Annotated in this window: 55 protein-coding genes (1 of these 55 running past the window's edge); 17 read left to right on the top strand and 38 right to left on the bottom strand. The window is 51.8% G+C overall.

Going from position 1 to position 57671, the window contains the following annotated elements:
- From tuf to fkpA, 9 genes are all read right to left on the bottom strand, one after another.
- Positions 1–1132: the 5' portion of an elongation factor Tu gene (gene tuf, locus BZG23_RS10195; protein WP_077578272.1), read on the bottom strand. 53 nt of this gene lie to the left of the window's left edge; only the first 1132 of its 1185 coding nucleotides appear in the window; the start codon lies at positions 1130–1132; the stop codon falls past the left edge of the window.
- A gap of 100 nt (positions 1133–1232) precedes the next feature.
- Positions 1233–3329: an elongation factor G gene (fusA, locus tag BZG23_RS10190; RefSeq protein ID WP_046074788.1), complete on the bottom strand. Its 2097-nt coding sequence runs from the start codon at positions 3327–3329 to the stop codon at positions 1233–1235.
- Between the two features lie 75 nt (positions 3330–3404).
- Complete coding sequence (rpsG, locus tag BZG23_RS10185) at positions 3405–3875, bottom strand: 30S ribosomal protein S7 (protein ID WP_025673237.1); 471 nt, start codon at positions 3873–3875, stop codon at positions 3405–3407.
- Between the two features lie 97 nt (positions 3876–3972).
- The gene (rpsL, locus tag BZG23_RS10180; RefSeq protein WP_025673238.1) at positions 3973–4347 is read right to left on the bottom strand and encodes a 30S ribosomal protein S12; all 375 of its coding nucleotides are present in this window, start codon (positions 4345–4347) and stop codon (positions 3973–3975) included.
- A gap of 178 nt (positions 4348–4525) precedes the next feature.
- Positions 4526–4816, bottom strand: coding sequence for a sulfurtransferase complex subunit TusB (gene tusB, locus BZG23_RS10175; RefSeq protein ID WP_158010016.1), 291 nt, complete (start codon positions 4814–4816; stop codon positions 4526–4528).
- A 10-nt stretch (positions 4817–4826) separates the two neighbouring features.
- A complete protein-coding gene (gene tusC / locus BZG23_RS10170) occupies positions 4827–5183 on the bottom strand; it encodes a sulfurtransferase complex subunit TusC (protein ID WP_077578270.1) in 357 nt (118 codons plus the stop codon).
- Between the two features lie 7 nt (positions 5184–5190).
- The gene (gene tusD / locus BZG23_RS10165) at positions 5191–5583 is read right to left on the bottom strand and encodes a sulfurtransferase complex subunit TusD (protein WP_077606866.1); all 393 of its coding nucleotides are present in this window, start codon (positions 5581–5583) and stop codon (positions 5191–5193) included.
- A complete protein-coding gene (locus BZG23_RS10160; RefSeq protein WP_198532142.1) occupies positions 5580–6269 on the bottom strand; it encodes a helix-turn-helix transcriptional regulator in 690 nt (229 codons plus the stop codon). Before BZG23_RS10160 ends, tusD begins: the two co-directional genes overlap by 4 nt.
- A 159-nt stretch (positions 6270–6428) precedes the next feature.
- Positions 6429–7211 carry an FKBP-type peptidyl-prolyl cis-trans isomerase gene (gene fkpA, locus BZG23_RS10155; protein ID WP_077606864.1) on the bottom strand — a complete coding sequence of 261 codons (783 nt, stop codon included), beginning with the start codon at positions 7209–7211 and terminating at the stop codon, positions 6429–6431.
- Positions 7212–7337: 126 nt separating this feature from the next.
- Here fkpA and BZG23_RS10150 point away from each other — a divergent pair, with 126 nt between their 5' ends.
- Both BZG23_RS10150 and BZG23_RS10145 read left to right on the top strand, forming a co-directional pair.
- The gene (locus tag BZG23_RS10150) at positions 7338–8321 is read left to right on the top strand and encodes a WD40 repeat domain-containing protein (RefSeq protein ID WP_077606869.1); all 984 of its coding nucleotides are present in this window, start codon (positions 7338–7340) and stop codon (positions 8319–8321) included.
- A gap of 12 nt (positions 8322–8333) precedes the next feature.
- On the top strand, positions 8334–8555 hold the full coding sequence (locus BZG23_RS10145) for a SlyX family protein (RefSeq protein ID WP_077606863.1): 222 nt from the start codon (positions 8334–8336) through the stop codon (positions 8553–8555).
- 52 nt (positions 8556–8607) lie between these two features.
- On the opposite strand, the gene slyD is transcribed toward BZG23_RS10145, so the two are convergent.
- From slyD to kefG, 4 genes are read right to left on the bottom strand one after another with little or no spacing between them, the layout of a single operon-like run.
- Positions 8608–9099 carry a peptidylprolyl isomerase gene (gene slyD / locus BZG23_RS10140; RefSeq protein WP_077606862.1) on the bottom strand — a complete coding sequence of 164 codons (492 nt, stop codon included), beginning with the start codon at positions 9097–9099 and terminating at the stop codon, positions 8608–8610.
- Positions 9100–9149: 50 nt separating this feature from the next.
- On the bottom strand, positions 9150–9353 hold the full coding sequence (locus BZG23_RS10135) for a YheV family putative zinc ribbon protein (protein ID WP_046074780.1): 204 nt from the start codon (positions 9351–9353) through the stop codon (positions 9150–9152).
- Between the two features lie 9 nt (positions 9354–9362).
- The gene (gene kefB / locus BZG23_RS10130; RefSeq protein WP_077606861.1) at positions 9363–11162 is read right to left on the bottom strand and encodes a glutathione-regulated potassium-efflux system protein KefB; all 1800 of its coding nucleotides are present in this window, start codon (positions 11160–11162) and stop codon (positions 9363–9365) included.
- A complete protein-coding gene (gene kefG, locus BZG23_RS10125) occupies positions 11155–11736 on the bottom strand; it encodes a glutathione-regulated potassium-efflux system ancillary protein KefG (protein WP_077606860.1) in 582 nt (193 codons plus the stop codon). The genes kefB and kefG overlap by 8 nt, the downstream gene beginning before the upstream one ends.
- A 198-nt stretch (positions 11737–11934) precedes the next feature.
- Here kefG and BZG23_RS10120 point away from each other — a divergent pair, with 198 nt between their 5' ends.
- The 7 genes from BZG23_RS10120 (at position 11935) to BZG23_RS10090 (ending at position 18473) form a co-directional block, all read left to right on the top strand.
- On the top strand, positions 11935–13863 hold the full coding sequence (locus BZG23_RS10120; RefSeq protein WP_077606859.1) for an ABC transporter ATP-binding protein: 1929 nt from the start codon (positions 11935–11937) through the stop codon (positions 13861–13863).
- Positions 13864–13871: 8 nt separating this feature from the next.
- On the top strand, positions 13872–14348 hold the full coding sequence (locus BZG23_RS10115) for a TIGR02444 family protein (RefSeq protein ID WP_108743725.1): 477 nt from the start codon (positions 13872–13874) through the stop codon (positions 14346–14348).
- A complete protein-coding gene (locus BZG23_RS10110) occupies positions 14332–15321 on the top strand; it encodes a hydrolase (protein WP_077606857.1) in 990 nt (329 codons plus the stop codon). Before BZG23_RS10115 ends, BZG23_RS10110 begins: the two co-directional genes overlap by 17 nt.
- Before the next feature lie 128 nt (positions 15322–15449).
- A complete protein-coding gene (locus tag BZG23_RS10105; protein ID WP_077606856.1) occupies positions 15450–15668 on the top strand; it encodes a YheU family protein in 219 nt (72 codons plus the stop codon).
- A 56-nt stretch (positions 15669–15724) separates the two neighbouring features.
- Positions 15725–16594, top strand: a complete 870-nt coding sequence (locus tag BZG23_RS10100; protein ID WP_046074773.1) for a phosphoribulokinase — start codon at positions 15725–15727, stop codon at positions 16592–16594.
- Positions 16595–16843: 249 nt separating this feature from the next.
- Positions 16844–17476 carry a cAMP-activated global transcriptional regulator CRP gene (crp, locus tag BZG23_RS10095; RefSeq protein WP_002535199.1) on the top strand — a complete coding sequence of 211 codons (633 nt, stop codon included), beginning with the start codon at positions 16844–16846 and terminating at the stop codon, positions 17474–17476.
- Positions 17477–17606: 130 nt separating this feature from the next.
- Positions 17607–18473 (top strand): FAD-dependent oxidoreductase, encoded by an 867-nt coding sequence (locus BZG23_RS10090; protein WP_077606855.1) that lies wholly within the window; start codon positions 17607–17609, stop codon positions 18471–18473.
- 67 nt (positions 18474–18540) lie between these two features.
- On the opposite strand, the gene BZG23_RS10085 is transcribed toward BZG23_RS10090, so the two are convergent.
- From BZG23_RS10085 to rpe, 9 genes are all read right to left on the bottom strand, one after another.
- On the bottom strand, positions 18541–19332 hold the full coding sequence (locus BZG23_RS10085) for a DUF1338 domain-containing protein (protein WP_077606854.1): 792 nt from the start codon (positions 19330–19332) through the stop codon (positions 18541–18543).
- A 10-nt stretch (positions 19333–19342) separates the two neighbouring features.
- On the bottom strand, positions 19343–20824 hold the full coding sequence (gene astD / locus BZG23_RS10080; protein ID WP_077606853.1) for a succinylglutamate-semialdehyde dehydrogenase: 1482 nt from the start codon (positions 20822–20824) through the stop codon (positions 19343–19345).
- A gap of 1 nt (position 20825) precedes the next feature.
- Entirely contained in the window at positions 20826–21848 is a 1023-nt protein-coding gene (astA, locus tag BZG23_RS10075) for an arginine N-succinyltransferase (protein WP_077606852.1), read from the bottom strand.
- Between the two features lie 30 nt (positions 21849–21878).
- Positions 21879–23096: an aspartate aminotransferase family protein gene (locus BZG23_RS10070; protein ID WP_077606851.1), complete on the bottom strand. Its 1218-nt coding sequence runs from the start codon at positions 23094–23096 to the stop codon at positions 21879–21881.
- Positions 23097–23440: 344 nt separating this feature from the next.
- Positions 23441–24043, bottom strand: a complete 603-nt coding sequence (locus tag BZG23_RS10065) for an anthranilate synthase component II (protein WP_077606850.1) — start codon at positions 24041–24043, stop codon at positions 23441–23443.
- A gap of 88 nt (positions 24044–24131) precedes the next feature.
- The gene (locus BZG23_RS10060) at positions 24132–26480 is read right to left on the bottom strand and encodes an ExeM/NucH family extracellular endonuclease (protein WP_077606849.1); all 2349 of its coding nucleotides are present in this window, start codon (positions 26478–26480) and stop codon (positions 24132–24134) included.
- Positions 26481–26679: 199 nt separating this feature from the next.
- On the bottom strand, positions 26680–27693 hold the full coding sequence (trpS, locus tag BZG23_RS10055; RefSeq protein WP_198532139.1) for a tryptophan--tRNA ligase: 1014 nt from the start codon (positions 27691–27693) through the stop codon (positions 26680–26682).
- 60 nt (positions 27694–27753) lie between these two features.
- Positions 27754–28434 (bottom strand): phosphoglycolate phosphatase, encoded by a 681-nt coding sequence (locus BZG23_RS10050; RefSeq protein ID WP_077606847.1) that lies wholly within the window; start codon positions 28432–28434, stop codon positions 27754–27756.
- A gap of 9 nt (positions 28435–28443) precedes the next feature.
- On the bottom strand, positions 28444–29118 hold the full coding sequence (rpe, locus tag BZG23_RS10045) for a ribulose-phosphate 3-epimerase (RefSeq protein ID WP_077606846.1): 675 nt from the start codon (positions 29116–29118) through the stop codon (positions 28444–28446).
- Positions 29119–29268: 150 nt separating this feature from the next.
- Between rpe and BZG23_RS10040 the strand changes: the two genes are divergently transcribed.
- Positions 29269–29457, top strand: a complete 189-nt coding sequence (locus tag BZG23_RS10040; RefSeq protein WP_077606845.1) for a DUF2970 domain-containing protein — start codon at positions 29269–29271, stop codon at positions 29455–29457.
- Between the two features lie 31 nt (positions 29458–29488).
- On the opposite strand, the gene dam is transcribed toward BZG23_RS10040, so the two are convergent.
- The 9 genes from dam to pilM all read right to left on the bottom strand — a co-directional run bounded on the left by dam (position 29489) and on the right by pilM (position 38132).
- On the bottom strand, positions 29489–30319 hold the full coding sequence (gene dam, locus BZG23_RS10035) for an adenine-specific DNA-methyltransferase (protein ID WP_077606844.1): 831 nt from the start codon (positions 30317–30319) through the stop codon (positions 29489–29491).
- Positions 30320–30391: 72 nt separating this feature from the next.
- Positions 30392–31996: an AAA family ATPase gene (locus BZG23_RS10030; RefSeq protein WP_077606843.1), complete on the bottom strand. Its 1605-nt coding sequence runs from the start codon at positions 31994–31996 to the stop codon at positions 30392–30394.
- Positions 31997–32007: 11 nt separating this feature from the next.
- Positions 32008–33087, bottom strand: a complete 1080-nt coding sequence (aroB, locus tag BZG23_RS10025) for a 3-dehydroquinate synthase (protein ID WP_077606842.1) — start codon at positions 33085–33087, stop codon at positions 32008–32010.
- A gap of 19 nt (positions 33088–33106) precedes the next feature.
- Positions 33107–33625, bottom strand: coding sequence for a shikimate kinase AroK (gene aroK, locus BZG23_RS10020; RefSeq protein ID WP_025739049.1), 519 nt, complete (start codon positions 33623–33625; stop codon positions 33107–33109).
- Positions 33626–33769: 144 nt separating this feature from the next.
- Complete coding sequence (locus BZG23_RS10015) at positions 33770–35518, bottom strand: type IV pilus secretin PilQ (protein WP_077606841.1); 1749 nt, start codon at positions 35516–35518, stop codon at positions 33770–33772.
- Between the two features lie 13 nt (positions 35519–35531).
- Positions 35532–36044 carry a pilus assembly protein PilP gene (locus BZG23_RS10010; protein WP_077606840.1) on the bottom strand — a complete coding sequence of 171 codons (513 nt, stop codon included), beginning with the start codon at positions 36042–36044 and terminating at the stop codon, positions 35532–35534.
- Positions 36041–36652 (bottom strand): type 4a pilus biogenesis protein PilO, encoded by a 612-nt coding sequence (locus BZG23_RS10005; RefSeq protein WP_077606839.1) that lies wholly within the window; start codon positions 36650–36652, stop codon positions 36041–36043. The genes BZG23_RS10010 and BZG23_RS10005 overlap by 4 nt, the downstream gene beginning before the upstream one ends.
- A complete protein-coding gene (locus BZG23_RS10000; protein ID WP_077606838.1) occupies positions 36649–37227 on the bottom strand; it encodes a PilN domain-containing protein in 579 nt (192 codons plus the stop codon). Before BZG23_RS10000 ends, BZG23_RS10005 begins: the two co-directional genes overlap by 4 nt.
- The gene (gene pilM / locus BZG23_RS09995; RefSeq protein WP_077606837.1) at positions 37218–38132 is read right to left on the bottom strand and encodes a pilus assembly protein PilM; all 915 of its coding nucleotides are present in this window, start codon (positions 38130–38132) and stop codon (positions 37218–37220) included. The genes BZG23_RS10000 and pilM overlap by 10 nt, the downstream gene beginning before the upstream one ends.
- A 142-nt stretch (positions 38133–38274) precedes the next feature.
- Here pilM and BZG23_RS09990 point away from each other — a divergent pair, with 142 nt between their 5' ends.
- Positions 38275–40767, top strand: a complete 2493-nt coding sequence (locus tag BZG23_RS09990; RefSeq protein WP_077606836.1) for a penicillin-binding protein 1A — start codon at positions 38275–38277, stop codon at positions 40765–40767.
- 87 nt (positions 40768–40854) lie between these two features.
- Here BZG23_RS09990 and oxyR read toward each other — a convergent pair whose 3' ends face one another.
- Entirely contained in the window at positions 40855–41763 is a 909-nt protein-coding gene (oxyR, locus tag BZG23_RS09985; protein WP_046074753.1) for a DNA-binding transcriptional regulator OxyR, read from the bottom strand.
- 150 nt (positions 41764–41913) lie between these two features.
- Here oxyR and BZG23_RS09980 point away from each other — a divergent pair, with 150 nt between their 5' ends.
- The 3 genes from BZG23_RS09980 (at position 41914) to BZG23_RS09970 (ending at position 44583) form a co-directional block, all read left to right on the top strand.
- On the top strand, positions 41914–42645 hold the full coding sequence (locus tag BZG23_RS09980) for a glutathione peroxidase (protein ID WP_046074752.1): 732 nt from the start codon (positions 41914–41916) through the stop codon (positions 42643–42645).
- Positions 42646–42697: 52 nt separating this feature from the next.
- Complete coding sequence (locus tag BZG23_RS09975; RefSeq protein ID WP_077606835.1) at positions 42698–44149, top strand: dihydrolipoyl dehydrogenase; 1452 nt, start codon at positions 42698–42700, stop codon at positions 44147–44149.
- A gap of 161 nt (positions 44150–44310) precedes the next feature.
- A complete protein-coding gene (locus BZG23_RS09970) occupies positions 44311–44583 on the top strand; it encodes a DUF3624 domain-containing protein (RefSeq protein ID WP_077606834.1) in 273 nt (90 codons plus the stop codon).
- Here BZG23_RS09970 and BZG23_RS09965 read toward each other — a convergent pair.
- The 5 genes from BZG23_RS09965 to argC form a co-directional block, all read right to left on the bottom strand.
- Positions 44580–46046: an alkaline phosphatase gene (locus BZG23_RS09965; RefSeq protein ID WP_108743726.1), complete on the bottom strand. Its 1467-nt coding sequence runs from the start codon at positions 46044–46046 to the stop codon at positions 44580–44582. The two genes, BZG23_RS09970 and BZG23_RS09965, sit on opposite strands and share 4 nt — an antisense overlap.
- Positions 46047–46255: 209 nt before the next feature.
- On the bottom strand, positions 46256–48136 hold the full coding sequence (gene argH / locus BZG23_RS09960) for an argininosuccinate lyase (protein ID WP_077606832.1): 1881 nt from the start codon (positions 48134–48136) through the stop codon (positions 46256–46258).
- 35 nt (positions 48137–48171) lie between these two features.
- Positions 48172–49383: an argininosuccinate synthase gene (locus BZG23_RS09955; RefSeq protein WP_077606831.1), complete on the bottom strand. Its 1212-nt coding sequence runs from the start codon at positions 49381–49383 to the stop codon at positions 48172–48174.
- Positions 49384–49437: 54 nt separating this feature from the next.
- A complete protein-coding gene (gene argB / locus BZG23_RS09950) occupies positions 49438–50217 on the bottom strand; it encodes an acetylglutamate kinase (RefSeq protein ID WP_077578253.1) in 780 nt (259 codons plus the stop codon).
- Between the two features lie 9 nt (positions 50218–50226).
- Positions 50227–51237, bottom strand: a complete 1011-nt coding sequence (gene argC, locus BZG23_RS09945; protein WP_077606830.1) for an N-acetyl-gamma-glutamyl-phosphate reductase — start codon at positions 51235–51237, stop codon at positions 50227–50229.
- 529 nt (positions 51238–51766) lie between these two features.
- Here argC and ppc point away from each other — a divergent pair.
- The 3 genes from ppc (at position 51767) to BZG23_RS09930 (ending at position 56477) form a co-directional block, all read left to right on the top strand.
- The gene (gene ppc / locus BZG23_RS09940) at positions 51767–54400 is read left to right on the top strand and encodes a phosphoenolpyruvate carboxylase (protein ID WP_077606829.1); all 2634 of its coding nucleotides are present in this window, start codon (positions 51767–51769) and stop codon (positions 54398–54400) included.
- A gap of 186 nt (positions 54401–54586) precedes the next feature.
- Positions 54587–55864, top strand: a complete 1278-nt coding sequence (locus tag BZG23_RS09935; protein WP_077606828.1) for an O-acetylhomoserine aminocarboxypropyltransferase/cysteine synthase family protein — start codon at positions 54587–54589, stop codon at positions 55862–55864.
- A gap of 64 nt (positions 55865–55928) precedes the next feature.
- Positions 55929–56477 carry a PadR family transcriptional regulator gene (locus BZG23_RS09930; RefSeq protein ID WP_046074742.1) on the top strand — a complete coding sequence of 183 codons (549 nt, stop codon included), beginning with the start codon at positions 55929–55931 and terminating at the stop codon, positions 56475–56477.
- A 60-nt stretch (positions 56478–56537) separates the two neighbouring features.
- Here BZG23_RS09930 and metF read toward each other — a convergent pair whose 3' ends face one another.
- Positions 56538–57437, bottom strand: a complete 900-nt coding sequence (gene metF, locus BZG23_RS09925) for a methylenetetrahydrofolate reductase (protein ID WP_077606827.1) — start codon at positions 57435–57437, stop codon at positions 56538–56540.
- Between the last annotated feature and the right edge of the window lie 234 nt (positions 57438–57671).

Raw genomic sequence — 57671 nt, 5'->3', positions numbered from 1 at the left:
GGATAGCGAAACGTAGGCCTTCGTCCATCGCGATAGGTGCGATCAGCTCAACAACCATCTTGATGTTGTCACCAGGCATTACCATCTCAACGCCTTCTGGCAGCTCGATAGTACCGGTTACGTCAGTTGTACGGAAGTAGAACTGTGGACGATAGCCTTTGAAGAACGGAGTATGACGGCCGCCTTCGTCTTTGCCCAGTACGTATACTTCTGACTCGAACTTGGTGTGCGGAGTGATTGAACCAGGCTTAGCCAGTACTTGGCCACGCTCAACTTCGTCACGCTTAGTACCACGCAGAAGAACACCAACGTTCTCACCCGCACGGCCTTCGTCTAGAAGCTTACGGAACATCTCAACACCGGTACATGTTGTTTTCGCAGTCTCTTTCATACCTACGATTTCAACGTCGTCACCAACAGTGATGATGCCTTGCTCAACACGGCCAGTTACTACGGTACCACGGCCTTGGATTGAGAATACGTCTTCGATTGGCAGGATGAACGGCTTGTCGATCGCACGCTCTGGCTCTGGGATGTAAGAATCCAGCGCTTCAGATAGCTCAACGATCTTCTGCTCCCACTGCTCTTCACCGTTCAGGGCACCTAGCGCTGAACCTTGGATTACTGGGCAGTCGTCACCTGGGAAGTCGTACTCTGAAAGTAGCTCACGTACTTCCATTTCAACCAGCTCAAGCAGCTCTTCGTCATCAACCATGTCACATTTGTTCATGAACACGATGATGTTTGGAATACCAACCTGACGGCCTAGTAGGATGTGCTCACGCGTCTGTGGCATTGGGCCATCAGTTGCAGCAACAACCAGGATACCACCGTCCATTTGCGCAGCACCGGTGATCATGTTTTTCACATAGTCAGCGTGTCCTGGGCAGTCAACGTGTGCGTAGTGACGGTTTGGCGTATCGTACTCAACGTGAGACGTTGCGATGGTGATACCACGATCACGCTCTTCTGGTGCGTTATCGATTGACGCGAAGTCACGAGCAGCACCGCCGTGTACTTTTGCAAGTACAGTACAGATAGCTGCGGTCAGCGTAGTTTTACCATGGTCAACGTGGCCGATAGTACCAACGTTAACGTGCGTTTTCGTACGTTCAAATTTTTCTTTAGACACGATCGTCTTCCTTCCTAGTTGTGAGTTAAAGGGCTTGGCCTAGTAACTCAGAAGTCAGTGTTTGATGCCGACCATGATGTCGGCATCTGGACCAAAATAATTAGCTACGCTCTGCGATCAGGGCGTCAGCGATGTTCTTAGGCACTTCACCGTACTCGCTGAATTCCATCGAGTAAGATGCACGGCCTTGTGTTGCACTACGTAGGTCAGTAGCGTAACCGAACATTTCAGACAGTGGAACCTGGGCACGTACGATCTTCAGACCCGCTGGGCCTTCATCCATACCACCAATCAGGCCACGACGACGGTTCAAGTCACCGACAACGTCACCCATCCACTCTTCTGGCGTGGTTACTTCAACCTTCATCATTGGCTCAAGCATAACAGGCTGCGCGTCGTGTGCACCTTTCTTGAATGCCATTGATGCGGCGATCTTAAACGCCATTTCGTTAGAGTCAACATCGTGGTAAGAACCATCGAACAAGGTTGCCTTAACGTCAAGTACCGGATAGCCAGCGAGTACACCGTTGGCCATCTGCTCTTCGATACCTTTAGCAACAGAGCTGATGTATTCACGTGGAACCACACCACCAACGATTTCGTCAACAAAGACAAAGCCTTCGTTTGGCTCTGATGGTTCGATTTTCAGCCATACGTGACCGTACTGACCACGACCACCAGACTGCTTAACGAACTTACCTTCAACTTTGGTGCTACCACGGATGGTTTCGCGATAAGCGACCTGAGGCTTACCAACGTTACACTCAACGTTAAATTCGCGACGCATACGGTCAACGATGATGTCTAGGTGAAGCTCACCCATACCAGAAATCAGGGTCTGGCCAGACTCTTCGTCAGACTCAACACGGAAAGATGGATCTTCTGCCGCCAGTTTACCTAGCGCGATACCCATTTTCTCTTGGTCAGCTTTAGACTTAGGCTCAACCGCGATTTGGATAACTGGATCTGGGAATTCCATGCGCTCTAGGATTACTTTTGAATCCATTGCACATAGGGTGTCACCCGTGGTCACGTCTTTCAGACCAACCGCAGCAGCGATGTCACCGGCACGGATTTCTTTGATCTCTTCACGCTTGTTCGAGTGCATCTGTACGATACGGCCCAAACGCTCACGCTTTTGCTTCACTGAGTTATAGACAGTGTCGCCAGAGTTAACCACGCCTGAGTAAACACGCATAAAGGTCAACGTGCCCACGAATGGGTCGGTTGCAATCTTAAATGCCAGTGATGCAAACGGTTCTTTATCGTCTGCATGACGCTCGATTGGGTTACCGTCTTCGTCTTCACCTTTGATTGACTTAACGTCAATCGGTGAAGGCAAGTATTCGATAACCGCATCCAGTACTGCCTGAACGCCTTTGTTCTTAAACGCAGAACCACAGGTTGCCAGTACGATTTCGTTGTCAAGCGTACGCTGACGCAGCGCTGTCTTGATTTCTTCTTCAGACAACTCACCTTCTTCAAGGTACTTGTCCATCAGCTCTTCAGAGGCTTCCGCAGCAGACTCAACCAGGTAGTTGTGCCATTCTTCTGCTTGCTCTTTCAGATCGTCTGGAATTTCTTCATAGGTATAAGTCATACCCATGTCTTCTTCGTTCCAGTTGATCGCTTTCATTTTGATCAGGTCAATGACGCCCTTGAACTGGTCTTCTGCACCAATGTTCAAGTGAATTGGCACAGGATGTGCGCCAAGACGGTTTTTGATTTGATCAACCACGCGCAGGTAATCGGCACCCGCACGGTCCATCTTGTTCACGAATACCATACGCGGTACTTCGTATTTGTCAGCCTGACGCCATACGGTCTCAGACTGAGGCTCAACACCTGATGAACCACAGAATACAACTACCGCACCATCAAGCACACGCAAAGAACGCTCAACTTCGATAGTGAAGTCAACGTGTCCAGGGGTGTCGATGATGTTTACGCGGTGTTGTTTGAACTGCTGATCAGAACCGGCCCAGAAAGTCGTGGTCGCGGCTGAGGTGATGGTGATACCACGCTCCTGCTCTTGCGACATCCAGTCCATGGTAGCGGCGCCGTCGTGTACCTCACCGATTTTGTGTGACAGACCTGTGTAGAACAGGATCCGCTCGGTAGTCGTGGTTTTACCGGCGTCTACGTGAGCACAAATACCGATGTTACGGTAGCGCTCGATAGGGGTTTTACGAGCCACAATAGTATCCTCTTGCTAAGGTTAACCTTAGAAAATGGGTTTGGCGTGCCCCGAATGGGACACGCCATGAAGGCATTACCAGCGGTAATGTGCGAACGCTTTGTTCGCGTCTGCCATACGGTGAACGTCTTCACGTTTCTTAACAGCAGTACCTTTGTTTTCTGACGCGTCTAGCATCTCGCTTGCTAGGCGCTGAGCCATAGATTTTTCACCACGCTTACGAGCGGCTTCAACCAACCAACGCATAGCCAGTGCGTTACGACGTACAGGACGTACTTCTACTGGCACTTGGTAAGTTGAACCACCTACACGGCGAGATTTAACCTCGACCGCTGGGCGTACGTTTTCAAGAGCTTGTTCGAATACAGCCAAGTGCTCTTTACCAGAACGCTCAGCCATGATGTCTAGTGCACCATAAACGATTTTTTCAGCAGTTGACTTCTTACCGTCAACCATCAGGATGTTTACAAATTTTGCCAGCAATTCTGATCCGAACTTAGGATCTGGAAGAATTTTACGCTGACCAATTACGCGACGACGTGGCATGGATTATCTCCGTTGTCTTCTTCAGGTTTTATCCAAAACTTTTCAGTTTTTTCAAAATTCAATTGTTTGAGTGTTTGGCCTTACTTAACGGAATCCATTAAGACTTAGGACGCTTCACACCGTACTTAGAACGACCTTGTTTACGGCCGTTAACGCCTGCACAGTCTAGTGCGCCACGAACAGTGTGGTAACGCACACCCGGCAAGTCTTTAACACGACCGCCGCGGATAAGCACAACACTGTGCTCTTGCAGGTTGTGGCCTTCACCACCAATGTAAGAGGTGACTTCAAAGCCATTGGTCAAACGTACACGGCATACTTTACGCAGTGCAGAGTTTGGTTTCTTTGGAGTAGTGGTGTAAACACGAGTACATACACCACGTTTTTGTGGACACGCTTCCAACGCAGGCACGTTGCTTTTCGCAACTTGCTTCAAGCGTGGCTTGCGGACCAGCTGGTTAATAGTTGCCATTAAATAGCTCCTGATATTACTTAACGTATAAGTGTGAAAAATCTAGCCCCAATACAACAGGGACGCGAAATTTTAGGCGTCGGGGTATGGGGTGTCAAGATTTATACAGAGATCTTTGCATTGTTTGTTTTTCGAACAGCACGCGGGGGGATTTTCACACGCGACAAAGACTAGCCGATTACCATGTCATTTGCGTGACATGTTCAGCACTCAAATCGACCAATTGATGCATATCAATCAGCTCAGCACGAGGGTGTAATGTATCGCCTAGCCCTCGTGCGTCCACATCATCTTTGAGCAAATAAACAGCATGAGTCTCGGTAAACAATCGGGTTGCCCACTCGCTCCCCGCCATCCCGGCGACGACGGCATCACTGATCAAGACAATCGCACTGTTTGACGGCGCGTAGTCTAAGCACTGTGCCAAGGCTTGACGGCTGTATGGTGAGTGTTTGACCAGGTGCAGCACGGCCTTCTCCTTAAAAATGTAAAATGCGATCGCAGCCTGACAGCTGCGTTTTGATTTGCTCGACGGATAACGCTTGAGTTGGCAGCACAGTCGAGGCTTGCTCAAGTCCTCGTGCGGTCAACGAGGCCTGACAGACATAAATCGCTTCGACATCACACAAAGGGAGCATTTTAAAACTGGCAATATAGTCGCGGCTCAAAATGTGGCTCGGTTGCTGCCCTTCAAGTAATTGAAAGACACCGTCGCCGATAAAAAACACCGCAAGGTTGTCACAAAAGGCGGACGCGGCAAGCAGCGCATCAAGCCCTTCTCGACCGCTCGCGCGACCGTGAGGCGCCGAGGAAAAAACAAACCCTATTTGCATCACATCCCCCTTAAAACTGCATCACGCGGTCTGCGGTCAATAAAGCTTCCGCTAGCGCTCCGAGCCCCGCTTGTGAAAACCCCGCGGCCAAGGTGCTTTGCGCTAACTCATGTTGTGTCGCTTCCTGATCACTGATCACACCACGGCGCAGCGCCGCCGCCACGCACGTTTCCAGTTGCACCTGATGATCTCGCGCGAGGGTTTGCCATGCTGTCACCATATCAAACTCATCGTTGGCAGGCACCGTGGTCGCCATGCCGTTTAACACGCCGTCTTGATAAAAGAACACCTTACTGACCTGATGTCCTGCTTCAATCGCCGCACAGGCAAACTGATACGCGGTACGTGCCATCTGTGACCCATAAGCAGGCTCAGTCACCACTAACACGTAGTGCAAACTCATGACTCTGTCTCTTCGGTTTTGCGCTGTCTGACATAGAGATAAACAGTGTGTTTGGAAATATTTAGCCGGGCGGCAACCCGGTTAATGGCGTCTTTAATATCAAAAATCCCTTTATCATAGAGCGCCATGACAATTTGGCGATTTTTGGTATTGTTAGACACTGTCTTATCCGCGTTCACCTCTTCAACGGTTCGCTCGACCGTTTTATCCACCAGCTCTTCCACATCACTGGCAAAGTTAACGGATGAGGCCGCCTGCTTGGCCTGATCATCTGGGATAAAGGCTTGTAGTACCTGAGAAAAAGGGGCATCTAAATTGATGTTGATACATAACAGCCCAATGATGCGGTTATCTCCGTTCCGGATAGCCACCGTGATCGACTTCATTAGGGTGCCACTTTTGGCGCGGGTAAAATACGCGCGGGAAAAGTTACGCTCTGATCCCTCAATATCACGTAGCATACGCAACGCTAAGTCAGTGATGGGCGAGCCTACCTGGCGCCCGGTATTTTCGCCGTTGGCAATTTTTATCGCCGATTTATTTAGATCGTCCAATGCATGCAGCACGATTTCACAATGCTCACCAATCAAGGCTGCTAGCCCATCGACCACAGCCGAGTAGGACTGCAATATAATGCTGTCTTGTTGATTGAGTGGATTGGGCTCGATGAGCTCACTTTCCGTCATAATGTTCGCGCCAAAACCCTCTGTCGGTACCACTTACGCCTATCCTTATTCGACCGTTTATCTTTATTGCTCTACGCTCAGTTTAACAGAATTCCTATCTAGAAATGCAAAAAGCCCCGGCAAGGCCGGGGCTGGTATCACGGCTAAAGACACTGCGTTTTAGCCTTCGCTCGCGCTGCCTTTTTTCGCATCATCTTTAATTTCAAGTAACTCAACATCAAACACCAAGGTTGAGTTGGCAGGGATTGATGCGGTGTCTTGGTCACCATAAGCTAACTCTGGCGGCACAACAAAGGTAAACTTAGAGCCCACAGGCATCAATTGCACCCCTTCAGTCCAGCCTGGGATCACACGGTTAAGTGGGAAAGTGGCCGGCTCACCACGCTCGTACGAGCTGTCAAATTGCGTGCCGTCAGTCAGGGTACCTTTGTAATGGACCACAACGGTATCTTCTGCTGATGGCTTCTCGCCTTCACCCATGCTGTCAACTTTGTACAACAGCCCAGAATCCGTTTCTTTCACGCCCTCTTTTTGGGCAAACTCGGAGCGGTATTTTTCACCATCGGCGATTGCCGCTTCTGCTTTTTCTTTTGCTTGTTGTTGCGCAAGCTTGGTCACACGCTGATCAAGCGATTGCAGCGCCGCTTGTGCTTGCTCGTCCGTCAATTTTGACTCACCTTTAAAGACGTCTTGCACCCCTTGCAGTACCACCTCTTTGTCCAGCTCTAGGCCGATTTCAGCCTGCTGTTCAAGGTTGGCATTAAGATACTGTGCCAAAGAAGCGCCAATCGCGTAGGCTGCTTTGTCGTCTTCGTTCGCAAACGCCGCTTCGGCTTGTTCAGCCGCTTGGTTGGTTTGCTCTACTTTTGCGTCTTCTTGCTGACAGCCGACGGCAAAGGCAACGGTTGCCGCGAGTAGCGACATCTTCATTACTGATTTCATTGGGTACTCCGTTGATGGTAAGGATTAATCCTCGTATTGTACTTACTGACGCATCAACCATGCGAAAGCCTGTTTCTATCCATATACTCGTGGTTATATGGCTGCACACTCTGGAACTCAAGTATGATGCCCAAAATCCGCCACATTGTTGGCATTTTTATTGTTTTAAGCGCACTTTTTGGCTGTTGGCAGTCTGGCAAAGAAGCCCAGCGCTGGTCAATCCACCCTGAAGGCGCCACCAGCTTTAGCCTTAGCCGCGATGGCCGGTTTGCCTTACTCGCCTCGGACGAAACCGATATCGTGCTGTGGGATCTTGTCACCAATCAGCAATTAGCGGAGCTGGGGCCGCAAGACCCCAATGCGAACCCTGTGGTGGTCAGCCATATTTCCGATAATAAACGCTATGCCATTACTGCCACGGCACAAAACTTTGCCGTTTGGGATCTGGCTTGGAGCCAGTCTCAAGGGCTTTGGTCCATTTCTGACGGCATCATTCGTGATGCCGCGATCAGTAACAATGGTGAAAAATTGGTGCTGGCTATGTCTAACGGCAAAGCATTATTCATCGACTTAGGCACGGGAAGGCGCTTAGAGTTCCTGGCGCATCGCGATAAAGTCAATGCCGTGGCGATTTCGCCCAATGGTGCGTACGTACTCTCCGGTGGCAATGACCATCATGCCTACTTTTGGGAAACCGACTCGGGGCAGATTATTAACGACTTTGCGTACGACCAAAGGGTTAAGCAAGTCGCGCTACATCGAGAAGGGAAATATGGGTTTGTGTCCGATGGCGGCAACCGCGCGGTAATTTGGGCTCTGCCGAGCGGAGATAAGGTGAGTGAGTTGGATATTTTTGCTCGCCAAGCGATTTACGCCAGTGCCCGCTTTTCCGATGACGGCCGTCAACTGGCCACTGGTACCCCCTCACAGCGGGTCGAGTTATGGGACGTACAAAGCGGTGAAAACATCGGCCGCTGGCAAGCCTTGGCGCAACCAGACACTCGCCCACCGAGCGCAGTCGTGTATGATGTGGCTATCGACCCCACGGGGSGCGTGATTTCCGGGACATCCGCCGGTATCGCCCAAGCTTGGTTAACCGACGCGCAATAGCGAGAGAGCAGTATGAGTGAGATTGATAAGTTACAGCAACAAATCGACGACCTGGAATATAAGGTCGCTTTTCAAGAAGACACCCTCGAGCAGCTCAACAGCGCGTTAACCCAGCAGCAGGGGGACATTGAGCGTATGACGGTACAGATTCAATACTTAGTCAGTAAATTAAAAAACATAGAGCCGGAAAACATTGCCAGCCAAGCAGAAGAAACGCCGCCACCGCACTACTGATACGAAAAAGGCGCCATTCGGCGCCTTTCATTCACCACAGACGGAGACCGTCTTAGTGGTCGTGACCACAGCTTTCACCCTCTTGGTGAATATGACCGTGAGACACTTCCTCTTCTGTCGCTTCGCGAACGTCAACCACTTCCACAGAGAAAGACAGGGTTTGACCGGCTAGCATATGGTTAGCGTCAACTACCACTTCTTCACCATCAACTTCAGTCACTTCGACCGGGATTTGGCCTTGGTCCGTTTCTGCCATAAAGCGCATGCCCACTTCTACTTGGTCTACGCCTTGGAATACGTTAGCCGGTACGCGTTGTACCATGGCTTCTTGGTAATCGCCATAGGCTTCGTCTGGGCCTACAGTCACGTCAAAGCTCTCACCTTTTTCGCGGCCTTCCAGCGCGTTCTCAAGACCTACAATCAGGTTACGATGACCGTGCAGGTATTGGAGAGGCTCTTGTGCTGTTGATTCGTCAACAAGTGCACCATCTTCATTTTTTACTTGGTAAGCCAGGCTGACTACCACATCTTTTGCAATTTTCATGCTCGCTCCGAGACCGGAAGGTAAATGGACTGCCGATGATAACGGATCCCCTACTCCGGTTTAAAGATCCCAATGACATTCTCTGCTGACTCGGCACCAGAGTGTGACTGTTGTGCCGAATCAGGCAACCGACTATCATGATAATCGCAGCTGACACATTCTACTTTGTCAATATTATTTTCGCGCCATACTCGTAACGTATCGAGTTGTTGACACGCTGGGCATGCTGCCCCAGCAATGAAACGTTTTTTCACTTCAACACCTTACTCATCTCGGTTCCAACTTTGGTGCCGCTCACTGTCACCACGCATTTCTCGGTCAAAAATTTCTTCCAACTCTTTGCGTGCTTCTTTCACTCGGGAGGCCGTCGCCAAGTCTTCGCTGTGTTGCGGCAATAGATCTTGCAATACCCGCATATCCAACTTACGGAATAAAATTTCGGCTCGCTTGGCTTTATACGGATGCATACCCAGTGACTCTAGCGTCTGCCGCCCCAGTTCAAGTGCGCCCAAAAAGGTTTCACGCGAGAACTGGTCAACGCCCTGCGCCATCAATTGATAAGCCTCTACACGGCTCCGCGCCCGTGCCATTACCTTTAAGTTAGGGAAATGGCGCGCACAAAGATCAACAATCTCCATCACCTCGTCAGGCGAATCAGTACAAATCACAATCGCTTCTGCGGTATGCGCACCGGCCGCCCGTAATAAATCGAGCTGGGTTGCGTCGCCATAATACACTTCATAGCCAAAGCGACGTAGCAGCTTAATCTGCGTCGGATCACGTTCTAATATGGTCACGCCAATTTTGTTAGCGAACATCAAACGCCCTACCACCTGACCAAAGCGACCAAAACCGGCAATGATCACGCGCGCATCAGCTTGCTCAAACTGTCCTTGGGGCGGCGCTTCCTCTGGCTCGTTGAACGTGCGGGCAAACCAGCGCTGTTGAAGCGTCAGCATTAAAGGCGTCGTCATCATTGATAAGCTCACCACCACCAACAAAAATGCATTCAATGGCTGGTCGAGTAACCCTTGGCTGCGCGCGGCAGTAAAAATAACAAACGCAAACTCCCCGCCTTGGCTAAGCAACACCGCCATTTGACTACGTGCCTTTGGCGCCACGCCAAACAGACGCGCCAACCCGTAAAGCAATATGGTTTTTGCAAAAATTAACGCTGCCACCGTGCCTAAAATTGCGAGGGGATAATCGAGCAATAAGCCGAGATCAACGGTCATCCCCACCGCAATAAAGAACAGCCCGAGCAACAAACCTTTGAAAGGCTCAATCGCGGTTTCTAGCTCATGACGGTATTCACTTTCAGCAAGCAATACGCCCGCAAGAAACGCCCCGAGCGCCATCGATAAGCCCAATGCTTGCATGGCCAGGGCAATACCAATCACCAAGGCCAACGAGGTCACGGTAAATAGCTCGGTGACACCGCTCATGGCCACTAAACGAAACAGCGGGCGCAGCAGGAAATGACCGCCTACTAGCAAAATACCGATACCGACAAACATCCATAATACGTCGAGCCAGCTACCGGCACTGCCACCGGCAAGCGCAGGGATCATCGCGAGCATCGGGATTACCGCAATGTCTTGGAAGAGCAAGACCGCAAAGCCTGACTGTCCGGTTTCGCTGCGCATTAGGCGTTGATCTTCGATAATTTTCATCGCAATCGCGGTAGAAGAAAGCGCCAGGCCAACTCCAATCACTAATGATTGGGAAAGGGTTAAGCCTGTCATCATACATACCACACCAATGGCGAACGCGGTGAGTACCACCTGACTGCCCCCAAGCCCGATAATCGGTCGGCGCATTTGCAGTAACTTTTTCGGGTTCAGCTCCAGACCAATCAAAAACAGCAGCAGCACCACGCCAAATTCCGCAAAATGGAGAATCGCATCCACATCACGGACCAGACCCAGCCCCCAAGGCCCGATCACTATGCCTGCCAGCAAATAACCGAGGACAGAGCCCATGCCCAAGCGCTGTGCCAACGGAACCGCAATCACCGCGGCCAATAAAAAGACAAAAGCCACCGATAAGAGGTTGTTATCCATCCTCTCCTCCTTGTTGCGCCAACGGGTCGGCGAGCCAATCGGCGTAAATCTCGGCAAACGCATCGCGATCGGCATCGCCAACGCGACGTGCCCAGTGCAACACCAACGGCGGGATCCAATACATCCGACATAATGAGGCGGTTAACTCAAAGGGTTGCAATAACTCGGCCATCGAATATTTATTGTAACCTTGCTGGCTAAACGCTTCGGCCGCACCGCCAGTGGTCACCACAAAACGACAGGTTTTATCGGCCAACGCATCCCCGCCTTGTCCATGAGCAAACCCTTTCCCTAACACCACATCTATCCACTCTTTTAACAATGCCGGACAGGAATACATTTGCAGTGGATGCTGAAAGACCAACACATCGGCGTCAGTGACCAACGCACGCTCATGATGCACGTCCACCACAAAATCAGGGTATGCGGCGTAAATATCATGGACTGTGACATGGGCCAACGGCGTAATGGCCTCAATTAAGCGACGATTGGCAACAGATTCATCGGGGTCGGGGTGAGCAAAAATCACCAGTACCTTGGGAAGAGAGGGGCTTTCAGCCTTATCTCGGGGCATAGGCTTCCTTGTCGTTATGATTATTGTAAGAACGCAATCTGTTCATTTATTCTATGTTTTTAACTTTAACACACAAATATGCCCCGTCTGTGTCTGACCAGTGGGATGACGCGGTAGAATTTGGCAATCCTCGTATCAAGCTGGTATAACGACCGCGCAACCATGCGCATCCATCAACCCGAGACAGACTGAGAAATCATGATTCGCTTCTCCGACATTCAACTGCTTCGCGGTGGTAAGCCCCTGCTTGACCACACTTCTGCCACTATTTCGCCAGGCGACAAAGTCGGTTTGGTGGGGAAAAATGGCTGTGGCAAATCTAGCCTGTTTGCATTGCTGCGCCATCAATTATCGTTGGATGCCGGCAATTGTGACTATCCGAGTCAGTGGCAGGTAGCATGGGTGGCGCAAGAAACCCCAGCACTCGACAAAAGCGCACTTGAATACGTCATTGATGGCGATAGCGAATACCGCGAGCTACAGCAAGCCTTACGCGACGCCGAAACCCGTGATGATGGTAATGCGGTAGCGATGTTGCACGACAAATTGGATGCGATTGGTGGTTATACCATTGAAGCACGCGCTGCGAGTCTGCTTGATGGTTTGGGCTTTAGCCAACCACAAATCCACTGGTCACTCACCCAATTCTCAGGTGGCTGGCGAATGCGGCTGAACTTAGCACAAGCGCTATTATGCCGCTCTGATCTACTGTTGCTGGATGAACCCACCAACCACCTAGATCTCGATGCGGTGATGTGGCTGGAAAAATGGCTACAGCAATATCCAGGGACCTTGGTGTTGATCTCTCACGACCGGGACTTTTTGGATCCTGTCGTCAACCGTATTATTCATATTGAGCACCAACAGCTTAATGAATATACGGGTAATTATTCCGACTTTGAACAAATGCGCGCGCAAAAATTGGCTCAACAACAGGCGCAGTACGAAAAGCAACAAAAGCAAATTAACCACATGCAATCGTATATTGATCGCTTTCGCTACAAAGCGACCAAAGCCCGTCAAGCGCAAAGTCGGATTAAAGCCCTTGAGCGGATGGAGAAGGTATTGCCCGCGCAATACGATAACCCATTTAGTTTTACCTTCTTCACCCCGGATGCCTTACCCACACCGATTTTGATGATGGACAAGGTGGCGGCTGGTTATGATAAGACCCCCATTATTGAAAACATTCGCCTTAACCTGGTGCCGGGGGCGCGCATTGGCTTACTGGGGCGCAATGGTGCGGGTAAATCAACCCTGATTAAACTGCTCGCGGGTAGCCTACCCGCCATGGCCGGTGAATTAACCTACTCGCAAGGGGTGAAAATTGGCTATTTTGCCCAACACCAACTTGATACGTTGCGGATCGACGATACGCCACTTCAGCACCTAAACCGGTTAGCCCCTACCACTGCTGAGCAAACCTTGCGTGATTTTCTCGGCCGGTTTGGCTTTCAAGGCGACAAGGCGCTCGAGCCCATCGGTCCCTTTTCTGGAGGCGAAAAAGCCCGCTTGGTGCTCGCTTTGCTGGTGTGGCAAAAACCGAACCTACTGCTACTCGATGAGCCCACTAACCACCTTGACCTGGATATGCGCCAAGCATTAACGCTGGCTTTACAGTCCTACGAGGGCGCGATGGTGATTGTCAGTCACGATCGCTTTTTGCTGCGCGCCACTACCGATGACTTGTACTTGGTCGACAATGGCGCAGTGCTACCCTTTGATGGAGACTTGAACGATTATCATCGCTGGCTGACCGATCAACAGCGTGCTGATCGCGCTGAGAGCAAAAAACAAGCGGCCGCGGAGAAAACAGCACCGCAACAAACCCAAGTGGATCGCAAAGCGCAAAAACGCCGCGATGCCGAATTACGCAAGCAAACGGCGCCTTTGCGGAAAAAAATTGACAATCTCGACACACAGATAGAACAACTCTCTGCCATTATCAGTGACGCGGAAAGCCAGTTGGCGGATCCTGAGATTTATCACAGTGATAACAAAGCGCGACTCACGGCGCAATTGCAACGTCAAGCGGATGCCAAATCGACGCTCGAAGAGGTGGAACAAGAATGGATGGAGCGACAAGAAGAGCTGGAAGCCCTGGAGGCGACATTCACTCAAAGCTAACCCCTGGGATGGCGAACCCCGCCGACCTGTGGCAGTTTTGTTTACATCATTATGGCAAGCCAGAGGTGAAACAAGCCTGCCTCAAGCTCCAAGACGAGCACCAAGGTAACGTCAACCTTGCCTTGTTGCTCGCCTGGATTGAGCAACATGGCTACGGCCTTGCCCCCGAGAGCCTGAGCCAACTCAAACACGCGTTGAGCCGATCGGAGCATTTGCTTATTGCCTATCGTCACCTGCGGCGAGATTTGAAGCCGCGGGTCGGCAGTGGACAGTACAAAAAAATGCTTAACTTTGAGCTCAGCTTAGAAAAATTCCAACAGCAGGATTTAGTCGAGGCCCTAAATCGTCAAACCTGGCTCACGGATACCGCCTCTCCTCTCGCCTACTATTGCCGTCAGCTGTCACCATCAGCACGCAACCTATATACATCACTGAGGGTGACGCCCGCCGAGGAAGAGGGAAGTAACCATGATGACACCGTTTAGACCCATTCCCAGTGCACGGAATGCGCACCTACAAACCTTGTTGCCTCGCTTTCTGCGTCGTGCCCCGCTTTTCACCCCTCGCTGGCAGCAATTTGATCTGCCCGATGGCGATTTTGTTGATTTGGCCTGGACACATCAACCGCAACCTGGGCAGCCGATTGTTGTTTTATTCCATGGCTTAGCCGGCAGTTTCGACAGCCCGTATGCCAACGGCTTGCTCGCCGCGTTCCAACGTCAAGGTTGGTGCGGCGTAGTGATGCACTTTCGCAGCTGCAGTGGCCGCCTTAATCGTGCCGCGCGGACCTATCACTCTGGAGAAACCCAAGACGCACGTGCCTTCTTAACCTATTTGCGTGAGACCTATCCAGAGAGTCAAATTGGCGCGGTCGGGGTTTCCTTAGGGGGAAACATGCTGGTACGTTATCTGGCGGACTATCACGATGATCCCATCGTGACCTGTGGTTGCGCAGTGTCACCCCCACTTGACCTAGCCGCGTGCTCGATGCGTATCCAGAAAGGGTTTTCCCGTGTTTATCAAGCCTATTTGTTGCGCTCGATGCGACAAACCCTTGCTGAAAAGCTGACCCGTCATCAGCAAGTCGGCCGGTGGCATGCGGGAGAACGCCCAACGATCAATACGTTGTTTGAGTTCGACCAAACTGTCACTGCCCCGCTTCATGGCTTTGACGATGCACACCATTATTACCGTGCCTGCAGCGGCCTTTCCGTGCTTAATGCCATTAAGACACCGCTGGCCATCATTCATGCCAAAGACGACCCGTTTATGACCGACGCGGTGATCCCAACGTCCCCCTTACCCGCCAATATCGACTACCAACTCACAGAGCATGGCGGCCATGTTGGTTTTGTCACGGGAAGCTGGCGCCAACCTCAGTTGTGGCTTGAGCAAGCGGTGCCCGGCTGGTTAGCGTCTTATTTGCCGCATGAGTCACTGAGCAAGACGGCACGTTAGTGCCATCAAAGGAATCAAAGAGAACCACTGCATTTACTGGTATGATCGGGTAAAATGCGAGCCAATTCACAACATTCGCATCACGCACCCTCGCGTGCCATCCTGAGATAAATAAAAGGTGATGTAGTATGATGGTTCCATGGCAGTCGATTCCCGACGAAACACTGACAGCGTTAATTGAGCACTTTGTATTACGGGAAGGAACCGATTATGGTGAGCAAGAAGTCAGCTTTGCACAAAAAGTTGATGATGTTCGCCAACAATTACAATCCGGAGACGCCGTGATTGTGTATTCCGAGTTGCACGAGACAGTGGATATTCGTCGTAAAGCAGCACTCGGCTCTTAGCATCGCAGTACACGCCGTATCGCGATACAAATTCAGACTGAATGACAGGGCGCGTCATGTCGGCTAAACATCCAATTATTGCGGTTACTGGTTCGTCAGGAGCCGGTACCACCACTACCTCGGAGGCCTTCCGTAAGATGTTCCAGATGATGAACATCAAAGCGGCCTGGCTAGAAGGGGACAGCTTTCACCGTTTTACTCGTCCCGAAATGGACGTGGAGATCCGTAAAGCGCGTGAACAAGGCAAGCATATCAGCTACTTTGGCCCCACCGCCAACGACTTCCCTCGACTAGAGCAGTTTTTTCGTGAGTATGGCGACCAAGGCACGGGAAAATACCGTCGCTATTTACATACCTTTGATGAAGCGGTGCCCTATAACCAAATGCCTGGTACCTTCACACCATGGCAAGACTTGGCCGACAATACCAATGTATTGTTTTACGAAGGATTGCACGGCGGGGTGGTCGACGGTGACGTCAATGTTGCGCAACACGTCGACCTCTTGATAGGTATGGTGCCCATCGTCAACTTAGAGTGGATTCAAAAATTTGTCCGCGATACGCGCGATAGAGGTCACTCTCGTGAAGCGGTGACCGACTCGATTGTGCGCTCAATGGATGATTACTTGCACTATATCACTCCGCAATTTTCTCGCACCCATATCAATTTTCAGCGCGTTCCCACGGTAGATACCTCAAACCCATTAAATGCCAAAGGGATCCCGTCTTTGGACGAGAGTTTTGTGGTGATCCGCTTTCGTGGGATGAAAAATGTCGACTTCCCCTACCTGTTGCAGATGATCACTGGGTCGTTTATGTCACGGCATAACACCTTAGTGGTGCCTGGGGGAAAAATGGGCTTTGCGATGGAATTGATTATCCGTCCATTGATCCAACAATTGATAGAAAAAGGCAAGATTGGCTAAGGCGTAGCGCATCCATGATGTATTACTTCTCAAGCCGTGATCTTAGCCACGTTTTTGCCAGATTTTTAGGCGGTTGGCCTAGATCAAAATCAAGAAATCACCAACAAAAAAAGATACACTCTTGTTAACATACAGTGAGCTTGTAGCCCGCGTTCAGACTTCGTATTCTGTGCAATGATCTGATGGGTTACCCCTCAGACAAAGATAGGACGTTGTTGCCGGGCAACACATGCAGAGGAAATAAGTTATATGGTTCCAGGAAAACCTCAAACAGACCCTACACTCGAGTGGTTCCTTTCACATTGTCATATTCATAAGTATCCGTCTAAAAGCACGCTTATCCATGCAGGTGAGAAGGCGGAGACCTTGTATTACATCGTGAAAGGGTCTGTGGCCGTACTGATCAAAGATGAAGAAGGCAAGGAAATGATCCTGTCTTACCTTAACCAAGGTGACTTCATCGGTGAGCTCGGGCTTTTCGAAGAAGACCAAGAGCGCACTGCTTGGGTTCGCGCTAAATCACCGTGTGAAGTGGCAGAAATTTCATTTAAGAAGTTCCGCCAGCTCATCCAAGTTAACCCTGACATCTTAATGCGCCTGTCTTCACAAATGGCGCGTCGTTTGCAGGTAACTAGCCAAAAGGTAGGGGATCTCGCCTTCCTGGACGTCACAGGGCGCATTGCGCAAACCTTGTTGAACTTGGCGAAGCAGCCAGATGCCATGACACACCCTGACGGTATGCAAATTAAGATCACCCGTCAGGAAATTGGCCAAATTGTCGGCTGTTCGCGTGAAACCGTGGGACGTATTCTAAAAATGCTGGAAGAGCAAAACCTCATTTCCGCACACGGTAAAACCATCGTGGTATACGGCACACGCTAATTGCGCCGCTCTCTGTATCACCAACCGACGCCCTGGCGTCGGTTTTTTTATCTCCACTTTCTGGCAAGCACGCGGATAGCTTCTAAACTCAAAACGATATTGTTAACACTAAATTAACAAGGTGTCGTTTATGAAAAAAGTGATAACTGCCCTCACCGCCCTCGCGCTCTCTGTGTTTTCAGTCCATGCCGCATCCAATACCACGATTGTACACCCCGAGCCACGCGCTGGCTCAGCGCTTGACCTCTATGCCATTGAGCTGATTGAATTTCTTGCTGAAAAATCGGGAGAATCTGTCACCTTACAAGCCTTTGACGGCCAAATTGGCTCTCAGTCTCGTAAAGTGGAGATGCTCAAGCAAGGCAAGCTCACTGTCGACTGGCTTGGTGCCGACCGTACACTGGAATCGGAACTGATCCCCATTCGCTATCCCGTGTTTCGTGGTTTACTCGGCCATCGCCTGTTTATTACCAACCAAGCCACTGAGCCCCAACTCGCTCAGATAAATAGCGCGGGTGATTTGCAGTCTCTTACCATGATTCAGGGACAAGGCTGGGCCGACGTCAAAGTGCTCAAGTCAGCAGGATTTCGGGTACGTGAGATATCGAGCTTTGAAAACATTTTCAAAGTGGTTGACACAGGCCGTGCCGATCTCTTCCCTCGAGCCTTGATTGAGCCTTTTAGTGAATTAGCCGAGCGGCCGCAATACGGTAATCTGTTAGTTGACCCTCACCTGATGCTGATCTATCGCTTCCCAATGTTCCTGTTTGTGTCTCCGCAGCACGCTGACGTCGCCGAGATGTTAAATGGCGCTTTTGAATCGGCATACCAAGACGGATCATTTATTGAGTTTTTCAATAATGCGCCTTTAGTTAAGGAAACCTTTGAAAAGGCCAACATTGGTGAGCGTACTGTCATCCGAGTTGACAACCCTCACTTAAGCAACGAAACACAAGCGATTCCAGACACGTTTTGGCTCGACATCGAGGTCCAATAGACAATAAAAAGGGAGCGTATCACACGCTCCCTTCTTGCCATGATGTCGATAAGCAATGCGTGACGCACTAATGGGTGCTTTCAAAAATTTTGTCTGCCGAAGCAGCCACAAAGCCCTGATAGAGATCACCATTGGGCAACACATACCGCTTAGCAAACTCGTAAAAGCCACCTGGGATGGTTTGCGTGCAATCAGAGAAAGCAACCGGCACACGATCCGCCATGGTAGAGGATTGCTCCAGATACACAGATGCATCACCTTTGACTTCCCCACCTGACTCGTTAATCGCAAAGCCATTGTCACGCAATGTGTTGTTCACCGATTGGCAATCATCATGTGCATTAAGCTGATTTACACTCACGGTAAAGTGGTTGGCGCCATAGCCGTGTGCAGCGACCCAAGACGCATATTCACTCTCTTCGGCAAGCGTTTGATAGGTTGCCCAATCAATATCCCATAGACGACCCTGATGGAGAAAATCGCTACCTGTGAGTGACGACTCATCGACCTGTGCCACCAGCTTCTCAACAATCGCCTGAAGCGCGGGCGAGCATTGCTCGACCATCAACTCACTGATAAAGACTTTCGGCATCAGAGGATCGGGGTGCTCAAAATGACAAGCATTGAGCTTTTTCGCTTCAAAGGTATAGTCACCTTTTTGCTGATACCCCAAGGCGAGAAATGGACGCGCAAGTACCTTTAGCCCAACCTTAGCCAAACCAAATGTCCGTAAGGCAATATGATCATTGATCAAAGGTTGCCCTTCCTCTAATAAGGCATGCACCTTATGTGCCGATGGGCACAGACGGTTGATGTAGTCCTGCCACAGTTTGTCGAATAACGCTTGGCCACTGTCCATGTTGCTCTCCTTAGTCCTGTTGAGTCGGTATACCGGGGGCGAACGTTTCGGGCAGTACCACCTGCTCCCCTTCCATTGACGCCATCGGATAGGCGCAATAGTCCGCTGCATAGTAAGCACTCGGGCGTAAGTTCCCTGAGGCACCCGGCCCACCAAATGGCGCATCACCGCTAGCGCCCGTCAATTGACGGTTGCGGTTAACAATCCCTGCACGAATATGGTCAAGGAAATATTGCCATTCACCATCGTCTTCACTGATAAGCCCGGCAGACAATCCATAACGGGTGTCATTGGCTTTGGTCACCGCATCGGCCATATCGTGATAACGCTGTACTTGTAGAAGCGGGCCAAAATACTCTTCATCCGGTAACTCTTGAATGCCGCTCACATCCAGAATGCCTGGTGAGATCACCGCATCATGTAGGTGCTCGCACTCAATCACGGGTTTTGCGCCGAGGTCGACCAACTTTTGCTGTGTGGCCAGAATACCCTCCGCCGCCGCGACCGAGATCTGCGCCCCCATAAACGGCGCCGGATCATCAAACTGACCGCCTACACGTACGGTTTTTGTCCACTGCGCCAGACGCGTCAAGATCTTGTCGCCCATTTCACCCTCAGGTAATAGCAAACGGCGCGCACAGGTACAGCGTTGACCCGCACTGAGATAAGCCGACTGAATAATGGTATAAACCGTCGCTTCTAGATCACCGAACTGGTTACTGACCACCAAGGGATTATTCCCCCCCATTTCCAGCGCCAGCATCTTATCAGGCTGACCGGCGAATTGGCGGTGGAGGATATGGCCAGTATTGGCGCTACCGGTAAATAGCAGTCCGTCGATGCCTCGGGCTTGTGCTAAAGCCTCGCCGGTATTACGGCCACCTTGTACCAGATTGATAAGGCCATGCGGCAGCCCCGCCTCTAACCAATACCCCAGTGTTTTTTCCGCGACCTTTGGCGTTAGCTCTGACGGTTTGAACACCACACTGTTGCCCGCCAATAGCGCGGGGACAATGTGGCCATTAGGAAGATGCCCCGGGAAGTTGTAGGGACCAAAGACTGCCATGACGCCAAGAGGACGGTGGCGCAACACAGCTTGCGTGCCATTGACATCTTTTTCGCGTGAGCCCGTTCTCTCGTGGTAGGCACGCACCGAGATCGCCACTTTGCCGATCATGGCCCCGACCTCGGTTTTTGTCTCCCAAAACGGCTTTCCCGTTTCTTCAGCAATGGTGCGTGCCAAATCGTCGGTGTTGGCCTTCACGACCTCAGCGAAACGCTCAACCAGCGCTTGGCGCTCGGCAAATTCAGTATTACGCCAAAGAAGAAAGGCTTCACGTGCGGCGCTAACCGCTTGTTCAACCTGGGGGCGCGTCGCTTCTTCACCTTGCCAAATACACTGACTATCAAAGGGATTTTGCGAGGTCATCACCTCGCCCTCGCCTTTAATCCATTCACCGTTAATCAGATGGCCTGCTGATTGCTTTGTCATCTTATCCCTCCATGGCAATCAAACGCAGCTGATCGCCTTCTTTTACATTCAATGCGTCTGCCACTGCTGGGCTGATCACCACCTGATTGGTTTCGTGATCCATCGCCGCTTTGGCTGCCGTCGCGCGGAAGCCGGAAAAGTCGGTGTTCGAAATCAAGAAATCTTGCGCGCTGCTGTGCTCTCGTAAGCTCGCGGTGGCTGTAAAGGAGTGTCGTACGGATTCGATATTGTGGCGCAAACACTCCACCGTTGGGCCAGCATCAAAGATGTCGACATAACCGCGACAAGAAAAGCCCTCTTTTTCCAACAAGCGCAGTGCTGGACGGGTATTTGGATGCACTTGCCCAATGACGGCACGTGCTTCTTCACTGAGTAAACTCACGTAAATGGGTAATTTTGGCATCAAGTCGGCAATAAAGCCCTTGGCTCCAATCCCGGTGAGGTAGTCAGCCAACGTGAAGTCAATGTTAAAGAAGTTATCCTTTAACCATTGCCAAAACGGCGAGTTGCCATCGTCATCCGACACGCCACGCATTTCTGCAAACACAACGTCAGCAAAACGCTCGGGGAATTGCGCCAACATTAAAAATCGGCACTTCGACAAAAGCTTGCCATTTAAGCCGCCACGAAACTCGGGGCGCATAAACAGGGTGCAAATCTCGGTCGCGCCCGTGTAGTTGTTACCAAAGGTCAACACTTCCACAATGTTGTGTACATTCAGTTTGCGCGATGAATGCACGACCTTGGTGAGATGATAACTGTAAAATGGATTATCGAGGCCAATCGCCGCTTCAATCCCAGTCGTCCCGGCAATTTCGCCGGTTTCTAAATCTTCAGCGACCATCAAATACCCTTCCGGGCCTGGTTCAGTCACCTTTTTGGCAAAGCTTTCCAGCGAATTATCAATTCGCCCTTGGAGCAAATCGGCATCCACCGGCAATGAGGTAAACCCATGGCCGGAGGCTTCCGCACACAACATCAGTGCATCAAAATCTGATGCACGGATAGGCCGAATAACTAACATCTCAAATCCCTCCGAGTGTGGTGAGGTCGCTTATCCTGCAACGACCTTCGCAATTGCGCGCTCTAGGCGTGCCATCCCTTCTTCAATATCGGCTTTGGTAATCACCAATGAGGGGGTAAAACGGACAACGTTGGGGCCAGCGACCAGCACCAATAAACCTTCTTCACCCGCGGCGACCAGAATATCTCGCGCATGGCCTTCCCAGTCTTTATTCAGCGCAGCGCCCAATAACAGGCCTTTACCACGGATTTCGCTGAACAGGCCATATTTTTCGTTAATCGCCTCTAAACCGTCACGGAACCATTGCTCGCGCTCAATGACCCCTTCTAGCACTTCAGGCTTGGTCACTTCATTGACCACCGCCTCTGCGACGGCACACGCCAATGGGTTGCCGCCATAGGTAGAGCCGTGAACGCCAGGTTTCATATGTGCTGCGAGACGTTCGGTGGTGAGCATGGCACCAATAGGGATCCCGCCGCCGAGTGATTTCGCTGTCGCCAGAATGTCCGGTTCGACCCCTGATTCTTGATAAGCGTAAAAGGTGCCGGTACGGCCATTGCCCGTTTGAACTTCATCGAAAATCAACAGGGCATTGTGCTTGTCACATAGCTCGCGCACTGCCTGCAAAAAGCCAGCTTCCGGGGGCACAATGCCGCCCTCGCCTTGCAATGGCTCCATCATCACCGCACAGGTGCGATCGGAAATATGGTCAGCCAACGCTGCAATATCGTTGTAAGGAAGGTGGGTGACATCGCCAGGCTTARGACCAAAACCGTCGGAATAGGCAGGCTGGCCGCCCACTGTCACGGTAAAGAAAGTACGGCCGTGAAACCCTTTGGTGAACGCAATGATTTCGCTTTTGTGCTCGCCGTGCTCTTCTTTTGCCCAGCGACGTGCCAGTTTCAGTGCGGCTTCGTTCGCCTCGGCGCCTGAGTTTGCGTAAAACACGCGGTCGGCGAAGGACAGTTCGGTGAGGCGTTTTGCGAGGCGCAACGCGGGCGCGTTGGTCATCACATTGCTCAAGTGCCACAGTTTTTGTGCTTGCTCGGTCAATGCATCTACCATCACCGGATGACAATGCCCCAAACAGCTCACCGCAATACCACCGGCAAAATCGATATACTCTCGACCTTCCTGATCCCAGATGCGTGACCCTTTGCCGTGATCTGGGATCATTGGCATTGGGTTGTAACATGGCACCATGACTTCGTCGAAGAGTTTACGTTCTACTTTGTGCTCCATTGTCATCACTCAATCCTTCTGTGTTTTATCTATGATGCATAGTATTTACATTATTTTAACCGCAGCAATAGCAGATTATGTTTTGTTTTCAGCAGGGTAACAAATCTCATGCAGTTTATGGCAATAGTTATGCATAAACTGTGAGCATAAAGAAGCGAAGAGCGAGCAAGGCTATGATGCCCAATAGGCAAGATTGAAGGGACAAAAACACTTAGCTGCATAAGGTTGCAGCCACTGATAAAGCAGTTAAAAATAGCGAAATGTAAAATTAGTGATCGTCATCTCGATTTTTTGCAATAATTACTGTAATGCGCGCATCACGCAGAGTCGGCGTCCTTTACCCAATGATCTTATCGGGCGTCGTCAGCCTGCTCGCAAGATTGTCGCAAAAAGTTCGCCAATATGGTGTGCCCGCCTTGGGTAAGAATACTTTCTGGGTGGAATTGAACCCCTTCCACCGCGAGTTGCTGGTGCTTTAAGCCCATAATGATCTCACGCCCATCCGCCTCAATGGTGGTAGCCGTGATCGTCAAACAAGCGGGTAAGCTGTGCTTTTCCACCAATAATGAATGATAACGGGTAACGGTAAGCGGGCTCGGTAAACCGGCAAACACCCCCTGCTCAGCATGATTGACGGGGGAGGTTTTACCATGCATCACGGTGTTCGCGCGTATCACCTTAGCACCAAATACTTGCGCCAGCGCTTGATAGCCCAAACACACCCCTAAAATGGGAATGGTACCGGCAAAATGCTTGATCACCGCCAATGAAATTCCGGCTTCATCGGGAGTACATGGCCCTGGTGAAATCACAATATGCGACGGCGCCATCGCTTCTATCTCCGCCAAACTGATTGCATCGTTGCGCTTGACGCAAACAGACACACCCAGCTCACAAAAATATTGATACAAGTTATAGGTGAAAGAATCGTAGTTATCGATGATAAGAAGCACTGTGCTCGGCCATGCGATTAAAAACCGGCATGATGCTAACACAGTGCTTATAAAGCGTCATCCTAGTGCGAGTAAGGGATTACTCGTATCAAAGCGCTTGGGTTAGCTGGCAACGAAAACCTGTGTATTTCACTGTCATTGGCTCCTCGGCAGGCGCGCTACCACAATAAACGGGGAACAGCCCCAAGGCTTTCACCGACACCGTGATACGATCGTCACGCTTTAAATCCAAGGATTGGACCAAAGGTGAGCGTTGATCAAATTCACGCACCGAGCGCCATTTCATCCACGCATGTGCCGGGCTTTTTTGCCCATTAAGCAGCGGTACAATGGGTAAAATGCTGCGATTGTTCACGGTCACAGAGACAGGCACCACAGGCTCTGGGTAGTCAAGCGAGATCAAAACAGGGTCGTGGTCAGAGGATGAAAACGCGTTGTTCGATTTCACCAAATCACCGGTATATTTGCGGCTATATTCGAACAAGGTGCTTTCGACCGAGTTAATGTGCCACTCTTCCACACCAACCACTTTGCTCGCCAAGCTGGCATTCGCAAGGGCATGATCCAAAGCGCCTAGCTCACCCGAGAACGAATACGAATAGGCTTTGTCCCCTAACCAGTCAGTGGCCAAATTGGTATACCCCAATCCGTACTCCACGGGTTGGCCGGTCGCATGCATCGGCACCCCACGAATTTCGGTGCCCGCGGCGGTGAGGATATCGCGTTGCCCCTCGGTACGCTGATAGTCCGTCAGCACTCGAACAGGATCTTCTTGCGCATACGCGTTCAAGTCTCCCAAGATCAATACATCGCCATCCACGGTGTTTAATCGGTCTCGTAATGCCACGGCCGCCGAGACGCGAAATTCATTACACCGTCCTTGTAGATCAGCGGTTTCGCTATCAAACTCGCCCGCGACCCAATCCTCATAACAGCCAGACCCTTTTGATTTAAAGTGATTCACCACCACACTCAGAGGTTGATCATTAATCATAAAACGTTGGAGTAAGCTATCACGCTGGTATTTATCGAGTGTCTTGGTTTCTCCGTCTGGGCTTTCGCCACTGATATGCTGCTCGGGCATAGGGATAGCCTGGGCATTGCCCGCTAATGCCACTGTCGCCGGACGATAAATCATGCCCACCATGATGGCATCAGAGCCAAAGTAAGCGCCTTGATTTTTCTCCGCCTCACTCGGTTCAACAAATTGGTAGTGATCACGGGGGTCAGCAAACTGGGCGTTGAGTTGAGTCACCAGATCATCAATGGCACTGCCCGCTGCAAAGCCGTTGTTTTCAATCTCCATCAACCCGACAATATCGGCATCCATCGCGGTCAACGCATTCACGATTTTCGAGCGTTGCAGCTCAAACTCCGCGGCGGTTTTCGCCCCGCGGTTACAACCTCGATTTGCATCGGCATCCGCCTGATCCTCGCAGGTCACATTGAGTGGTCCCCCCACGGCACTGGCGCTGGTAAAGTAGTTAAGCACATTAAAACTCGCGACCTTAATATCTGTGCCTGTTACTGTCTTTGGCGCCGCTTGACGGTCATTGCGATGCACAATGTCCCCGGCGGTAATCGTGTTAGTCGCCACCAAGCGATATTGGCCGTAGCTATAGCCAAGCACACCGCTTAACCGCTCGATACGATCGCCAATCCGCAAATAGCCTTGCTCAGCATCAAGGCCAGGGAAATAGGGGATCTCGCCATCTTTCGCTTTATTATCGGTCTCAATGTAGAGCTGATTTTGGGCATTTTTCTCTGCCAGCGCCTCAGCACCTGGTGTTAAAGCAGGATACAATTGTGTCGGTTTATACAAAGGCGCCTGATGCGTTAACACCATGTTGTTGCGGAACGCGTCGTAGTCAAAACCAAAGTTACGGGTGATCACCAATTCACTGTCAGCGTCCATGGTCACCTTCATGCCTTCATAGCGCTCCAGTGCCTGATAAAGGCTCTCCTCTGCCCCCACACGGATGGCAGTGGGTAGCACATCACCTTGGTAAGCCCCCTTTGCTACCTGTCCATCCGTGACACCTAGCTGAGTATGGCCATAATATTCTTTGACTTTACCGCTGGCGCAAAGCGTATCGCCGGGGGCCAAATCCAATTGTTGGGCATCGCGCAAATAGACAAACAAACCGTCTGATGTGGCAGGGTTGCCATCACCTTGAGGATCTTGAATCCAGACCCCTTTATATAAGCCTTGGGTGACCGCCGTCACCACGCCCTGAACGGCATACGTCTTGTCTGAGCTGTATTTACCATCAGGGACGAGCGGGCTCCGCGCGCCATCACCTTGAATGGCATGGATGGGGGTTGGGGTGGTTACCCCACATTGGTAGCTCTCGGTCAGTGGCGCTTTCGCCGCCGCGGGCAGTGCAATCCCCGCCATTACCAGCGCAAGCGGTGACCACATCATTGGCTTTTTCATACCTGTTCCTTCACGTAATTGAGTGTTTACTCTAAAATCGAGTGTATTATTCATGATAGGTACAAGATATGACGTGATATGAATCGCACCGGAATCAGCGATTATTGATGAAGTAATTAGAAGTGAGAAGCGCGTTCAGTATTGTTAAAAAAAAGCAGCGAGCTTTCACCCGCTGCTTTTGTGGCGTTTGAGTAGCCCGCTATACGCGAGGAACAAAACCTACCGCGTCATAGACTTTACGTAGTGTCTCCTGCGCCCGCGCTGAAGCGTGCTCAGCGCCCTTTTTCATCACGCTATCAAGCAATGCGCGATCGGCACGGTACTCATGATAACGCGCCTGTAACGGCTCAAGCATGGCAACCACGGCTTCTGCGGTGTCTTTTTTCAAGTGACCATACATCTTGCCTTCGTAAGCCTGCTCGAGCGCGTCAATCGACTCACCCGTGGCCCCTGACAGTAACCCAAGCAGATTAGACACCCCAGGTTTTTGCGCAATATCGAAACGTACGCGCGGTGGCTCTTCAGAGTCAGTGACCGCGCGTTTAATTTTTTTTGCGATCGCTTTTGGATCTTCCAACAAGCCAATCACATTGTTGCGATTATCGTCCGACTTCGACATTTTTTTGGTCGGGTCTTGCAGGCTCATGACCCGGGCATTGACGTCAGGCGTATAAGGCTCTGGGAGCACAAATACATCGCCATAACGGTTGTTAAAGCGAGTCGCCACATCACGCGCCAACTCCAGGTGTTGTTTTTGGTCATGGCCAACCGGAACCTGATTGGTTTGGTACAACAAGATGTCCGCCGCCATCAACACCGGATAGCCGAACAGTCCCGCATTGATGTTTTCAGCATGGCGTTGCGACTTGTCTTTAAACTGGGTCATCCGGTTTAACTCACCCATTTGGGTGTAGCAGTTAAGTACCCAGCTTAGTTGCGCGTGTTCAGGCACGTGCGATTGCACAAACAGGTTACTTTTTTCTGGGCTCACCCCCACCGCCAAGCACAGCGCTAGGGCATCAAGCGTGGCTTCGCGCAACGCGTCGGCATCCTGATGAACGGTAATCGCATGCAAATCCACCACGCAATATTGGCAGTCATAATCATCTTGCATCTGTTCCCACTGACGCAACGCACCCAGATAGTTACCAATACTTAGCTCGCCAGAGGGCTGCACACCACTCAATACAATGGGTTTTGAAGATTGACTCATGATGATTTGATTCCTTTACATATTGCCCGTGGGGGCGGTCTTATTGACTTATTAAACGCGTTATACGGGGTGGTTGGCAACCACAGAAACTAACTCACTAAAGTTGTCCAAGATATAGGTAGGTCGGCTGTCACTGATCGGCTCACCATAGTTGTAGCCATAAGTCAGCCCCACAGAAGCTAAACCCGCATTGTGTGCCGCCAAGATATCATTTTTTGAATCGCCGACCATCAACATCTGGGCATTGGTTAACCCGTGCTTGTCGCGCAACAGGTGTAGGCCTTCAGGATCGGGCTTACTGGTCGACAAACTGTCGCCGCCAATCACATCGGTAAATAATTCGGCTAGGCCTAAATCCGCTAAAATCGCCGGCACAAAGGCGTAAGGCTTATTGGTGACCACTCCCAGTTGATAGCCTTGCTGGTGTAATTGATTCAAGGTGTCTACCACCCCAGGGTACAGTACCGTCTTTTCGTGCCCATTGTTTTCATAATGGAAATTGAAGCGCTCTCGGGCCTGTGCCACCAGCGAAGGGTCTAAATCGGGGTCGTGCGCGTGGGCACGCGACAAGGCGCGACGGATCATGATATCGGCACCGTTGCCAATCCAGCCGGTCACCTCGGCCACGCTCACCGTGGGTCTGTCCAAGTCTGCCAGCATCATCTGTAACGCTTGGGTCAAATCTGGCACGCTATCTACCAAGGTGCCATCTAAATCAAATGCAATATAACGCAGGCTCATACTACTTCGTTACCTTTCTACTTTTGCGAGTTCAGCACGCATTTCATCAATGGCTGCTTTGTAATCAGGCTGCCCAAAAATGGCGGAGCCCGCGACAAACATATCCGCGCCGGCCGCCGCAACGTCAGCAATATTGTTGGCTTTTACCCCGCCGTCGATTTCAAGGCGAATATCTCGACCACTGGAATCAATACGCTCACGCACTGCCCGCAGTTTATCGAGCGTAGTAGGGATAAATGACTGACCACCGAACCCTGGGTTGACCGACATCAGCAAGATCATATCCAACTTATCCATCACATAATCAAGATGGTGTAATGGGGTCGCTGGGTTAAAGACCAGGCCCGCCTTCATGTCATGCTCTTTGATCAGTTGTAACGTGCGATCGATATGCTCGCTGGCCTCGGCATGAAACGTCACCATACTCGCACCGGCTTTAGCAAAATCAGGAATAATCCGATCAACCGGCTTAACCATTAAGTGGACGTCTATCGGGGCGGTAATGCCATAGTCTCGCAACGCCTGACAAACAGGCGCACCAAAGGTTAAGTTAGGCACATAGTGATTGTCCATCACATCGAAGTGAACCACATCCGCACCCGCGGCGAGCACGTTTTCCACTTCTTCACCTAGTCGCGCAAAATCGGCAGATAAAATCGATGGCGCAATCAAAAAATCCTTCATAGTGCGGTCGCCTCAATTACCAAAAAGTTGCCGCAATTCTACCCGATCTTAGCCATGAAGTCTTACCCGTTCGCGGTTTTATCATCGCTAACACTGACAAGTCTTGGGGGCTTGACTAGAGTAAATAAAGGCGCCAAAAAAGGAGGCAGCATGGACAATAAACCTAGACTTTTTGACGTAATGAAGAGCGTCATCGCAGCATTATTTGGCGTCCAATCGCAACAAAATCGCGAAAGAGATTTTGGCCATGATTCGCCGGCGGCGTATATCATCACCGGTGTGGTCATGATCGGTGTATTTATCGCCGTCTTGCTAGCACTAGTCAGCCTCGTGACCTAATGTCGGCAAGCGACAACACCCGCCAGAGCGCTTATGGGGTCGAGGATTGCGGTGCGAACAATGCCAGTAATTCGTCCACTTTATTGCGACCTTGGCCATTACGGCTGATGGTACGTTTCACTTTCACCACATTAAATGACGCGCCGCGGTATAAGCGGCGGGTGTACGGTGTGTCATGATTGGAAATAAGAACCGGGATCCCCTGACTCACAGAAGCTTGCTCGGCATGCTCGGCCAACAAGGCTTGATCATCGAGCGTGAAGCCATTGGTGGCATAAGTGGTAAAGTTTGCCGTCGCGGTTAACGGTGCGTAGGGAGGATCACAGTAAATCACATCGCCTTTGCTCGCTCGGGCAAAGCTTTCTGCATACCCCTCACAAACAAACTCTGCCCGTTGCGCTTTTTCAGCAAAAATCGCCAGCTCTTTTTCTGGAAAGTAAGGTTTTTTATAAGATCCAAACGGCACATTAAAGCCGCCTTTTTTGTTATAACGGCACAAACCATTGAAACCGTGGCGATTCATGTAGAGAAAAAACAACGAGCGCAGGTAGGGATCCGTGGTGAGATTAAACTCACGGCGCACATCCAAATAGCGCTCTTTTTGGTTATATTCTTGGCAAAAAAACGCGCGCGCATCCGTCACAAACCGCGAGGGCGTTTGCTTTATAATGTTGTACAAATTGATCAGATCAGGGTTGATGTCCGCTAAGATATAGTGGTCATAATCGGTATTGAGAAACACCGAACCGGCACCGACAAAAGGCTCTATCAGTGTGTTCCCCTCGGGAAGATGACGGCGAATATCATCGACCAGTGAGTATTTACCACCTGCCCACTTTAGAAACGCACGATGCTTTCTCATTGCCCCTAGTCTATCTCTGCGGTCTGAAAAGGGGCGGATTGTACCCTATTTTGCTTCATCAATCAGCGGATTTTACTGGCCATTCGCTCGGTTAATTTCGCGGTGGATCTGACTAAATGATTTCACAAAAGGCTGCAACGCACGAACATTATCCGCCAAGTTGAGCTCAGCACGACGTGCCTCGGTCACACTGGCATAATCACCCAGCAAGACCATGTACCAGGTCGCGTTGTTTCGCTGTGTTTGATACACCTGTACGCGATCAGCCAATTGATAGTTTTCAATAAGCGCCACCGCGTCGGCGCGTGACTGTAACGCAGCCAGTTGCAGCGCATAGCGTTGTGCTGAGACATTGAGCAGTGCTTGTGGGACGATCGGCAGTGCTCCTTGCTCACGGGCGTCTTGCTCACCATTAGCCGATGTGGATGCCTGGTCCTCACTCGCTGTTTGTTCGTCTTGAACAGTATCGCTCGTTGACGCTTGCGGAGCGGCTGGTGCGGGCACCGCCTCACTGATTTCGCTAGCTAATGGCTCATCCACCGCGTCGGTGCCGTCCCCGCCAGCATCTTGCTCATCAATAATGGCATCGACCACATCATCCGGTACCACGACTCGCTGCCCTTCATCACTGCGCCCAACAGTCAGCCCTTCACCATTAATATCGTCTGGTAGGGTCGCCTGATCTTCCGTTACCGCACCATTATCGGCTGATGGCGACGTCATCGTCTCGCTCCCCGCATCCGCGTTAGACGCACTAGGTTGTGTGCCTGTTTGGGTCGCGGTTTGCGGATCAGTGATCGCTTGCTCCTCTTGTTCACTGAGCAAATCATCTAAATTCTTGAGCCCTTCAGGAAGCACCGCCTCTGACGCAGCGTCACCTTGCTGGCTTGGAAATACCCACCAAATCACCCCCGCGCCGACGATCATCAATACCACCGCAAGGAGCAGCATTAAGAAGGGTTTGTTGTTTTTAGCGGGCTTTTTCTTATCTTTACTCACAGCGCCTGTCTCCTGATTGTCCTTTCCCATAATGGTGCCGGGGTAAACGGTTTGATTGGCAAGTTTGGCTAACCACTGTTTCTTTTTCTCGCCACCGATGCGCTGGGTGACCGCCAGCACATCAATAAACATCTCAGCTTCTCCCTCGTTGAGGGGAGAGATTTCGAGCTCCAGGGGTTTTTGCTCGTGCCCGTAAGACACCTGGCCTAGCCACTTGTTCAACTTTCCAGGTAGCGAGAAAAGCACCACATTGATACGCCAATTGGCTTGGTGCTGGGCGTGTTGTACCAAGGCCCACAACTCTGACAACAAGCCGGGGGTCAAACGATGCGCATCATCAATCACCAATAAGGCATCACACCCACCACCATCGAGCATCATGGTGAGACTATCAATGAGCGGGTCGGCTTCGTTAAACACCCCATCTTTAACAATTTGCCGCAGCAAGATAGCGCGGCGCTGTGCATCGCTCTGGGCGGTGTGGCACGCCAATAATGCATGAACATGGGCATCTGCCCACTGCTCCATATAGCGCTCACTGAGCCAGGTTTTACCCGCCCCCTCAGGCCCAGTCACTTGGATCAAGTTGGCACTAAAGCGGGTAATAAATTGCAGTCGAGAAAGGAGCTGGGTTTGGCTTTCCAGATCCAAGGTTAAGGTATCAAAAGTGTCTGTCATGCATTCAATGGTTAACCGGCATCAATCACATCAGCAATACACTGATGGGGCACATCTGCAACCACTTGAGCCTGGCCTATCGCTGTCGGCAAAACCAGGCGCAACTGTCCTGAAAGCACTTTTTTATCACGCATCATGTGCTTAATAAAAGCATCGTAGTTCATCTCACTGGGTGCCTGTATGGGAAGATCAGCACTTTCCAGCAAGGCAGTGATGCGTGACACAGTTTTTGGCTCAATCAGACCGTGTTGCTGTGCCGTTTTAGCCGCCAACACCGTCCCTGCTGAGACCGCTTCACCGTGCAGCCAGTTGCCGTATCCCATTTCTGCCTCAATGGCATGGCCAAACGTATGACCCAAGTTTAAGAGTGCACGGACACCCGCCTCGGTTTCATCTTGTGCGACCACATCGGCTTTTATCTGGCAACAGCGGCGAATCGCATAACGTAGCGCATCCGGCGAGAGCGCTGTCAGTGCAGCCATTTCGCTATCGAGCCAAGCAAAGAAAGGCGCGTCGGCAATAATGCCATACTTAATCACTTCGGCCATGCCCGCGGCAAATTCACGACGCGGTAAAGAGCTAAGCACCTGCGTATCAATCACGACCGCTTGAGGCTGATAGAAAGCCCCAATCATGTTTTTACCCAGTGGATGATTAATGGCGGTTTTGCCACCAACCGACGAGTCCWCCTGCGCCAGTAATGTGGTGGGCACTTGGATAAAGTCTACCCCGCGCTGATAACAGGCGCTGGCAAAGCCAACGATGTCACCAATCACACCGCCACCCAGTGCAACGAGTACCACATCACGGTTGTAATTGTTTTCTAATAGGAAGGTGTTAATGGTGTTAAATGTCTCTAAAGACTTGTAAGCCTCACCATCGGGTAGGCTCAAGCGAGCGACATCCGCCGCGCCTGCCTGTTTTAAGGTTGAGACCAGTGCGTCGCCGTATAACGGCATCACTGTCTCGTTGCTGATGACAGCAACCCGACGCGAATGGACGCTCCCAAATAGGCTAGCATCAGCTAACAGCCCTTCACCGATCGAGATAGGGTAGCTACGTGCCCCTAGGTTAACGTCTATCCGTTCCATGGTCGGGTCCTGTGTTTGGTTATTGCTGCTCTAACAGAGCCATGATTTGATTGGCCACCACTTTGGCACTTTGATCGTCAGTACGTACAACATAATCAGCAATTTCTTGATAAAGAGGATTACGCTCTTCCGCTAACGACTCAAGCACTTCACGTGGTTGGTCAGTTTGTAATAATGGTCGTTTCTTATCGCGTTGGGTGCGTGCCAGCTGCTTCTCGATGGTGGTTTCTAAATACACCACAACACCACGAGCAGAGAGACGGTTGCGGCTTTCTTTGCTCATGATCGAGCCACCGCCAGTCGCGAGAACGATACCTTGCTCTTCAGTGAGGTCGTTTATCACGTTTTCTTCGCGTTTACGGAAACCTTCTTCACCCTCAACGTCAAATACCCATGCAATGTCTGCTCCAGTACGATCTTCAATCACTGAATCAGAATCATAGAATTCCATATGAAGTTGCTGAGCGAGATGACGACCAATTGTGCTTTTACCAGCCCCCATAGGGCCTACCAAAAAGATGTTTCGTTTTTCAGCCATTTTAAGCAATTTTACGCGCGGTTAAATAAGACAACACCGCCCGCAGGCTTAATGAAAAAAGCCCGAGGCGCCAATTCCTCACAGATATTTCGTGATCAGATTAAAAATTATCTCAGGACAGTGACCCCTTTGGCAACACCTAACCTAGTCTGTGACGATTTTAGGGGTCACAAAGATCAGAAGTTCGCGTTTTGCATGGTCTTTTAATTGGTGCTTGAACAAGTTGCCAACCAAGGGAATATCCCCCAGCAGCGGCACTTGGGTCTCTTTATTGATCATGGTTTGCTGAAAGATCCCCCCTAAGACCACGGTTTCACCATTTTCCGCCAGCACTTGGGTATTAATGCGCTTGGTACTGATCGACATCGCTTCGCCTTTCCCGGCCACCACGGCTTTTTCGGGCATGTCTTGGGTTAATTTTAAATCCAAAACCAGCGTATTGTTGGGCGTGATTTGTGGGGTCACCGATAAACTTAGCACTGCTTTTTTAAAAGACACCGCCACCGCACCGCTTGAGGACGCCTCAAGGTAAGGTAGCTCAGTCCCTTGTTCAATATAGGCCGCTTTTTTATTGGTGGTGATAAGTCGGGGGCTCGATACCACTTCTGCTTTCCTTTCGCTTTCAAGCGCAGATAGCTCCAAGTCGAGCAGAAGATCATTGCCAAGCTTCGCCACTTGCAAGGCCATGCTCGAGGCCGAGGGGTTAGCAGCGGCCAGGTTCACGCTGAGGAAGTCGCCAATATTTGCGCCGTCTGTCGCCGCATCGTTTAAACTTTCAGGTCCTTGCCCGGTGACATTGCTATCCCACATCAAGTTACCTTCCACAGACGGGCCAACCGTGGTTGAGCCATTTCGATTCAACAGCCCCCAACGCACGCCTAATTCGTCCACTGAACCTTGCTCGACCGTCACAATACGTGCCTCAATTTCGACTTGCTTAACGGGCACATCCAAGTGACGAACCAAGGTGCGAATGCGGGCTAGATTCTTTTGATTATCTTTAATGATCAACGCATTGGTTCGCTCATCAAGCGATACCGCCCCTCTGGGCGACAGTAAACTGACCCCTTCGCCTTGTCCTTTAATCAGTGCGGCGATATCGCTCGCTTTGGCATAGTTCACCGTGAGCACTTCTGAGCTCAGTGGCAGTAAGGCGTCCGCTTGCTGACGCATTTCGAGCGCTTGCTTTTCTTGTGCCATGAGCTCTCGGCGAGGGGCAACGAGCATCACTTGCCCCCGTTGGCGTTTATCCAGCCCCTTTACGCGCAAAATCACATCCAATACATCTTGCCAAGGCACACCATCAATGCGCATGGTGATATTGCCTTGCACCGAGTCCGAGGTCACCAGGTTAAAATCATTCTGCTCGGCAATCAGTTGCAGCACGGTACGGACGGGAATGTCTTGAAAGTTAATCGAGATCGCCGCCCCTTTTTGCGCTAAGGCGGTCGCGGAAGGCGCTTTTCTGGCCGCAGACACGCGGATGGTCAATACTTTTCCTTGCTGCTGATAATCAAAATCCACAGCCTGCTCAGCACGCATTACGATGCGGGCACGTTCAGGTGCCTGAAAAGTTTCAATCTCAGTCACGGGCGTCTGACGACGGCGAGTATCGAGGACCGCCAGCAGTGCCGGTTTAAGCTGCACATTCGGCAAACGTAGCATGACTTGCTGAGGCGTCGGTTGGCGAAAGTCAGCCGCTACCGCGGCGTCAGAAAACGTCAGCGAGACGCTAGCATCACCATTGTCGAGGCGCTTCACCGCGATATCGGTCAGCGTACTCTTTGCGGCAACCTGCGCCGAGCCAACGCTTAGTATCAGTGTCAATAATATGAGCCAGACTGAGCGAACGCTTGGCGTAAACGTGCGGGAAAGGTAAGGGCGTATTATCATATTGGTATCCTAACTACGGCAAAGTTGCTTCCATCGACAAGGTGACAGTGCGAAGCTGCCAACACCCCAACCCATCCAGCAGGGCTTCTTCAATCGCGATCTGATTTGCATTCACGGCCACCACACGGCCACGGTTTTCGCCTAAATGCGCACCTTCACTGACTTGAGTGATGGTGCCATCAGGACGGGCAATTAAGGCTTGTTGCTGTGCGCCTTTGGTTAAGCTGCCTTTCATGGCAAGGCTTGCCAGTGGAAATTGCTCAAGCGGCTCTAAAGGCCGTTGTAAATTGGGCTGCCAACAGTCGCCCGTTGAAGCCTGTCCACCAACATTGATTGCGGGTAGCACAAAGGGATCCCGCTGATCGGTGACAAAGGCTATCGATTGGTAATTCGGCGAAGGGGGGATGCGGGTGGCATTGACTTGCGCACTGGCTTGAGTTTGTTGCATAAACTGTTCGATATCACTGTGGTATCTATCACAGCCCACCAAGCTCAACCCAAATAACAACACCAAAAGACGCTTCACTGGACGAACTCCTTATCAGTGGCAATACCTTCACCGGTATAGCGATATGTGGTCGCCGACACAGACAGCAGCAAGGGCGCATGAATGTCATCGTCCTCAGTACGGGTTAAGACAAAATCTTGCAGCGACACCAAGCGAGTCATGGCGGCAATATCCGCGCTAAATGCACCAATAGAGGCATAATCCCCGGTCAAGACAACCGTCATCGGGATCGCATCGAGCCAACTACCATGCTTTCTTGGCTGCCACTTCAGTGTGTTGAAACCTAACTGATGACGGATCCCAACTTCATTAACCCCGGCGAGTAATCCCGAAAGCTCTTCTTCTTCCGGCAGTTGGGCAATCAAGGTGGCATATTGCTGATTTAACGCGCGCATTTGTGCCTCCACATCGGGCAGAGCGGCGACGCGATTGGCCAACAACCGATACTCGGCTTTGAGTTGTGCTTCGCGCTGAGTCGCTGCCTCCAACGCCTCTTGGTTGGGCAACAAAATCATCAGGGCTGCGAGCATCGATAGCGCAATCGCGCCCACCGCCCAAACGATAGCGCGGGTGGCGAGTGGCGCACTGGGGAGTTTTTGCCAATCCCATGCAAAAGCGCTAATCATGACTGCACGCCTTGGGGCTTGGGTAACTGCGGTGTGACGTAGTCGGTCAAACGAAAGCTTAAAGTGAAACGTTTGTTGGCGCGTTGCGAACCTGATTCAGTGATCACAGTGTCAATATCAACGTCGGTGGCCAACGCACTTTGCTCTAACGCTGCCAATAAACTTGCCATCTCCGCATTGGATGTGACCCAGCCTTCGACCGTGACACGCCCCTGTTGCTGCGCCAAACGACTTAAATACGCCCCTTCAGGCATCACGGTTGGAATGAAATTCAGCAATGCGGTGACATTATTGCGCTGTTGCTGTAAGGCGTTGACCAGTTGTAAGCGCGATTGCAGCGCTTCACGCTTTTTATCTTCGCGCTTAAAGGTTTGTAAGGTGGCACGAAAATCGTTCATCCCCGCGGTTAATTGTTGATTACGTGCCTGCTGCTCAGTCAGCCAGTGCTGCTGGACCGCGTTCACGGCACTGACCATCAGCACCACACCCAGCAGTACCAAACCACTATGGACCATAAACGTTTGACGCTGCGCGCGGCGCGCTTTTTCTCGCCAAGGGAGTAGATTTATACGCATGAATATTCTCCCCGCAGCGCTAACCCCAAGGCAATAGACGCATCATCGCTGATGTTCGGCGCCGTTTGATCCAACATCGCCACTGGATTGAATCGCGTGATGGTAAGGTGCTCAGACGCTAGCGTGGCCGGCCAAGCGCCGCTAATCCAAACCGTGCTCAGGGGCAAGAGTCGATTATGCTCACGCGCTCGATGACAAGCCTGATCAAAGTGCTGCTGCACCAAGGCGTTGGCCGCTGACTCGCGGTGTTCATAGCGCTCTCCCTCCCCCAAACGGCAGCGATGCTGATAAACTTGCCCATCAGGATAAAGACGAATCGCAGTCAGCAAGCCGCTGTGATAGTGCAGCCACAATGGCCAGTGGTTCGCCTGCGCAACAGGGCGGAGTGCTTGATAAACGCCGACTAACGCTTGGCTGTTGATGTCTGCCACCGTAGGCGATAACCCGACCCGCTTGAGCGCGTCTAGGGCCGGAGTGAGCGCATGACGCCGGCATGCCACCACTTGATAACAGACTTGTCCCGGCTGAACAGTAACGCCGCTCATAACCGCAAAGTCGTAATATAATGTATCCATGTCCATATTGAGGGCGGCACTCAGCTTTTGGCCGATCAAAGCTTCTTGCTCAATCTCGTCGTCAATCAGTGGCGCCGTCATTTGCTTGGTGATCACAGCCTCTTCATCGACCCCCACCACCACAGAGATGTGTAGGCGCTGATACCAAGGTAAACACGCGAGTAATCGTTTTTTTATCTCGGTAAGCGGGACACAGAGATCGTCAGTCGCGCGATACGGCACCCGATGATGGCCTGCCACCTGAATACCTTGTCGATGTGCACGAACCACAATGGCGTGAATGATATCTCGGCCGATATCGATACCTAAAACTGCCGAACTTCGCATCATTTCGTGTTAGGCTCCCAACGTCAGCGTGAAGTCAGTATTTACAAAACTGGCCTCATCACGGGTTATTTTTAATGCTGGTGCCTTTATACTACTCACGTATGATTATTGAACGGCTCAACGGCAACAGAACGGGAAATCTCAGGTGAAGTTCATAAAGCGTTTGCTTATCTTTGCACTGGTTTGCACAGTGCTTGGAGTCACTACAATCTTTGGGTTTTACCTGTATGTAAAACCTGACCTCCCCGATGTAGCGACACTAAAAAGTGTCGAACTGCAGACTCCGATGCAGGTCTATAGCGCCGATGGTGAGTTGATCTCCCAGTTCGGTGAAAAGCGTCGTATCCCAGTCATGCTCGAGGACATCCCTCAGCCTATGATTGATGCATTGATTGCCACAGAAGACAGTCGCTTTTACCAACACCCAGGGATTGATCCTATCGGCATTGTCCGCGCCGCGGTGGTGGTGGCGATGTCAGGTACGGCCAAGCAAGGGGCCAGTACTATCACGCAGCAGTTGGCAAGGAACTTCTTCCTCTCTAACGAAAAACGTATTATGCGCAAGATAAAAGAAATTTTTATCGCCGTGCATATCGAACAGCTGTTGAATAAAGAAGAGATCCTTGAACTCTATTTCAACAAAGTATTCTTAGGCTATCGTGCTTACGGGGTTGGCGCTGCTGCCCAGGTGTACTTTGGCAAAACCCTCGATCAACTGACCTTGAGTGAGATGGCGGTGATTGTCGGATTACCCAAAGCCCCCTCCACCATGAACCCTTTGTATTCGCTGTCGCGCGCCACCGATCGCCGGAATGTGGTGCTGGGGCGCATGCTTAAAGAGGGATATATTTCCAACGCCGAGTACCAACAAGCGAAGAACGAGCCGATCGTAGCCCGCTATCATGGAGCTGAAATTGAACTGTCCGCACCCTATGTAGCAGAAATGGCACGCGCATGGGCCGTTGAGCAGTTTGGCGAAGACGCTTATACCTCGGGTGTGCGTATTTTCACCAGCGTCGATGCCGATATGCAACGCGCCGCAAATGAGGCGGCAGTAGAAAACGTTCTCGCCTACGACCGTCGCCATGGGTTCCGTGGGCCAGTTGCCACGCTATGGCAAGCCCCTAGCCAACGTTGGCAACACCAGCGCATCGTTGATCACTTGGCCAAGCAACCCAGCTACGGTCCGCTAGAGCCCGCCGTCGTGATTGATGTCCAAGCTAAATCGGCGCAGGTTGTCGGACCCAATGGCCGTGAAATCGAACTGCCTTGGGAAGGACTTGACTGGGCGCGCCCTTATATCACCGATAGCCGTCAAGGTCCGGCCCCTCAACGCGCTGATGAATTCCTTGCCAGTGGCCAACAAGTGTTTATTCGCCAAGTGGATAACAGCTGGCATTTAGCCCAAGTCCCGGCGACCAATACCGCGCTGGTTTCCATGTCCCCCTCAACCGGAGCAATCAAAGCACTGGTGGGCGGATTTAATTTTGTCCATAGCAAATTTAACCGTGCCACACAGTCAGTACGTCAGGTGGGCTCGAGCATCAAGCCGTTTATTTATTCCGCGGCAGTGAATGAGGGCATGACACTCGCCACCCTGATTAACGACGCCCCCATTAATCGCTGGGATCGCAGTCAAGGCGTGGCATGGCGGCCGAAAAACTCGCCACCACGTTATGAAGGGCCACTGCGGGCGCGACTGGGTCTGGCACAGTCGAAAAACGTCATGGCCGTACGTGTTCTGCGTCGGGTGGGATTGGATGACGCTCTCGATTACCTCACCCGCTTTGGCTTTAAACGAGATGATTTACCGCGTGCAGAAGCCATTGCGCTTGGTGCGGGAAGCTTGACGCCGGTTGAGATGGCACAGGGCTTTAGCGTGTTTGCCAATGGCGGCTATTTTATGGAGCCCTTTATCATTGATCGGGTCGAAACCCCCTTTGGCGAGGAAATATATCGCGCCAATCCACCCATCATTTGTGATAACTGCGAACAAAAAGCAGAACAGGCCGATCCGTTTAATGAGCAGAATTTGCTAGAGAACAACGACACCACCACACAGCGTCATGCCAAACAAGTCATTGATGAGCAAAATGCATTTTTGGTACGTGAAATGATGCAAAGCAACATCTGGGGCGGCGGTGATTGGCGCTACGGGACAGGCTGGAATGGCACGGGCTGGCGCGCACAAGCGCTCAAGCGACGCGATATTGGCGGAAAAACGGGGACCACCAATGACTCCAAAGATACCTGGTACACCGGCTATGGCCCAGGGATTGTGACCACTGTGTGGGTGGGCTTTGATGATCACTCCCGTAAACTGGGTCGCACGACCCGTAATGCAAACTTAGGCGACGAGCGTCAGCCTATCCGCGGCGCGGAGTCGGGGGCCAAAACGGCGGAGCCAGCATGGATTGATTTTATGCAGCATGCACTCGCGGACGTACCTGAGCAGAATAAAACCGTGCCACCGGGGATCGTCAAAGTGCGCATTGACCGCGAAACAGGGCTGTTAACCAGAAAAACCGATCATACTTCGATGTTCGAGTACTTTATAAAAGGCACCGAGCCAACCGAGTATGTGTCATCGCAATCAGATGGCAACATTTATGAGTCAGGCACAGAGTCGCTGTTTTAACTCTGTTACATCGTCAATAGCCGCATAAAATCAAGACGCCCGCATTCACGATGCGGGCGTCTTTTTATCTACGCGTCACGCGCCGCTCTAGTGACGAGTTCGATCATTCATCACGGCCGTCATTTGTTCATGGATGGCATCAGCCAACTGCTCATAACGGCCACGTAATGGCGAGCCAGGACGGTAGTCGAGGGTGATTTGTCGCGACGGGGTCGGCGAGGTCGTCGGAATATACACCACACCATCTCGCTTATCAGCAGGCACGGACAATTGAGGCAACAAGGTGATCCCACTCCCCGCCGCAACCATGTTGCGCAAGGTCTCTAAGCTAGTGGCACGAAAGCGCTGATCTTCGCGCGCGCCCACTTTAAAGCAAAAACCCATCGCTTGGTCACGTAAGCAATGGCCATCGCCGAGCATTAACAAGGTTTCGCCTTGCAATACATCTAACGCCACCTCGGCACAATCGGCGAGGCGATGCTTTTCATTAACCGCGAGCAACATCGGCTCACTGTAAAGTGGGAGCTCTTTTAAATGCTGGGTTTCTTCTACAGAGGCCAAAATGATGCAATCGAGTTTGCCCTCTTCCAGTTGCTGCACTAACTGCTGCGTCTGTCCTTCGTGAATAAACAGCTCCAGCTCAGGGAAACGATCACGCAGTAGCGGGATAATTTTAGGCAGCAGGTAAGGCCCGACCGTAGGGATCAGACCGATATGCAAAGGGCCGGTCATACTTTCCCCTTGCTCACTGGCCAATTCGGTCAAAATTGTGACCTCCCGCAAGACGTTACGTGCCTGTTGTACTAACCTCATACCGGCATCGGTGAACAACACACGACGGCTGGTTCGCTCTAACAAACTCACACCCAGCTCATCTTCCAACTTGCGAATTTGCCCGCTTAAGGTCGGCTGGCTAACAAAGCAGGCTTCGGCCGCTTTACGAAAATGTCGATGTTCGGCCAAGGCGACCAAGTACTCCAAGTCACGAATGTTCATCTTTGTCTCTTCTATAGAGGATAACTATCAAAACCATAGCATTAAGCGATTAGAGCTATCAATTGCAATCGGTAATACTGATCCCATCAAAACGCGGCGAAGCACTCGCCCATTCACTTGAATCAATACTTGAATAAAAAGGACATCACCATGACAGCAACAAAAGAAGGTCAGCCAGTACCACAAGTTACTTTCCGTACTCGCGAAGGCGATCAATGGAAAGACGTCACCACCGATGACATTTTTGCCAACAAAACCGTGATTGTATTCAGCTTGCCAGGTGCATTTACCCCAACCTGTTCATCCTCGCACCTGCCACGCTATAACGAGCTGTATCCGGTGTTCCAACAGTACGGCGTCGATGACATTGTCTGTGTGTCCGTCAACGATACCTTTGTGATGAATGCATGGAAAGCCGACCAAGACGCTGACAACATTCATGTCCTGCCTGACGGCAATGGCGAGTTCACTGATGGCATGGGAATGCTGGTCGACAAAAACGATCTTGGCTTTGGCAAACGCTCATGGCGCTACAGCATGCTGGTGAAAAACGGTGTGGTCGAGAAAATGTTTATCGAACCCAACGAACCAGGCGACCCGTTCAAGGTCTCTGATGCCGACACCATGCTGGGCTACATCGCCCCTGAGCACAAACTGCAAGACTCGATCACCGTGTTTAGTAAGCCAGGCTGCCCATTCTGTGCCAAGGCCAAACAAGCCCTGATCGATGAAGGCCTTCAGTTTGAAGAAATCATCCTCGGTAAAGACGCCACCACGGTTTCTTTGCGTGCGGTGAGCGGTCGCGCCACCGTGCCACAAGTATTTATCGGTGGCCGTCATATCGGTGGCAGTGAAGAGCTCGACACCTATCTAAATCAGTAATCCGCTGTTTGGGCGGCCTCTTTGCCGCCCGTTATTTTCCCAGGAGAAAGCAATGAAAACATTAACGGTTGATGTGGCTGTGATTGGTGGCGGAACTGCCGGACTCGGTGCTTATCGCGCAGCCAAAGCACATACGGATAACGTGGTGATGATTGAAGGCGGTCCCTATGGCACCACGTGTGCGCGAGTTGGCTGCATGCCTTCTAAACTGTTAATTGCGGCGGCTGAGGCGGCGCATCATATCGACAAAGCGCCTGGCTTCGGTGTGTACCCCGGCGGCACCACGGAAATTAATGGCCGTGAGGTGATGGATCGGGTGAAACGCGAGCGTGACCGTTTTGTCGGCTTTGTACTGGAAAGTGTCGATGACATTCCCGCTCAAGACAAAATTGATGGCTATGCGCGCTTTGTGGATGACCACACCTTAATGGTCGACGATCACACCACTATCCACGCTGATCGCATCGTGATCGCGACAGGTTCGCGCCCAAGCTGGCCGTCTGCTTGGGATCACCTTGGTGATCGTTTAGTGGTCAATGATGATATTTTTGAATGGGACGATCTGCCTGACTCGGTTGCGGTATTTGGCCCGGGCGTGATTGGCCTTGAGCTAGGACAAGCACTGCATCGCCTCGGGGTCGAGATGACCATGTTTGGCGTCGGCGGCCAAGTAGGCCCGCTGACCGATCCGGACATCATGGCCTATGCGGATAAAACCTTCAGTGAGGAGTTTTATCTCGACGCCGATGCCAAGGTGGAAGAGATGGTGCGTGAAGGCGATAAGGTACAAATCCGTTATCGTGATAAAGAGGACGAAAGCCAACTGCGCTGGGTCGACTATGTAGTTGCCGCCACCGGTCGTCGCCCCAATGTCGACAAGCTAAACCTCGATGCGACCAGCATCAAAGTGGATGCCCGCGGCGTGCCAGTTGCCGATAGTTACACCCTGCAAACCACGGCACCGCACATTTTTATTGCCGGTGACGCCAGTAACCAAATTCCGTTGCTGCACGAAGCGGCTGACCAAGCGCGTATCGCCGGTGACAACGCCGGACGCGGCAAAGATATCCGTGCCGGATTGCGCCGTAGCAAGCTCTCTGCAGTTTTCTCCGACCCACAAATCGCAATGGTGGGCGAAAGCTACAAAGCGATTACCGACCGTCTCGGCCCCTGTGGCTGCTTCGAAACCGGCGTGGTGTCGTTTGAAAACCAAGGCCGCTCACGAGTAATGCTGCGTAACAAAGGCTTGTTACACGTTTATGCCGAACAAGGCACAGGCCGTTTCCTTGGCGCCGAAATGATAGGACCGAACGCCGAACACTTGGCCCACTTGTTGGCATGGGCACATCAAAACCAAATGACCATTTCGCAAATGCTAGATATGCCCTTCTATCACCCAGTGATTGAGGAGGGGGTACGTACCGCATTGCGGGATGTGAATGCCAAGCTCAAACTCGGCCCTGAAATGATCAAACACTGCATGGACTGCGGCCCAGGCTGCTAATCCACTGCCCTTTTCGCCGACACTCGGCGCTTTACAGGCGCTGCCTGTTGCTTCCCCAAGCACTTGCTTACCTTTTGCCCTCCTCGTTGGAGGGCTTTTTTGTATCCGGCAGCCCACTGCGCCACAATAAGCTATCGCCATTACCAACCAAGAGAAAGCGCATGGCTTGCAAATACTGTCAGTCCGCGATTTGGCAACAAAAACTGGGACGCTGTACCCGTTGTATGAAACAACTGGCCGCCATGTGCGCGCTACTTTGGCCACTCTGGTGGTGGGGCTATGCCGACACGCCACGGCAAGTGGAGTCAATTGCATTGTTATTCGCCGCCGGCAGTGCCAGTGTGCTACTCACCCTGCATGTGGTGATTTATCCGTTTCGGCACAATAAAAAACCCGCACCGGAGCGCGGGTCATCAGACACACCAGACGATTAATCAGCCAGATCCGTGGCTTCGTTAATCACGTGGAAAATGTAGTTTTGCTCCACGGCCCCTTGGAACAACCACGCCATTGGACCACGCGCCATGATGGCCACATCTTCACCGGAGTGGGTTTCCGAACCGAGCTTAATCAAGGATTGCTGTTTGTAATCCAGCTTACGCACCTGCCCTTCTTGCAAGTTTTCACGCTCACCTTTCACCGCACCCGGGCCGTTGCCATAAGTAATCGTGGTATAGGTTTTACCAAAATCATCTTGATTCAAGCGCCCTTTTTGACGTGACAGGCCGAGAATGGGATTGCCCCGCTCCGCATAGCCGTTCATCACCATGGTGTGAGCGTGGTCCGCGGTAACGATAACCAGAGTGTCTTCTGGGTTGGTTTTCTCTAAGGCCACTTTGATGGCATCATCGTAAGCCAGCGTATCTTCTAACGCTCGCGCGGCGTTACCCGCATGGTGAGCATGGTCGATACGTCCGGCTTCCACCATCATTACATAGCCGTCTTTGTTGCGGCTGAGCATATCAATCGCCTTGCTGGTCATTTCCGCCAATGATGGCTCATCTTGGCTTTCACGGCGATCCGCTTCATATTTCATGTGGCTACTTTCAAACAAACCAAACACGCGTGATGTGGTCGCAGGATCGATGGAATCAAAACCGGATTTATCGAAAATGTATTGACCATCAGGGTGACGGGTTTGCCATGCCTTAATCAGGTTGCGTCCATCTTTACGCTTGCCCTTTTTGCCCTCAGGATCGACGCTATCGGCAGGAATAAATTCACGCCGTCCACCGCCGAACGCCACCTGAAAACCCTCCCCAGCATCAAAGTCGACAAATTGGCTGGCGATATCAGTACAGCCTTGGTTTTTGGCAATGTTGGGTAACTTGCTATCGTTCTCCCAATTGCGATCCGCACTGTGCGCGTAGGTAGTGGCCGGGGTGGCGTGGGTTAAACGGGCGGTTGAGATTAACCCTAATGCTTTGCCCTTCTCGCCCGCCATTTCAAATAGGGTTTTCGCTTCGTTACCTTTTGCGGTGCTGCAAAAACCACGCTGAACGTTATCGTCAACACTGATGATCCCGGCTTTGGTTTTCACCCCAGTGACCATCGCCGTCGCGGTCCCGGCCGAGTCAGGGGTTTGCATGTCGGTGTTATAGGTTTTGGCTAGCGCAACATGCGGCAGGCTTTCCATGCCAAGGCGGTTTTCCTCACCAGTTTGTCCTTGCTGCTGCCCCTGATAAATCCGCGCCGCGGTGATTGTCCCCACGCTCATGCCGTCGCCGACAAAGAGGATCACATTTTTGGCTTTGCCCGTGATAGGTGGGTTAGCTTTAGCGGCCGCCAATGCCGCTTGCGCGTCTTGATACCAGACATCGTTTTGCTGAGGCACTGCCGCGTGTGCAGTTGCCGCTAATAAGGCTGAGGCCACCGCGGCCGTAAGGATTGTCTTCACCACAAAATCTCCATTATTAACGAGAAAACGCGGGCATGATGGTCATTGCGCGTGACGCTTCTGTGACAAACCGTACAATGTAACAATTTGTAAGCAGCTAATTTTGATGAACTTTTTATGACGAGGACACAAAAAAGCTGCGACTTAGTCAGCACGCAGCCTTAAGGAGGGATAACGACGACGCTGATATCGTCAGGCAATAGATCACCCTACTCCAACGTAGAGAAGGTCGAGATCGTGGCTGGCCCGGCAATGTTATAGGTCAGTGCCACTTCGTCACAGGCGTGGAAGCGCGGACAGATTTCACAATCTTTCATCACTTTCTCAGGCAGTTGCGATTTCGACACCGGGGTAAAGCCCAATTGAGTGAAAAACTCGGGCACCCGGGTGAGGACAAAGACTTGCTCAATCGCCATTTGCTTGGCTTTTTTAATCAAGTGCATCATCAGCGCCGTACCGTGACCTTGGCGCTGCCAGCCTGCTTCAACCCCTAAGGAGCGAATTTCTGCCAGCCCTGAGTCGTAAATATAGAGCGAGCCGCAGCCGGTGAGATCCCCTTGGTGCTCGGATACCGCAAATAGGCCGATATTACGCACCAATTCATGGCGATCACGAGGTAAGTTCTCCCCCAATTTCGCCCAATACACCACCATGCCTTCGATGGTATCGAGGTCGGTGAGCCTTGCCGATCGCACAGTGACTTTGGGGGTAAAGCGCTTATCTAAACGCTTTTGCGCCTCTTGAATGGCAAAGCTGACCTGTTCAGGTGCCACGCCACCCAGCGCCCGACGTTGGGCCAAGCAGGATTCGATCGTGAGCATGGCATACACATCGTCTTCAATCACCGGTGAGAATTGCTGCAAGGTGGCAAGCGGTAAATCTTCCAGTCCACAACCTTGCTCAATGGCAGACACCACCGCCACGCCCACTATGTGGTGCGCTTCACGGAACGGGATCCCTTTGCTCACCAAATAATCCGCGAGCTCGGTGGCGTTGGCATGACCTTGCTGCGCCGCCTGCAAGGTTTTGTCTTTGTGAATGGTGATACCTTCAAAACACAACGCGGCCATATCCAAGCAATCATGCCACGTGTCCATGGCATCGAAGAGCCCTTCCTTGTCTTCTTGCATGTCCTTGTTATAGGCCAGTGGTAAGGCTTTCACCGTCATCATCATCGCCGACAAGGTGCCATAGACGCGGCCGGTTTTGCCGCGGATAAGCTCTAACGCATCAGGGTTTTTCTTTTGTGGCATCAACGATGAGCCTGATGTCACCGTATCGGCCAGCTCGATAAACCCGGATTCGCCCGAGTTATAGAAGATCATATCTTCGGCCATCCGTGATAAATGCAGCATTGATATCGACGCCGCAGACAGCATTTCCATCACATGATCTCGATCCGAGACTGAGTCAAGGCTGTTACGGGTGGCCCGTTCAAAGCCCAGTTGTTGTGCCAAGGCATCGCGATCAATCGGATACGCCGTGCCTGCCAGCGCCCCAGATCCTAACGGACAGGTATCAAGACGATTAAGCGCATCTTGTAAGCGGGTGGTGTCGCGCTCAAACATCTCCAGATAGGCCAAACACCAATGGGCAAAGGTCACTGGCTGCGCACGCTGCAAGTGGGTGTAGCCGGGCAGCACGGTATCATGGTGTTGGCTGGCCACATCCACCAGCTGCTGCTGAAGCTTGTCGAGAGACAGCAAGATTTGCTGGCCTTGTTGGCGACACCAGAGCTTGAGATCCGTAGCGACCTGATCGTTGCGCGAGCGTCCGGTGTGCAGCTTTTTGCCCAAATCCCCAACTTTGTCGATCAGTTGCTGCTCAACCCAGCTGTGAATGTCTTCGGCCTCTGAGCGTAAGATTTGCTTCGGGTTTTCCATCACCGACAGCTTGAGCTCATTGAGCGCGAGCTCCAATTGCTGTTGCTCGTCATCACTCAGCACGCCCACCGAACGCAAGGCTTTGGACCAAGCAATGGAGCCCACAATGTCTTGCTCTGCTAAGCGATAGTCAAAGCGCAGTGAATCGTTAAACGCTTGAAACCGTTTGTCTGCTGCCTGACTAAAGCGTCCGCCCCATAATGCCATGCTGTCTCTCCTTACTGCTCACGATGCTTTTTTAATTAGGATTGTTTTTGTTTGTTCAGCGTCCGAATCCGGCTCGACAGCGAATACAAACGGATAAAACCTTCGGCATGGCTGTGATCGTAGACATCATCATCACCAAAGGTGGCAAAGTCTTCCGAGTACAGGCTATTGGTCGAGCGTTTTTGTACCACAGTCGCTTGCCCTTTATAGAGTTTGATCACCACCTCGCCCGTTACCGATGCGGCAAGGGAATTAGCCGCGGCAACAATCGACTGGCAAAGCGGCGTAAACCAACGCCCATCATAAATCAGGTGAGACGCTTTTAAACCGAGCTCCTCACGGAACTGATAACTCTCTTTATCCAGCACCAGTTGTTCAACGCCACGCAGCGCTTCCATGATGATGGTGCCACCCGGGGTTTCATAGCAGCCGCGGGATTTCATCCCCACCAAACGGTTCTCAACAATATCAATCCGTCCCACGCCATGTTGGGCGCCTTTGTCGTTCAGCAGCGTCAGCACGTCATAAGGCGACATGGACTCACCATCGACCGAGACCACTTCCCCGCTTTGTACTCCCAAGGTGACAAACTCAGGCGTATTGGGCGCCTCTTCCGGTGCCACTGTCCATACCCAGCAATCTTGATTGGCCGCGGTCCAAGTATCTTCCAGGACACCACCTTCGGTCGAAACGTGCCAAGCATTGGCATCACGTGAATAAATTTTCTCAAGGCTCGCCGTACAAGGAATGTCACGGGCGGCCAAGTAATCGAGCAAGGCTTCACGACTGGTAAGATCCCACTCCCGCCACGGCGCAATCACTTTCAGTTGCGGCGCCAGCGCGGAGAATGTGCTCTCAAAACGGACTTGATCGTTCCCCTTGCCGGTACAGCCGTGGCAAAGTGCATCCGCCCCGACCTCAAGGGCACATTCGACCTGCGCTTTGGCAATGATAGGACGTGCCATCGAGGTGCCCAGTAGATACTTGCCTTCATACACCGCACCGGTTTTCAGGCTGGGGTAAATATAATCCGCCACCATTTCGTGTTTCAGATCGGCGATAAAACACTGTGATGCCCCCGAGGCAAGTGCTTTTTGCTCAATGCCTTCGAGCTCTTGTTCGCCTTGACCCACGTCAGCGACAAAGGCCACCACTTCACAGTCATAGTTTTCTTTTAGCCATGGAATGATGGCCGAAGTATCCAATCCACCCGAATAGGCCAGTACAACTTTATTTACCTTGCTCATCTTGCTCTCCTTAAATCCTAAATCGACGGTTTCGTCGCGTCGTTATACGTCTAATTAACTGGCGCTAAACCGGGTGCCGATTTGCTGGCCATCGAATAATTGCGTGAGTTTTTCTGGGTAACGCCAGGTGGCAATCTCAACCGGTTTACCCAGTTCACGGGCAGCGGCAAACGCCGCGTTGACCTTGACCACCATGCCATCGGTGATCACCCCTTTTTCCATTAAGTGCTGCGCATCTAACTCGGTCAGGCAAGGCAGCAAGTGTCCTTTGCCGTCTAATACGCCGCTGACATCCGACAGCAATACCAGCTCCGCCCCGAGAGTGGTTGCGACCGCTACCGCCGCTTGGTCGGCATTGACGTTCATCAGCTCACCTTGGTCACTGATGCCAATCGAGCTAATAATAGGAACACAATCCGCGGCCAGTACCGCTTGCAGCAGACTCGGATCACCGGCGCTGGCTTCCCCCACTGCCCCCAGTTCAGGGTCCAGCTGGCTGACCTGACACAAGCCACCATCGGCCAAGCTCAAGCCGCAGCTTTTAATCTTCGCCTTACGCGCCTCAGCTAACAGCAGCTTATTGGCCGTGCCGGCGAGGGCACCGGTGACATAATCAATCTGGTCGACTGGCGTGACCCGTAAGCCTTGTTTTTTTACACTGGTGAGACTGAGCTTTTTAAGTAGATCATCGACCAAATAGCCGCCACCGTGCACCAGCACTAGCGGCCGCTCAGCCTCACTGCGATAGGTGTTCATCGCGCCGAAAACCTTGGCGAGGGTCTCGCTGCAGCTCAGTGCTGCGCCGCCTAATTTAATCACTAATGGCGTTTTCATCCGTTTCTCCTAGACAATCGCTGTGGTTTCGGCAAAGCCAAACTTAAGGTTTAAACACTGCACGGCTTGGCTGGCCGCGCCTTTAAGTAAGTTATCGATCGCACTGGTAAGGATCAGATGCCCATCCGCGACCTGATAGCCAATATCGCAAAAGCCGGTATGTTGCACCGCTTGCAGCTTGGCCACCTCACCGGCAGGAAGTACCCGTACCAGCGGCGCATCTTGATAAGCTTGGTTCAGTACCTGCCCCACCTCGGCCTCACTAGCACCTGGCGCTAATTTGGCGGTAATGGTGGCAAGAATGCCCCGTTTGTAACTGCCAAGGTGTGGTGTGAAAATCACCGGCGTATCTAGGTGTGCGGCAATCTCTGGCTGATGACGATGAGAAAACACCCCATAGGCATTCAGGCTCACTTCACAAAAACTATTGGTCAGGCTCGCTTTGCGCCCCGCGCCCGTTACGCCACTGGTGGCATTGATCACCGGCCACATTTGTTTATCCAACAAGCCTGCATCCAGCACGGGTTTGAGCGCTAATTGGCTGGCGGTCGGGTAACATCCCGGCACGGCTACCAGCTGCGCTGCAGATAATGCTTCCTGTTGCCACTCCGCCAAGCCATACACGGCTTGCGCCAGCCATGCCGGTGACTGGTGCGAAAAGCCGTAATGGGTAGGATAAAAATCCGCTTGATTGACCCGATACGCCCCCGACAAATCAAACACCACGCAACCTTGAGCCAGAAAAATCGGCGCCAATTCATGACTAACCGCATGCGCAGTGGCTAAAAACACCACATCGGCTTGCTTGGCCACATCCTGTGGCGAGGTCAAAGGCATCAGTGGCATATCCACTACACCACGCAATTGGCCGTGCAACGCGCTCACGGGGCGGTTGGCGCCTTCACTGCCTGCCGAGACATATAAACCGGCCAAGTGCAGTTGCGGATGGCGATGGACAAGGGCGACAAGCTCGGCTCCTGTGTAGCCACTGGCACCGACAATAATGGTGTTACGTGTCATGGGTGTCTCTCTTTATGGGTGTTTACGGTGTGCTGCGGGGCAGCAGAGTATCGAGGGCGTAGCCAATAGCCACGCAAGGCAGGCTAGCGTCGTCGAGCAGAAAGGGCGTTGTATTTGGTGGCGAGTGGCATCATGGGTCAACTCTCAAAAATATTTTTATTCATAAATAGTGAATGGTTATTTTTTATCGCATTCCCGTTTGGCCGTCAAGCCCTAAAAGCGTAAAAAGTCACTTTTTATGTCTATTCATTCATAATAGAGCAATAATTCTATCTAATCATGCAAGTTACCCTATCGCGATTCGCGAGAATATCGCGATATGGCAGGCATGGAGAGTGCCTCTCGCGATTGGCAGCCCTAAAAGCTGAAACTTTTTTTCAGCTTTTAGGGTGGTGCTATGATAAGCATCAAATCCGGTGGCCAGTTTTCGCGCTAATTTGCGGTTAAGTTGACCCGATCGCGCAATATTCGCTAGATTGGTTCTTTACAGTCACAGTAGGATGTAACTTTGTTACAGAATGGATACGCTATGAACGAAAAGTACTCTGCCTTGAAAAGCAATGTCAGTATGCTTGGCCGTCTGCTGGGTAACACCATCCAAGATGCCCATGGTCCAGCACTCTTAGAAAAAGTTGAGGAAATTCGTCAGCTCTCAAAATCGGCTGCCGCTGGCAATCAGGACGATCATGCTAAGCTGAAAACCGTGCTGCAAAACTTGCCGGCTGACCAACTGCTTCCGGTCGCCCGCGCCTTTAGCCAATTTTTGAATCTGACTAATATCGCCGAGCAATATCACACCGTCTCGCGTCAATGCGACGCGTTGGAGTGCAGCCCGGACGCTATCGACGATTTACTCCGCCGTGTCAGCCAAGGTGAAATAAATGCCAATGACGCGCAACAAGCGATCGCCGATTTAAAAATTGAGTTAGTCCTGACCGCTCACCCGACCGAAATCGCACGCCGCACCACCATTCATAACTTGGTGCAGATTAATAAGTGCTTATCGAAGTTAGAGCTCAGTGAACATTTGGGGGCGGCAGAGCGTGCCAAAACAGAGAAACGTCTTGAGCAGTTGATTGCACAAGCATGGCACACCGATGTGATCCGCCAAGAGCGACCTACCCCACTTGATGAAGCCAAATGGGGCTTCGCGGTGATTGAAAATTCACTGTGGCAAGCAGTACCGGCGTTTTTACGCCAATTTGATCAGCAGCTTGAAAGCCATCTCGATATCAACTTACCCATTGATGCCAAACCGGTACAAATTTCCTCTTGGATGGGCGGCGACCGCGACGGTAACCCGTATGTTACCAGCGAGGTTACCCGTGAAGTGATGCTGTTATCACGCTGGAAAGCAGCGGATTTGTATTTGCGCGATGTGCAGGATTTGATCAGTGAACTGTCAATGACACAGTGTGATGACACTGTGCGTGAGATGGCCGGCGAGGCGCACGAACCGTATCGCGCCATCCTCAAAACCATGCGCAGTCAGCTGACCCACACCTTGAACTACTTGGATGCCAAACTGAAAGGCGAACGCGCCTCATCACAAGGTATCCTGACCGACACCCAGCAATTGTGGCAACCATTACTGGCGTGTTACCAGTCTCTCCATCAATGTGGCATGGGCATTATTGCCGACGGCAAGTTGCTTGACCTACTTCGCTGCGTGCAATGCTTTGGCGTGCACCTGATCAAGCTCGATATTCGCCAAGAAAGTACCCGCCATGCCGATGTGCTCTCAGAAGTAACCCGTTATTTGGGGATGGGCGATTACGCCCAATGGAGCGAGCAAGACAAGCAAGCCTTCCTGACTCGCGAGCTGGCGTCTAAGCGTCCGTTGTTGCCACGTGATTGGTCACCCTCGCCTGAGGTACAAGAAGTGATCGACACCTGTCGAGTAATTGCCGAACAGCCGCGCGAAGCCTTGGGTGCCTATGTCATTTCGATGGCTCGCACCGCTTCCGACGTGCTGGCCGTGCATTTATTGCTAAAAGAAGCTGGCTGTCCATTCCGCATGGATGTGTGTCCATTATTCGAAACCCTGGACGATCTGAACAATGCCGAGGCGGTGATTGGTGAGCTGCTGGCCATTGATTGGTACCGTGGCTTCACCCAGAACGTTCAAATGGTGATGATCGGTTACTCGGACTCCGCCAAAGATGCTGGAGTCATGTCCGCGGGTTGGGCGCAATATCGCGCCATGGAAGCCTTGGTCAATTTGTGTGATGAACAAGGGGTTAATCTCACCCTTTTCCATGGCCGTGGCGGGACGGTTGGCCGGGGAGGTGCCCCTGCCCACGCCGCCTTGCTCTCACAGCCACCTCGCAGCCTAAAAGGTGGCCTACGCGTGACCGAACAAGGCGAGATGATCCGCTTTAAATTGGGGCTGCCTGGTGTCGCCGTTAACAGCTTAAACCTGTATACCAGCGCGATTTTGGAAGCGAACTTGCTGCCACCGCCGGAGCCTAAGCAGGAATGGCGACAGCTGATGGACACCTTGAGTGACATCTCCTGCCAAGCCTACCGTGATGTAGTGCGTGGGCATGAGCAGTTTGTCCCTTACTTCCGCTCCACCACCCCTGAGCTTGAATTAGGCAAACTACCACTGGGATCGCGCCCTTCTAAACGCAACCCCAACGGCGGTGTGGAAAGCTTGCGCGCGATTCCTTGGATTTTCGCCTGGAGTCAAAACCGTTTATTGCTACCGGCTTGGCTGGGGGCTGGACAAGCAATCGATCACGCCATTGCAAAGGGCCACAAAGCCCAGCTGGAAGAAATGTGCCGCGAATGGCCGTTTTTCTCCACCCGTCTCGGGATGCTGGAAATGGTGTTTACCAAAACCAACCTAGACATTGCCAAGTACTATGATCAGCGCTTGGTCGATGAAAGCCTCTGGCCGCTAGGTGAATCCTTGCGTGAGCAATTACGCCAAGATATCCAAGTGGTGCTGGCGGTGGAAAACAGCGATAACCTGATGGAGCAAAACCCGTGGGGGGCTGAAGCGATTCGCTTACGTAATATTTATGTCGAGCCGCTCAACATGCTACAAGCCGAACTGTTATACCGCACGCGTCAGCAAGAGGATCCGGACCAATCACTCGACGATGCCTTGATGATTTCCATCGCGGGGATTGCCGCCGGCCTACGTAATACCGGTTAAATCACCGAGCACCAAGCCGTACCTCAGGGTACGGCTTTTTTGTTTCCGTATCGATTTGTCGTGTCACGGCAACCGCTGCTCGTTTTTTTTTAAGCTAAAGCGTCAGCGAATGCTTGCTGTTGCATTGATAATATTATTACTATTGAAGGTCGCACTGACGCGACCCAACAACGCAAAGGAATTGCCATGAAAGACGAAACCCTCTCGATTCATCACGGCTACCAGACCGACCCCACCACCAAATCGGTGGCGACACCTATCTATCAAACCGTCGCTTACGAGTTTGATAATGCCCAACACGGCGCTGATCTATTTAACCTCGATGTGCCAGGCAATATCTACTCACGGATCATGAACCCGACCAACGACGTGTTGGAACAACGCGTGGCGGCATTAGAGGGGGGTATCGCGGGGCTTTGCGTCAGTGCCGGTGCAGCCGCCATCACCTATGCGATTCAAACACTTGCCAAGGCCGGTGACAACATCGTCGCCACGCCACAGCTTTATGGTGGCACCTATACCTTGTTTGCCCACATGCTCCCCGAGCAAGGCATCGAGGTGCGTTTTGCCGCGAGTGACGACGCCAGTGCGATTGAGGCGCTGATCGATGACAACACCAAAGCGGTGTATTGCGAGTCGATTGGCAACCCTGCTGGCAATATCGCGGATATACCGGGTTTTGCCAAAATCGCACACGCGCATGGTATCCCTTTGGTGGTCGACAATACCGTGGCTACGCCCGTTTTGTGTAAACCCATTGAGCATGGCGCCGATATCGTGGTGCACTCGCTGACTAAATACATTGGCGGCCATGGCACCACCCTTGGCGGCATGATTGTCGATGGCGGTACCTTTGACTGGGTGGCCCATCAAGCCCGCTTCCCGCAATTCTCACAACCGGAACCGGCCTATCATGGCGTGGTTTACAGTGAGACCTTTGGTCCTGCGGCGTTTATTGCCCGCGCACGTACGGTACCGCTGCGTAACAGTGGCGCAGCCCTCTCGCCGATGAATGCTTTTATGTTGATGCAAGGCTTAGAAACCTTAAGTCTACGGATGGAGCGCCACTGCGAAAACGCCAAAGCCGTGGCCGATTACCTTGCCCAACACCCCGCCGTCGCGTGGGTGAACTATGCGGGTCAGTCCGCTCACCCACATTATACCCGCACCCAGTCACTGATACGCGGCGGGCTGCCCGCGTCATTGCTGTCATTCGGCTTAAAGGGCGGCTTTGATGAAGGGGTGAAATTTTATGATGCGCTTAATCTGTTCAAACGTTTAGTGAATATCGGTGATGCTAAATCGCTGGCTTGTCACCCCGCCTCGACGACCCACCGCCAACTGAATGAGCAGGAGCAAGCCAAAGCCGGGGTAACGCCAGAGATGATCCGTCTTTGTGTCGGCATTGAGCATATCGATGACATCATTGCCGACTTGGAACAAGCCTTGGCGACGGTGAAATAGCCCAAAGAAGGCTAGCCGCCGCCAGGAAACAATCGTTGTACAAACAAAACTGTGGATATAAGAGATGTCACTCCCCCATGTAATACTGACAGTGCTAAGCAACTGCGAGGCCACGGGTTATGATATTACCAAGGCGTTTTCCACCACCATCAGCAATGTGTGGAAAGCCAGCCATCAACAGGTATATCGTGAACTCAATAAGCTCGCCGATCGAGGTGCTGTCACCTACCGCCTGGAGCCGCAAGTCGGTAAACCCGATAGGAAGGTCTACGCCATCACACCTGTCGGCACTGAGATGCTTGAGGCGTGGTTTATTCAAACACCCAAGTTAGCCCCACCACGTGACGAGTATGTCGCCAGACTACTCAGTTGTGATGTACTCGATCCAGCTCCCATGCTGGATCATGTGAATAACTTGATTGCCGAGTCTCAGCAGCTGCTTAATCACTATACGCTACTGGAACAGCGTGAATATGGCCAAGTCACTCTGCTCACGTCACAACAACGTTTAATGCGCCTCGCACTGCGACGCAGCATCCATCAACGTCGTGCWTGGATGGCATGGGCGCAGGAAGTGCGCGACGAGCTCACTATGCTCGCCGCCAGTGCTTAATCACTACAACAAACACAACACGCAACCTAATACGCCCCGACATAACTGGGGCGTATTTTTTTAAGGCGTGACCGCAAGCGGGCGAACCCCTAAGGTATGGCACAGGGCATAGGTTAATTCCGCACGGTTGAGGGTATAAAAGTGAAAATCTTTCACGCCTTCACGGCTTAGCACTCGCACCATATCAAGCGCAATAGAGGCGCCAACCATCTGACGCGTGACAGGATCATCCTCCAGCCCTTGATACTGTTTGTGCATCCACTGCGGCACACGCACATTGGTCATCTTGGCAAAGCGCGACGCCTGCTTAAAGTTAGAGACGGGCAAAATCCCTGGGACAATTTCCACGTCAATCCCGGCGGCAACACAGCGGTCACGAAAGCGTAGATAGCTTTCGACATCGAAGAAAAACTGCGTAATCGCCCGGCTAGCACCAGCATCCACTTTGCGCTTGAGGTTAATCAAATCTGCCTGCGCGCTTTTCGCTTCTGGATGCACCTCAGGGTAAGCGGCAACCGAGATATCAAAGTCATGCTCTTCTTTGAGCAAACGGACTAAATCGACCGCGTACGTATCCGGCTTCTTCTCCGGCGATGGCAAGTCGCCACGCAACGCCACAATGTCACGGATGCCATTTTGCCAATAATCACGGGCAATATGACGGAGCTCATCTTCAGTGGCATCAATGCAGGTTAGATGGGGCGCCGCCGCGATACCAGTCTGGTCATGAATGCTTTTCACGATGTCATGGGTGCGATCACGCTCCCCGGAGTTGGCGCCATAGGTCACCGACATAAACTTAGGTTTGAGTGCTTTTAAGCGATGAACTGAGTTCCAGAGGGTTTCTTCCATACTTGGGGTGCTGGGAGGAAAAAACTCAAATGAGACATTAATATCGCCATCTAAGTCAGCAATGTTCTGATTGAGTGCATCAATGTGGCCTGCGTGTGTGTAGCTCATATCCTCTCCCTGACACCGAACGACGCTGTTCAGTCTGCCTGTTTCTGCTCTGCTTTTGATTTATACGTTTAGACGTCCATATGTCTAAAGATTGTCGTGATTCGGCTAAAATGTCAACGATGCAAGCCATGAAAAAAACTCATGGTGTTATGAAGATAGACGACACAGCCATCAATGCACACCTCACAACGCGGGTAACGGCACAAAAAAAGCTGCCTACGCAGCGCGCAGACA

Source organism: Salinivibrio sp. ML290, from assembly GCF_001995695.1.
GTDB classification, from domain to species: Bacteria; Pseudomonadota; Gammaproteobacteria; order Enterobacterales; family Vibrionaceae; genus Salinivibrio; species Salinivibrio siamensis.
The sequence above is the reverse complement of the archived record's forward strand: the minus strand, read 5'-3'. Positions and strand labels throughout refer to the sequence as shown.

Coding starts and splice junctions, on each gene's coding strand:
- aroK (WP_025739049.1), bottom strand. CDS start 33,625: ATGGCTGAAAAACGAAACATCTTTTTGGTAGGCCCTATGGGGGCTGGT.
- BZG23_RS10100 (WP_046074773.1), top strand. CDS start 15,725: ATGTCGGCTAAACATCCAATTATTGCGGTTACTGGTTCGTCAGGAGCC.
- BZG23_RS10145 (WP_077606863.1), top strand. CDS start 8,334: ATGAGTGAGATTGATAAGTTACAGCAACAAATCGACGACCTGGAATAT.
- astA (WP_077606852.1), bottom strand. CDS start 21,848: ATGTTAGTTATTCGGCCTATCCGTGCATCAGATTTTGATGCACTGATG.
- argB (WP_077578253.1), bottom strand. CDS start 50,217: ATGAAAACGCCATTAGTGATTAAATTAGGCGGCGCAGCACTGAGCTGC.
- argH (WP_077606832.1), bottom strand. CDS start 48,136: ATGGCATTATGGGGCGGACGCTTTAGTCAGGCAGCAGACAAACGGTTT.
- tusD (WP_077606866.1), bottom strand. CDS start 5,583: ATGAGTTTGCACTACGTGTTAGTGGTGACTGAGCCTGCTTATGGGTCA.
- slyD (WP_077606862.1), bottom strand. CDS start 9,099: ATGAAAATTGCAAAAGATGTGGTAGTCAGCCTGGCTTACCAAGTAAAA.
- BZG23_RS10060 (WP_077606849.1), bottom strand. CDS start 26,480: ATGAAAAAGCCAATGATGTGGTCACCGCTTGCGCTGGTAATGGCGGGG.
- pilM (WP_077606837.1), bottom strand. CDS start 38,132: ATGATGCGAAGTTCGGCAGTTTTAGGTATCGATATCGGCCGAGATATC.
- ppc (WP_077606829.1), top strand. CDS start 51,767: ATGAACGAAAAGTACTCTGCCTTGAAAAGCAATGTCAGTATGCTTGGC.
- BZG23_RS10000 (WP_077606838.1), bottom strand. CDS start 37,227: ATGCGTATAAATCTACTCCCTTGGCGAGAAAAAGCGCGCCGCGCGCAG.
- trpS (WP_198532139.1), bottom strand. CDS start 27,693: ATGAGTCAATCTTCAAAACCCATTGTATTGAGTGGTGTGCAGCCCTCT.
- BZG23_RS09935 (WP_077606828.1), top strand. CDS start 54,587: ATGAAAGACGAAACCCTCTCGATTCATCACGGCTACCAGACCGACCCC.
- crp (WP_002535199.1), top strand. CDS start 16,844: ATGGTTCCAGGAAAACCTCAAACAGACCCTACACTCGAGTGGTTCCTT.
- BZG23_RS10090 (WP_077606855.1), top strand. CDS start 17,607: ATGAAAAAAGTGATAACTGCCCTCACCGCCCTCGCGCTCTCTGTGTTT.
- BZG23_RS09975 (WP_077606835.1), top strand. CDS start 42,698: ATGAAAACATTAACGGTTGATGTGGCTGTGATTGGTGGCGGAACTGCC.
- BZG23_RS10120 (WP_077606859.1), top strand. CDS start 11,935: ATGATTCGCTTCTCCGACATTCAACTGCTTCGCGGTGGTAAGCCCCTG.
- BZG23_RS09955 (WP_077606831.1), bottom strand. CDS start 49,383: ATGAGCAAGGTAAATAAAGTTGTACTGGCCTATTCGGGTGGATTGGAT.
- fkpA (WP_077606864.1), bottom strand. CDS start 7,211: ATGAAATCAGTAATGAAGATGTCGCTACTCGCGGCAACCGTTGCCTTT.
- astD (WP_077606853.1), bottom strand. CDS start 20,824: ATGACAAAGCAATCAGCAGGCCATCTGATTAACGGTGAATGGATTAAA.
- BZG23_RS10015 (WP_077606841.1), bottom strand. CDS start 35,518: ATGATAATACGCCCTTACCTTTCCCGCACGTTTACGCCAAGCGTTCGC.
- BZG23_RS10050 (WP_077606847.1), bottom strand. CDS start 28,434: ATGAGCCTGCGTTATATTGCATTTGATTTAGATGGCACCTTGGTAGAT.
- BZG23_RS10115 (WP_108743725.1), top strand. CDS start 13,872: ATGGCGAACCCCGCCGACCTGTGGCAGTTTTGTTTACATCATTATGGC.
- metF (WP_077606827.1), bottom strand. CDS start 57,437: ATGAGCTACACACACGCAGGCCACATTGATGCACTCAATCAGAACATT.
- BZG23_RS10085 (WP_077606854.1), bottom strand. CDS start 19,332: ATGGACAGTGGCCAAGCGTTATTCGACAAACTGTGGCAGGACTACATC.
- oxyR (WP_046074753.1), bottom strand. CDS start 41,763: ATGAACATTCGTGACTTGGAGTACTTGGTCGCCTTGGCCGAACATCGA.
- BZG23_RS10005 (WP_077606839.1), bottom strand. CDS start 36,652: ATGATTAGCGCTTTTGCATGGGATTGGCAAAAACTCCCCAGTGCGCCA.
- BZG23_RS10030 (WP_077606843.1), bottom strand. CDS start 31,996: ATGACAGACACTTTTGATACCTTAACCTTGGATCTGGAAAGCCAAACC.
- dam (WP_077606844.1), bottom strand. CDS start 30,319: ATGAGAAAGCATCGTGCGTTTCTAAAGTGGGCAGGTGGTAAATACTCA.
- rpsG (WP_025673237.1), bottom strand. CDS start 3,875: ATGCCACGTCGTCGCGTAATTGGTCAGCGTAAAATTCTTCCAGATCCT.
- kefB (WP_077606861.1), bottom strand. CDS start 11,162: ATGGATAACAACCTCTTATCGGTGGCTTTTGTCTTTTTATTGGCCGCG.
- rpsL (WP_025673238.1), bottom strand. CDS start 4,347: ATGGCAACTATTAACCAGCTGGTCCGCAAGCCACGCTTGAAGCAAGTT.
- rpe (WP_077606846.1), bottom strand. CDS start 29,118: ATGAAGGATTTTTTGATTGCGCCATCGATTTTATCTGCCGATTTTGCG.
- BZG23_RS10105 (WP_077606856.1), top strand. CDS start 15,450: ATGATGGTTCCATGGCAGTCGATTCCCGACGAAACACTGACAGCGTTA.
- BZG23_RS09980 (WP_046074752.1), top strand. CDS start 41,914: ATGACAGCAACAAAAGAAGGTCAGCCAGTACCACAAGTTACTTTCCGT.
- BZG23_RS10040 (WP_077606845.1), top strand. CDS start 29,269: ATGGACAATAAACCTAGACTTTTTGACGTAATGAAGAGCGTCATCGCA.
- BZG23_RS10110 (WP_077606857.1), top strand. CDS start 14,332: ATGATGACACCGTTTAGACCCATTCCCAGTGCACGGAATGCGCACCTA.
- kefG (WP_077606860.1), bottom strand. CDS start 11,736: ATGCCCCGAGATAAGGCTGAAAGCCCCTCTCTTCCCAAGGTACTGGTG.
- BZG23_RS10160 (WP_198532142.1), bottom strand. CDS start 6,269: ATGACGGAAAGTGAGCTCATCGAGCCCAATCCACTCAATCAACAAGAC.
- argC (WP_077606830.1), bottom strand. CDS start 51,237: ATGACACGTAACACCATTATTGTCGGTGCCAGTGGCTACACAGGAGCC.
- BZG23_RS09970 (WP_077606834.1), top strand. CDS start 44,311: ATGGCTTGCAAATACTGTCAGTCCGCGATTTGGCAACAAAAACTGGGA.